Below are 57671 nucleotides of genomic sequence, written 5' to 3' on the forward strand. Positions count from 1 at the left end.
CAAAAATAAGTTCCTCTGGATGTTCCAGGCCCATCTGCCAAATGATGGAGCCGGTTATCCCAGCCCACAGCAGCACGTTCAAGAGGGTGACATCCAGCATAGTTCTCTCTCGGCGCAGAAAGAGACGGTTGATGCCATATAAAGCGGGAGCATAAATTAGGAGAATAAAGGGATAGTATCCATGCATAGTGCTGTTGTTCAGCGCAACCAGTTCTGTGAGGGTAAACAGACAGCAGGCCAGAGCGAATTGAGTGGCAGAGGCAGAAAAGGTGTGACGGTTATCCATGTCCCTTTTCCTCCTTTAGGTGGCGCAGGCACACCACTTCAAATTCGCCGTAAGGTTCCCCATTTTGATAGGTCAATACCGATGTAACACTGTCTCCTAAACGGTTTAGCAGAGAACTTCGACTTAGAGCTGCCCGGTCATAGGCCAGATAATAAAACCGTCCCACCCGCTGTGCCTGCTCCAGGATAGGACCTTCGTCAAATACCGTGGGCTGCAGCTGAATTTTGCCGTCGTCGTCCCGCTTTGGTTCCAGTGGCTGATAAGAGGCCAGAGAACACAACAATTCCTCTGTATTTGTAGGAGAAAAATGGTTTTTCTCTGCCCCTCTGCTCCCTTTGCACATACTTAGCCCGCATGGCACCTGTACCTGCTCCAATTGGACCATCTCAGATGCCAATATACTCAGCGCGTCTTCCAGTTCCTCAAAATGAGGTTCCGGTCCGCTGAAGCTCTCTCCATCCAGCAGAAAATGAACCCCCTTGGGCAGGATGTCCTCATAGACATTGACCGTCATGGGCAGGCCACGAGCGATTAAACGCCAATTGATATGTTTGAGGGAATCAATGGTCATGTAGTCCCGGGTGGAGCGAATGACCGTGGGGTCCTCCATGACGCCTCGGTTTCCAGTATCCGCGTTCCACAGGCTGCGCAAAAATAGATCAGGAGATACCGGAATCAGCTTGGGATAGATATAGAACGTACGAACAGATTCCTGAGGCAGCCTACGCTCAATTTGTGTCAGACCAAACCCGTCCCCGGTTCGAAATCGCCAACCCTTCATGGAATAGACTCCCCGCCGGTTGGCGGTCCAGTCTAGAGTTAGGTTTCTGGTCTCATACCACAGTAAAAAGGACAGGCGATGTTCTCCAATCAATTGGGTGGAGGCCCTCTCCTCCTCCAGCACACTGCACTCCCAATCTTCGGGTTTCCTGGGATGCTCCGGCGTAAGGCACAGGTCATGGGCCAGGGGGAATACCAGCTCCAGCCATACAACGGGGAGAAATTTATGATTTTGTACCACCAATTCTACCGGTGTGTGTTCCCCGGGAAATAATCCCTTGCTGCCGCCTGAGGTGCGCAGCTGAATACCGCGTGCCGTGGAAAAAGCCCAAAGCCGGGCTCCTCCGGACATCACAGCCAAAAACATCAATATTCCGGCTAAGCTCTGCTGGCCAAAGAAGGCGGCCAGAACACACAAGAGAACACTGGCCAGCAACACAGGCCATGAGACCAGATAGCTGGAGCGCTGAGTGGCCAAGTTATTTTTCATGGGCTACGGACTCCACAGTGGGGGATGCCTGGGCCTGCTGCAAAATTTCCTCTAAAATGGCAGCGGTACTGGCTCCGGAAAATTTTGCTCCGCTGGCTAGCACCAACCGATGCTCCAAAACCGGATGGGCCAGTGCCTTTACATCGTCGGGGGTGACAAAGTCCCGCCCCTCCATGGCAGCCCATACCTTACAGGCCCGGTAGAGTCCGCGGGTAGCTCTGGGACTTGCTCCCATTTTGAGCTGGGCGTGGCTGCGGGTTAAATCAACCAGAGATACCATGTAGTCAGCTACGGCATCCGAGACATGGACCTGTTGGACTTCTTGCTGTGCCTGAATCAGTTCCTGTGCATTGGTGACAGCATGGACTTGGTCAAAGGGGATCGCATCCCCCAGTTGACGGAGCATCTGTCGTTCCTCCAGGGGTTGGGGATATCCCATGCTGAGCCGAATCAAAAAGCGGTCCATTTGGGCGGCCGGCAGGCGGAAGGTGCTCTCCGATTCCACGGGGTTTTGAGTTGCCAGCACCAAAAACGGCCTTGGGAGCGGAAATTGCTCTCCATCAATGGAGATCTGCCGCTCTTCCATTGCTTCAAGCAGAGCAGACTGGGTCCGTGGAATGGCACGGTTAATCTCATCTGCCAGCAGCAGGGTTTGTCATAACCGGCCCCTGACGAAGTTCAAAGTCGCCGGTCTTTTGGTTATAGATTTGCATCCCTATAATGTCGCTGGGCAATAGATCCGGGACAAACTGAATGCGGCCAAAGTCACAGCCCAGGGCAATGGAGATGGTCTTTACGAGGGTGGTTTTCCCCACACCAGGCAGATCATCGAGCAAAACATGACCATCGGCGAGGACTGCCATGATGAGAAGGCGGATTTTATCGCTTTTTCCAACGATAATCTTTTCTGTTTCCGTTTGAATGTCTGCGCTTAACTTTTGAAGATCCATGAGCAGCCCCTTTCCCTCTGATTGCTGTAAATCGAGCTGGAATAATAGGTGCGATAAATTAAATTATAATTTTTCTATTTATGAAAAGCAAGATGGGGTAGCCGGCAAGATTCCAAACATTTTCGAAACAATTTGGCGGCGCACCTGGATGAGGTGCACCGCCAATGCAAAAAAGCTGACAAGCTAATTAGCTTTACAAGTATTACAGACGAGCCACTCCGGACAGACGAGCCGCCTGTGCCACGGCTTGGGCCACTGCGCCTCCCACACGGGGGTCGAAGGCCCGGGGAATAATGTAATCCTCCGAAAGCTCATCCTCGGAGATAAGGCTGGCCAAAGCCTGTGCGGCAGCCATTTTCATTTCCTCATTGATGTCACTGGCCCGAACGTCAAAAGTTCCGCGGAATACACCGGGGAAGGCTAACACGTTGTTGATCTGGTTGGGGAAATCGCTACGGCCGGTAGCAACCACACGGGCACCGCCCGCCTTGGCTTCATCGGGGAAGATCTCCGGTGTGGGGTTGGCACAGGCAAAGACGATGGCATCCCGGTTCATGGTTTGTACCATCTCACGGGTCACTGTTCCGGGAGCAGATACTCCGATGAACACATCGGCGCCCACCAGCTGATCGGCCAGAGAGCCAGCCTTCTTCTCTTTGTTTGTGACCTTGGCCATTTCTTCCTTGATCCAGTTCAGACCTTCACGGCCCTCGTAGATGGCGCCCTTCCGGTCGCACATGGTAATATTCTGGAATCCGGCGGACAAAAGCAGCTTAACAATAGAGATGGCAGCAGCGCCGGCCCCGGAGGTTACTACTTTGACGTCCTCCTTTTTCTTACCAACTACCTTCAATGCGTTGGTTAATCCGGCCAAGGTGATAATGGCAGTACCATGCTGGTCGTCATGGAAAATGGGAATGTCGCACTTCTCCTTGAGCTTTCGCTCAATTTCAAAGCATCTGGGGGCAGCGATATCTTCCAGGTTAATTCCACCGAAGGAGCCAGAGATGTTATAGACGGTCTGGACGAACTCATCCACGTCTTTTGTCTTCACACACAAAGGAAAGGCGTCGACACCACCAAAGGTTTTAAACAGCACACACTTGCCTTCCATTACAGGCATTCCGGCCTCAGGTCCAATGTCACCCAGACCCAAAACTGCGGAGCCGTCGGTAATGACCGCGCACAAATTGTGGCGCCGGGTCAGATCATAGCTTTTGTTGATATCCTCTTGGATTGCCAGACAGGGCTGGGCCACTCCGGGTGTATAGGCCAGGGATAAACTCTCCTTATCGTTGGCCGGAACGGTGGCAACAACTTCAATTTTTCCCTTCCATTCCCCGTGAAGGCGAAGAGATTCTTTTGCGTAGTCCATAAATGATTTCCTCACTTTCCCATAAAGGTAGGTAACGTTTCACGGTCTCCTCATTATATAACAAGAGTACAAGAAAACGCAACGGCATATCGAGCTTTTTCACGTCCATAACTTTGGAAGACCATCAGTGCAGAAAGATAAACAAAATAGCGAACACCAATCCCAGTCCGGTCAATATTAGGCCAAAGGCAAAGGAATGCAGTACTCCCCGCTCTGCCTGGGGGTGGTCGGCATATACCCCAAAGTGAGGATCATCGACCACCTGTTCCAAGCTGGGCCGGGGTACATATTCCTCCCCCGTTAATAGCCAGATGAGCCGTCCCCTTCGATCTAGCAGCCACCGGTAGCCCTTCATGCAAACGGCTGGCAAGCCACGGAACAGCAGGCGAAATCCAATTCTGTCTACGAAAGCTGCGGTCACCAGAAGTACCTCTGCGGCAAAGAGAAGCAGGGGCCGGTATAAACCGTATTCCAAGTTGCACCATGCAGGGATTGGGTCCCAATACTGCCTCTCCCCTCCCTGCTTCATCAGCAGGCCCCGGACAACGGTGAGATAGAGGATCATTCCAATGAGAAGAGAGATGGCAGCCCCTTTTAAATTAATCATAGAAAAGTATGCGACGGGATGAGCTGGTGCCTCTCCATGGAAAAAGTCCCGGGCAAAGGATGCAATGCCGTCCATGATATCATTGGGCTGAATACCCAGGACGGGCATCGTAATAGCATAGATCAACAGTGTGACAGCGGAAGCAGATGCAATGTAATTGTGTTTCCGCCACTTGTCAGCGGTGGGAGGCGCTTCCACAAAGATACAAATAAATAGCTTCAGCATATAAGCCAGGGTTAGGCCACCCGAAAAGAGGAACAGCCATTCCAGCCCGGTGACCAGCCAGGACCACTGCCCAGCTACCGCAATGTACTCCACAATGCTCTCGTGGAGCAGCGTTTTGCTCACATAGCCGTTAAGGAGAGGCAGACCAGCCAGACTCAGCATGGGGATACCCATAATGACGGCAAGGAAAGGTTTTCCACGCCCGAACCCTTGAATTTTATTTAAATCGAAGGAATGGGTGGATAGATGGATCACGCCGGCGGCCGGAAAGAGCACCATTTTGATGAGTGAATGGTTGACGATATGCAAAATTGTTCCCGCCACAGCTAGCGCATTGTGGTGTCCCAGTAGACACTGCATGGATAAGCCAACCAAAATAAAACCAATCTGAGAAATCGATGAACAGGCCAAGGTGCGCTTTAAGTCGATGGAGCAAACAGCCAGCACGGCTCCTAACACCATGGTGATTGCGCCTAAAACGGCTAAAACAGTTCCGCATGTGCTGTCATGAAGAAAAAGGGTTGTGGAAAGAACTGCAACGCCGTAAATCCCTGTTTTGGTAATCACACCTGACAGAACAGCGGAGGCAGGGGCTGGTGCGGCCGGATGTGCGGTGGGCAGCCAAATATGAAGAGGAAAGGCTCCTGCTTTGGCGGCAAATCCTACGAGAGTCAATAGCCCGCCGGTCCAGAGAAGGGAGCGGTTGGGAGCCTGTGCGGCTGCCTGTGCCAGTTGGGAAAGCTGCAGCGTTCCCAACTGATAATATAGGAGAAATAGACCCGATAAGGTAACCAATCCGCCAATAACTGCCACCGCCAAGTAGGTATCCCCTGCCTTTAATGCAGCTGGCTCTTCCGTCTGGACAACGGCCACATAAGAGGTAAAGGACATAAGCTCAAAGAAAATAAAGGTAGTGTAGAGATCAGCGGACAGAAATACACCCATGGTGGCTCCCAATGTCACCAACCAAAACAGGTAGTATCGGTTGCGGTGCTTGACATGGGCAAAGTACTCCTGAGATAAAATGGTAGCTGCCAGCCATCCGGAGGCGGTCAGGAAGGCCATCACAGAGTGAAAGCTGCCGGATGCAAACCCGATTCCAAGGCCGCAAAATCCTTCCCATCGGACAAAAGTTGCCTCTTCTGCCAGAATGGTGATGACCAAAAGCAGCTCCAGAATCACCACAGCCTGAACAAAAACGTCCCGACCACGTTTCCAGGCCCGACCAATCCAATAGCTGAATGGGGCACAAACCATGGGCAGAAAAACAAGAAGTTCTAGATTTTTTGACATGGCTCTCCCCTCTTTCTAACGGTGGTGTCTGGATTACAGCCCCAATATAAGGCTGCTGATGGAACCGGCTACGGAATTGGCGCTAAGTCCAAGCAGAACAGAAACAACCGATAACACGCCCAGCGGGAGTGTCATTCGGATACCTGGGTCCCGTCTGGCCCTTTTCGGAATTTTTACGGAAATTGCCCGATTCTGTCTGGGGAAGTAAGCGAGCATAATAATTTGGGTCAGGTATAGAGCGGTTAATATGGCAGATGCCGCTAATGCAGCTGTCCCTAAGTAACCAAGCGTACTTTTCAGGTCCACGCAGGCGGTGGCCAGCATCCACTTGCTGGAAAATCCGGCAAGCGGAGGAATGCCCATTAACCCGAAAGCTGCTGTGGAAAAACAGGCAAATACCGTAGGCATCAGCGCGCCGCAACCCTCAATATCCGGTACGAAATCCCGGTGCATCTTATAGTGGATCGCACCCACACCAAAAAAGAGCGTAATCTTAAGCACTGCGTGGAACACCATATGGGTAATACCTGCAATCAAACCTGCTTGTGTTAGTGTGGTAATACCAAGCAGAACGTAGGACAGGTTGCTGATCGTTGACCAAGCCAGGCGACGTTTGAGGTGCTGGGTTTGGAGTGCCTTTGCAGATCCAAACACAATGGTAAAAACGGCAGCCGCCATGACCATGTCTTGCGCCCAAGTCCCTCGAATCAGGTCTGGTCCAAATCCATACCAGGTCAGGCGCACAACCGCAAACACACCGGCCTTGACCACAGCCACGGCATGAAGCAGGGCTGTGACAGGGGTAGGGGCAACGGAAGCGCGCAGCAGCCATTTATGTCCCGGAAAAACAGCGGCTTTGACACCAAAACCGAAAAATCCCAGAACATAAGCCACTAACAAAATATCTGTGTTCATATCTCCCACAGAGACGGTTCCGCCAAACTGAAACATTTCGCCGCCATACTGAAGGAGAAACACCATGGCGATGAATCCCAAAGCTGCCCCGCTCATGGAGTAGATTAAATAAACCTTCCCTGCGTACCGGGCCTTGCCGTCCATTCCATGCATGACAAGGGGAAGCGTGACCAGGGTGAGCAGCTCGTAGAAAAAATACATGGTCAACACATTGGCAGAAAATGCGATTCCCAGGGTGACGCCAAAGGCGATCAAGTAAAAGGTGAAAAATCGATTCTCCCCTCCCTCTCGGCTCATATACTCTACCGCATACAGACAAGCCAGCGGCCAGAGCAAGGAAACCATACCGGCAAAGATTCCGGATAATCCATCCACCTGGAAGGCTACAGACAGATGGTCATTTAGCCGGATAAGCACCATGGGAGGGTGATGCAAGGCAGTCGATATGGAGCAGAGGGACAGCACCGCAGTTGTGCAAGCCACGCCAATGACATAGTCTTGTCTGGTTCGGCGATCCCTGGGGCGCCAAAGAGCCAGTAGGCACCCGCCTATCATGGGGCAAAAGATCGCGGCAAGCATGAGCATAGGATGCACCCCCTCTCATAAAATAAGTTCTTTATCTAGGGAAACAACGGATCAACGACTGCTTGGATGGCAGGTTCAATGATGCCAGGGAACATGCCCAATATGACTACTGCCGCCGTGAGCATGGTTAAGGTAATCCACATCAACCATGTGTCCTGCTGCTTGACAATATTGCTGCGGTCAAAATCGGCGCCCGGGAAAAAGGCGTTGGTTACAATGGGAAGCAGGTAACCGGCTGTAAGTAAGGCAGATACCATTAGAATCGCGATTCCCACATAGGTGAACGCGCCCTCATTTGCCTGTAAAGCTCCCTGGGCCAGTATCCATTTAGATAGGAAACCACCGGTGGGCGGGATTCCTACGAGAGACAGAGAGGCGAGGGTAAAACACCACATGGAAATGCCATAAGCGGTTCCTACTCCCCTCATTTGGGATACCTGAGTCAAGTGAGTTTTATAGATAATGGCACCTGTGGCCATAAAAAGAGCATTTTTGGCAATGGCATGAAAAATTGCCTGAAAGACAGCGCCCTCCAACGCACCCGGCGTAAAGAGCATCAGTCCAAAAATCACGTAAGAAACTTGGCTGACGGTTGAGTAGGCCAGACGCTTTTTCAACGTATCTTCCCGTAACGCCAAGGTGGAGCCCATCAAAATTGTGATGAGAGACAGTGTCAGTACAGCTTTCTGAGCCCAAGAGCCATCTAAAAACTCCCAACCATATAGGTAATAGGCCACCCGAATAAGAGCCAATACACCCATCTTTGTAATTAATCCGGAAAGCACCGCTGACGCAGGCGCAGGGGCCACTGGGTGAGCAATGGGAAGCCAGGCGTGGAGCGGAAACATGCCCGCTTTACAGCCAAAACCAATTGCCATAATGAGAAAAACAGCTAGCAGCAGTTCCTGGTTCTGTTGGGCCAAGGAGAGATCCAAGACTCCGCCCGGTGTGAATAGGTCTGTCACACAGTAATCTTGAAGGATAAATAATCCGAATAGCCCCAGCCCTGCCCCGGCTACGGAGAAGGCCAGATAGCGCCACGCCGCCTCAAAAGCCTTTCTGGTCCCAATATGTAGAACAAGTGGGAAGGAACACAAGGTCATCAGTTCATAGAACATGTATAAGGTTGCCAGGTTTCCCGCATAGCAGACCCCCATCAGGCCACCTAAGGTCATCAAATAGAATCCAAAAAAGCGCTCCCGGTGACCCTCGTGGTTCATATACTCATAAGCGAAAAAAGCCACAGCAAACCAGATGATACAAATTAGAGTGGAAAATAGCCTCCCCAAAGGATCACCTTGAAGGACAATCCTTACTCCAGCCAGCTCCAAAGCCACATAGGGAGTCGCATCATAAAATACGACGGGGAGGACAATCAGCATCTGCAGGATTAATATGGTGGATACCACGAGACGGCGTACGTGCAGCGTATGGATCTGCGTTGCCATCAGACCGCCTAAAATAGGAAACAAAATAGGAAGCACTAACCAGTTTCCGTACACCGACTCTCCCCCCTTCTACCTACATTACAGATGGTTACAAAAGTTCCAAACCCTGGTAAATCACTTCAAACAATGGGCCGACTCCCATGCCCAAAATAACATTGCACACCAAAAAGCAGACAATTGCGATCTGATAGTCCTGCACTGTATGGTGGAGCAGTTGCTCTCGCTCCGCACGCTTACCCCAGATGGCCAAAATGGCAGGAATATAGTACGTCGCATTGAGTACCGAGCTGGCAGCGATTCCAAAAAGAGCGGGCATGGTCTGCCACTCTGCCGCTAAGGCGGCTACTGCCAGACCATATTTTGAAGAAAAGCCTGCCAAAAGGGGCAGTCCACACAGAGAAAGGCCACCTACAGTAAAGGCAAGTCCTGCCATAGGATCTCTCCAGGCAGCTCCCCGCAGGTCACTCCAGTAGTGTCCTCCCCGCCCTGCCCGAATCAGAGCTCCTGCCCCTACAAAAATCATGGGCTTGGTAAAGGCGTGGGCTAAAATTTGAAAGCAGGCTGCCGCTGTTCCTGCCCGGCTGCCCAAACCAAGGGCTAGAAAAATATAGGAAATTTGTGCGGAGGAGGAGTATGCCACCATGCGTTTGACATCTTCTTGCCGAAGCGCGGCTACGGAGGCAAACAGCATACCGGTCAATCCCAGGAGAAACAGCAGATCATCCATATAGATACTGATTAGCATACTGTCTCCAAACACGCGCACAATCAATTTGATCAATAAAACGATATAGCCTTTCAGAACCAGCCCAGATAAAATAGCGCTGGCAGAGGTGGTAGCGCTGGCATGGGCGTCGGGGAGCCATGCATGAAACGGAAATTGTGCACTTTTAATTGATAGGCCCAGCGTCATCAAGAGAGCAGCTGCGGTAAGAGGGACCATATAAGTTCCCCCGGATACCAATTGGGCGATGATTTCTCCCAGGTCCTCCATCAGAAGATGTCCGGTCACGCAGTACAAAATCGAGATACCCAGCAGAACCAGGCCAGAACCCAAACAACTGAATACCAGGTAACGAATCGCAGCTACTACCGATTTCCCGCTCTCTTTGGCCACGACAGCCACACAGGCTGTAATGGCCGCAATTTCTATAAATACATAGGCGGTGAACAGATCGTTGGTGTACACCATAGCCAGCAAGGCGGCATATAAAAGCTGCATCAGCAGACAAAACATCCCCTGACGTTCCGGACGGATATCCCGCTGAATATCCCTTGTCCCACCTGTAAAGGATAAAAGCATTACAAGACTAAAGCTGGCTGCAAAGAGTGCTTCCAGAGGCCCTGCCTTCAGTTCATTTCCCCAAGGCGCGGGGAAATGTCCCATTTGATAAGTAAAACTGGTTCCGGTCTGCCAAAGCTCAGTAAGGAGCCATCCTGACAGCAGAGTAACGGCCAGTTGAACCCCTTGGGCAAGGCGCAGCGCACCGTTTTTTTGTGAAAGGAAAGGAGAGGCTATGGCACTGAGCAAAATAAGAAACAGACTGAAAAAGGGAATATTCTGTATAAAGTTCATTCGCTTTACCCTCCTTCCTGTTCCAACATTTTACTGACCGTGATCCTCTTTTTCCTCTTTGGCCCGCATCAAGATAATATCTAAATTTAAACTGTGATATTTCCGATACAGACGACAGGTCAATGCCAAAAATAAAGCTGTTGTACTCACAGCAACTACGATTCCCGTCAATACCAACCCACCTGGAACCGGGTTAATATAGGCTGGAGTTTCACTCCCAAGGGTCACAATCGGGGCTCTTCCCCCTTCAATATATCCCATGGCTGCCAGAAAAAGAAATACAGAGGTATCCATTAGATTCAGACCAATGATTTTTTTGATCAAATTGGGATGGAGAAATAGTGTAGCCAACCCGATGGTAAACAATAGTACAGCGCCAATATAAAACCGTTGCTGAATGAAAAGCTCTGCCATCTCTATTCCTCCTTTCCGGCAAATAACGTATAAAACGTGTACATGGTACAGCCCACAATAATTCCGACGCATATGTTCAGCGGCAGTAAAAAACCTCCACTGAATATGGCTCCGGGTGTCCCTTTTGGAATGTCCCATCCAATGTGGTTAGCACCTGTAAAGAACGAGTAACCTTTCATTACTCCGTAGGCCAGAAGGCAGATTACCGTCAGTTTGGTAATTCGTTTTGAAGGAAGGAGAATTTCCATTCGGCTGCGGCCTAAAATCAAGGCACTCAAAATTAGACCGCATCCAAGGACCGTGCCCCCAGAGAATCCGCCGCCCGGACTGAGATGTCCGTTTAAAATGACATAGATGCCAAACATCATGACAGCCGGTAAAATCAACATTCCCATCCGATGTAGGATCAGATCTCCTGACCCCTCTGTAGCAGCAGGGCGGCCAGGATGGCGCAGTAAAAGAATGACGCTCATAGCTGCGGCAAACAATACAGTTGACTCTCCAAAGGTGTCAAAGGCTCGATAGTCTAAAATCATGCCGGTTACTGCGTTGATGGCACCGGTTTCCTCCACGCCCTGTTCCAGATAGCGCTCAGACACCTCGTTTACCGCGGGGGCGTCTGGATCTCCAAATTGTGGCATGACTAACACAACGCCCAAAAGCGTTACCATCATAACGATAGCTACAAAAATAGATGCAATCCGGTACAGTCTGATCAGACTGCGCAGACGACCTGGACGGTAGCGCCGACCTGGAATCCGAGACTGAGATATGACCACCGATTGTCCTTGGCCGGAGCTATGAGGAAGTGGCTGTGTGATCCCCTTTGCTTTGCGCTCACGATAGCGCATCAGGCGATAGGCTCCAAAATCTAAAAACTCGTGGGAATCTATATATTCTAGATATTCAATAAATTCTGCTCGCTCCGGGTCCTCGGCCACCTCCCGGTCTTGATTTGGATCTTCGCCCTCTGCCCAACGCATAAAGCGGTCAAATAGATGCTGAGGCTTTCCGTCATGTTTCATCATCACGGTCCACCCCTCTCAATTGGTTGAGCTTACGCAGGGCTAAGAAAAACAAAATGCTGGTGACACCGGCACCCACAGCGGCTTCGGTGATGGCCAGGTCTGGAGACTGAAGTAAAATCCACAAAATGGCCATGACCGAAGAGTAGGACATAAAAATAATGACCGTAGCGACTAAATTCTTGGCAAACACGGCGGCAAGAGCACAAAATATCAAAAAGAGCAACAGCAGAATCTCCAATAGGATCATAACTCCTGTTCCCCCTTTCCACTCAGTCGGTCCGGCTCCATATCTCGTCCAGTAATCAGTTCCATTCGGGCAATCAAGTGGGAAGAGACGGGATTTGTTGCCCATAGAATGATCCAGAGAAGGATTAGCTTAGCTGTGGCCCAGTGAAAGCCATACAGCACAGCTAAGCCAGCTCCCACAAATAGCAGCCCCAGCGTGTCAGTCAGAGCGCCAGCATGGAGACGCTCTAATGAATCCCGCAGACGGAACAGCCCTAAAATAGAGATGCCGATGACGAGGATTCCCAACGTGATCAGCACAATGGCAAGGCCAATGCGTACTGTCATAGCTGTTCCCCTTTCCGTTTGCGGTGATGGGCAATGGTAATTCGGCTGATTACTGCAATCGACAGTAGATTGAGAAGACCATAAAGAATCGCTACATCCAGTAGATAGGACTGCTCCAGCCGATAGGCTAACACACAAATCAATAAAATGACCAGGGTGCAAATTACATTTAATGCCACAATCCGGTCGGTATACCGTGGACCTCGAATTGCGCGAATTAAGCACAGAAGAATCCCCAGCCCCAGGAGACACATAACACCAGTCAGAAAAGCACTTAGTTGGGGTGTTAATTCAACCATGGTCACTTTCCTCCAATCTCTGCAGCTTTTTGACAAATCCACAGTTTTCCAGATTCTCTGCCAGTTCCCCTCTCAACGCATAGACACAAATTGCATTTTTTCCAAGAGACACTGTCACTGTGCCGGGGGTCAGGGTAATGGAATTGGCCAGAGTTAACTGTGCCATAGGACCTTTTACAGGAAGGGCAAACCAAACTAACTTGGGGCGTCCATTTCCTGGGCATAAAATCAATCGAATAACAGAAAAGCTGGAAAGAAATACCTGACCTAGTAAGTATATAAGGTAACCCAAAATGCTAGGAATCCGTTTTACAAGTTGAATCTGATACCTTGGAAATCCAGGAATGATTCGGGGCGTAAAGAAGGTAAGCGCAGCGGAAACCGCTGCGCCTACCAGAACAATCTCGACTGTTACCTTACCGCTCAGAAGAATCCAGAGTAAGAACAGGAATAAAAACAACAGAACTTCTCTCCTCTTCATGGTTCTGATTGCCCACCATGGAGCTTAGTGAGGGAAATAGCGTGTGAACAACCTGCTTACAGGTGTGGCTAGAGATATTATAACAGACGAATGAAAAAAAAGGAAGATATTTTCCTGCTTAATCCAAAATACATAATGGTATGAGCCTAGTGTCAGATTCAGTTTTGTTGGTATAACAACGGGGTTGCTGATCTTCGATCAGTAACCCTGTTTCCTCAAATAGACTTCCCCGTGTGGAGCCGGTACTCTTCTGCTTTGTATAGCAAGTCCTCGGCACTTTGGCGAAGCGCCTGTGTCACCAGGTCACCGCCCATTAGGCGGGCCAGTTCATCCACACGGCCTTCCCGTTCCAGCCGTTCCACCCGCGTATAGGTTCGTCCCTGCTTTTCCCCTTTTTCCACGGAAAAATGGGCGTCTGCCATGGCGGCGATTTGAGGCAGATGAGTGACACAGAGTACCTGCTTATGGCAGGCCACGTTTGCCATTTTTTCTGCCACCTTTTGAGCCGCCCGACCAGAAACTCCAGTGTCGACCTCGTCAAAGACCAGGCTTCCGATGCCGTCGTCCTCAGCCAGAACATTTTTCAGCGCCAGCATAATACGAGCCAATTCACCACCGGAAGCAACCTTTTGTATTGGTTTTAGGGCCTCTCCCACGTTAGCCGACATGAGAAATTGTATTTGGTCCATTCCAGTGGTGTCCATGCCTCCCTCCCCTTGGCTAGGAGAAAATTCGGTTTCAAATCGAACCTTTGGCATATCCAATTGCTTCAATTCCTCTTGTACCCGTGCCTGCAAAGCGTCAGCCGCCTGTTTTCGGGCTCCTGACAGAGCTTTTCCACAGGTCAGAGCTTTGGCTTTGGCCTTTTCCAACTCTGTTGTCAAACGAGCAATGGTGTCATCCGCATATTGAATTTGGTCCAACTCTTGGCGACAATGCTCTAGGTAGGCCAGCATCTCCTCTACGGTGGACCCATATTTCTTTTTCAGGCGATAAATGACATCCAAACGACTTTCTAACTGATCTAGTTCTTCTGGAGAAAAATCCAGTTCACGAGTTAAATCATATAACTGTTCCGCAGCCTCATCAGCCGCTGCACGAAGGGCAGTTAGCTGGGAAGCCAATTCCTCCACCTGAGGGCTGAAGCGGGAAATTTCTCGCAGATCTCCCTCCGCATCTGCAATCAAATCGCAGGCACCCTGCCTATCTTCATTTCCCGATAGAGCAAAGCTGGCCGATTGCAAGCCGTCCATCAGCTTTCCGGCGCCTCGGAGTAGCTTTTTCCGGGTGTCGAGTTCCTCGTCCTCCCCCGGCTTCAACTCAGCCCGCTCCAATTCTCGAATCTGGTAGTTCAGTGTATCCACCCGGCGGGAGCGTTCCGCTTCGTCCATTTCAAGAGAGGCAATCTTCCGTTTGATCCCGCTGAACTCCTGGTAGGCCTGTTGGTAGTTTGTCATCAAAGCGGCTGTTTTTCCAAAGCTGTCTAAATAGCTTAAATGGCAGGCCGGGTCCAATAACTGCTGTCCGTCATGCTGTCCGTGTATATCCAGCAAACAGCGGCCCAGCTCCCGCAACTGTGCTACAGTGAGAGGACGGCCATCCAAGCGACAGACATTTCTCCCATCGCCCTGGATTTCTCGCTGGAGCAGAAGCTCTTCTCCTTGAGGAAAGCCATTTTGCTCCATCCATGGTATGGGAGCAAGATCCGTAAACACGGCGGTAACCAACGCTGATTTTGCTCCGGTTCGAATCAGCTCCCGGCTGGTCCGTTGTCCCAAGACCGCGCTGATGGAATCGATCACGATGGATTTTCCTGCACCCGTCTCACCGGTTAAAACGTTGAAGCCAGGGGCGAAGGAAATGTCCGCCGATTCAATAATGGCAATATTCTCAATATGGAGCAATGAGAGCATGTGCTTGTCCTCTCCTTCCCAGGAATGGAAACGATGAGTATTACTTTAAAAGTTTATGGACTTCTCCGCTGAACTGTTGGGCAGAGGCATTATCACGCATAATAAGAATCCCAGTGTCATCTCCCGCCAAACTGCCAACCATACCTGGAATATCCATGCTATCCAGAGCAGAGCACGCCGCTGAGGCCAGCCCTGGCATGGTTCTGACTACCACGATGTTTTGAGCTACATCCACCGATACAACGCCCTCTTTAAAGATATTTCGCAAACGGATATCTGTACCAGCAGAGGTTCGGCGGTCTGACTGGGTATAACGGTACGTACCCTGTCCGGTCAGTTCCTTAACCAAACGAAGTTCCTTGATATCCCGGGAAATGGTAGCCTGGGTAGCCGAAAAGCCACGCTCCTTCAGCTCTGCCAGCAGTTGCTCCTGGGTTTCCACCTCTACAGCTTGAATAATGCTTAGAATTTCAGACTGTCTGGCATTTTTCATGGGGTAAAACCTCCTAACTTCTGGTTAATTACCTGATAAAAGCTCCGATTTCCCAGGAGCACCAGCTTGGTTGCGTGGGAGGAACGTGTAATCTCCACTCGGTCCCCTCCGGACAGACGAGAGGTTTTTCCCCCATCTACCGACAAATATAAGTGCTTGCGGTTGCCCTTGGGCAGGCGGACGGTAACTAGGCGTTCGGAGGATAGAACCATGGGACGTGCTGCCAAACGGTGGGCGCACACGGGGGTTACCAGGATGCAGCGGGAAGAGGGTTCTACAATAGGGCCACCAGCCGACATGGAATAAGCGGTAGAGCCGGTAGGAGTTGCCACAATTACTCCGTCCCCTGTGACGGCAGTCACCGGGACTTGGTCAGCCAGCACCTCCATTTCCGCTACCCGGGCCACGGACCCCTTGGAAATAACTGCATCATTGAGCGCTAAGTCCTCACTGACTAGGCGCTCGCCCCGAAATACCCGGACATCCAGCATCATGCGTTCTTCCACCGAATATTGTCCCTGAGCTACAGGGGCCAGCAAAGACAGTTCTCCACGTTCCAGCTCTGCCATGAAGCCCACACTCCCCATGTTCACCCCTAAAATAGGTACTCCATGAAGGGTGGCATCCCGGGCGGCATGGAGAATTGTGCCGTCTCCGCCAAAACAGATCAGTAAATCTGATTTCGGTAACTCCTCGTCCAGAGATGACAAAGTCAGGCGCCGTGGAAAATCCACTCGCTCCCCTTTTTTAGGGGTGAACGGAAGGCAAAATACAGTTTCAGCACCAGCTTGCTCCAAAATGCGTTGCGCCTCCTGGGCGGCCTTCATCCCTCGATCGCGATAAGGGTTGGAACTGAGAATGATCTTCATGTGTCCTCCCCTTTCCAAACACTATGGGATTCCTCAACCAACTGAGCCAAGTTTCCTTGGAAGGACTCGCCCTTTTCCACGGAGAGATAACCCAGGTATTCGATGTTTCCCTCCGGACCTTTGATGGGTGAAAATGTAATATCCTTTACCGTAAATCCTGCTTGGGTCGCATGGTCCAAGAAATGCTCCAAGACCTCCAAATGGACCATAGGGTCTCGAACGACTCCTTTTTTCCCAACTTTTTCTTTTCCGGCTTCAAATTGGGGCTTTACCAAACAGACTCCCTGCCCCTTCTCTTTCATCAACGGACGCAGGGCAGGCAAAATCAGATTGAGGGAAATAAATGAGACATCGACGGAAAAAAAGTCCAGCGGTACTGGAATTTGCTCTGCTGTTAAGTAGCGGGCGTTGGTACGCTCCATACACACTACCTTGGGATGGGTTCGAAGACGCCAGTCCAACTGGTTGTATCCCACATCCACCGCATACACCTTTTTCGCCCCATTTTGTAGCATACAATCGGTGAATCCTCCCGTAGAGGCACCAATATCTGCACAAATGGTATCTTGTAGGTGTATGGGCCAGCAGGCCATTGCTTTTTCCAATTTCAGACCTCCGCGGCTGACGTAACGCAGAGTCTTGCCTCGAACCTCAATGTGAGCATCCTCGCCAACTGGTGCACCTGCCTTGTCAACCTTCTGTCCATTCACAAAGACCTGGCCGGCCATGATGATGGCCTGGGCTTTTTGTCGGCTCTCCGCGAGTCCTTGTTCTGTCATCGCCACATCCAGGCGTTTTTTAGCCATGTCTCAGCACCTCCAAGGCTCTGTGTACGATCCCGTCTCCATCCAGGCCTAACTCTTTTTTTAAGCAGCTGAGCGCACCATGGGTCACAAACCGATTCCCACAGTTAATTAAAGTAATATTCGCAACTACGCTGGACTGAGCAAGAGCCGCGCTGAGCCTTTGGCCAACACTTCCCTCTGCCATGCAATCCTCTGCAACCAAAAGGTGCCCAGTCTTTTTTACAGAGGATATAATTTCCTCTGTATGAAGGGGTGTAATGGTATTTAGCTTTATAACTTCAGCGTCTATCCCCTGCTCTTCCAAGACCTGTGCCGCAGCCAATAAATCGTTGATCAGTACGCCATAGCCTACCAATGTAATGGAGTTACCCCAGCGCAAAACCGCGTTAGCTCCTTGGCTATTGTCTGAGCGGTACTCTCCTTCCCCCCCTCTGGGGTAGCGCACAGCCACCGGACCTGGGATGGTCAAGACAGCCCGTTCCAGCATAGATTCCAGTTCGGCGAAGCTGGCCGGAGCCAACACTGTAATGCCAGGAATACTGTCTAGATATGCTACATCAAATACTCCGTGGTGGGTTTCTCCATCCTCGCCAACCAGTCCGGCTCGGTCTACCCCAAAAACTACATGGAGCTGATCAATGGCCACATCGTGGACTAACATGTCGTAAGAGCGCTGTAGAAAAGTGGAGTATACGGCAAACACCGGAATTGCACCTTGTTTTGCCATACCGGCCGCCATAGAGACGGCGCAGCCCTCTGCAATGCCGACATCATAACACCGCGCTGGATATGCCTGCCGGAATTGATCTAAACCGGTGCCGCTCATCATTGCCGCAGTAATGGCGCACACCCGAGAGTCCTTTCGTCCCAGACGGGTCAGTGTTTCTCCAAACACAGCCGAAAAGTTTTGGCTGGAAGGATGGAGGGGGCGACCGGTTAGAGGATCAAAGGGAGAAACTCCATGGAATGCATCAGCGTTTTCCTCTGCCGGTAGATAGCCTTTTCCCTTTACAGTCTTCACATGTAGAAGTACCGGCTCATTGAGATCCTTGGCGTAACGCAGGATTCGTGTGAGCAGAGACAGGTCGTGTCCGTCAATGGGACCTAGATAGTTGAATCCCATGTTTTCAAACATGCTGCAGGGCAGCAGGCTCTGTTTCAACGCCTGCTTGATGCGATGCGTTACGCCATATATCTTTCGCCCCAGCCAGGACGCATTCATCACCTTTCGGTAATGCCGCTTAAAGGAGAGATATGGCGGTGCCAGGCGCTGTTTGGCCAAGTGATCGGCCACCGCACCTACATTGGGGGTAATAGACATGCCATTGTCGTTGAGGATGACCAGCAGCTGCTGACCGCACTCGCCGGCATTGGAGAGGCCTTCGTAGGCAAGCCCGCCAGTCAGAGCTCCGTCGCCAATGAGAGCCAGGACCTTGTAATCCTCCTGCAACAGGGTACGGGCCCGGGCCATTCCCAGAGCTACTGACACAGAGTTGGAAGCGTGACCTGCGATAAATGCGTCGTGAACGCTCTCTCCCGGCTTTGGGAAGCCGGCAATCCCTCCATATTGCCGCAAGGTGGACATTTCCTCTTTGCGGCCAGTCAGGATTTTATGGGGGTAACACTGATGGCCCACGTCAAAGACAAGACGGTCTCTCCGGGTATCAAAAACCCGATGAATAGCCACCGTTAATTCGACAGCCCCTAAATTGGAGGCCAGATGTCCTCCTGTTTTGGATACGTCGGCAACAAGCTCCTGCCGCAGCTGAGCGCATAGCTCTACCCCCTCCCGGTCACTGAGATCGGCCAGCAGGGGACGGTATTCCTTTTCTGCTTCCTGATTGCTCAAGATCATTTCCTCCCACTGTGGGGATTTAGTGTTTCCGTCTGGCCATCTGACCTGCCAGCCAAATATGAAACTCGGGATGGGCAAATCCATCCAAGGCGCTTACCGCCTGATGAGTCAAGGTTTCTATCAGAACCTCACAGCCCTCCAAGCCAATGGCTGTGACAAACGTGCTTTTCTCATTGGCGCGGTCTGAGCCAATGGTCTTTCCCAACTCCTGTTCTGAGCTGGTCACATCCAGCACATCATCCCGAACCTGGAAGGCCTGTCCCAATGCCTGGGCGTAGGTGCGAACCTGCTCCCGCTGGTTTGAGGAGCTGCCCGCGGCGATACATCCCAATTCAGCCGCTGCACAAATTAAAGCGCCCGTCTTTAGGCTTTGGAGCAGCTCTAGTTCCGACCGCGTCAGGGCCCTCCCCTCACCGGCCATATCCAGAACCTGACCGCCCACCATTCCAGATGGACCAGCGGCAGCAGACAGGCACGACACCGCCTCTACAATCGCTTCTGGAGGCACAGAGGCTTGTGCCAGCAGCCCAAAGGCTGCGGTGAGCAGGCCGTCTCCCGCCAAAATGGCGGTTGCCTCGCCATAGACCTTGTGATTGGTGGGCCGACCCCGGCGCAGATCGTCATCATCCATGGCGGGCAGATCGTCATGAATAAGGGAATAGGTGTGAACCATTTCCACCGCACAGGCAAAGGGAAGCGCCTTTTGCGGGTCCCCTCCACACATCCGACAGGTTTCCAGCGTCAGCACTGGACGTAACCGCTTTCCTCCGGCCAGCAGGGAATACTCCATCGCCTCCTGGAGGTCGGCATATCGCGGGGCCTTTTGAAAGAGGGAAGATAAATAGTCCTCAATCTCAATCCGGTCCTGGGCAAAACGTGCGGAATAGTCCACTTCCATATCAATCCTTCTCCTCTTGAAATGGCCGCTCTTCCGGCTGGCCATTTTCTCCTGCCGTGAGCAGCGTCACCTTTTGCTCCGCCTCATCCAACTGCTTGGTACATTCACGTAGTAGCTTAGCACCCTCTTCAAACAGCGCCATGGCTTGCTCCAAAGGGGCATCTCCCCGTTCCAGCAGGGAGACGATCTCCTCCAAACGTGCCATAGAATCTTCAAAATTCAGCTTCTTTTTTGTCGCCATAGGTGTTCCTCACTTCTGCCACAGTTTTTTATTCAAACCGACACGCAGCCTCACCATCGGATAGGCGGAGCGTAAATGGTTCGCCCGGCTGTGTCGTCTGAACGGAGGTGATAATCCCTCCGTCCGGACGCTGGGCGATGGAATAGCCGCGGCCTAAAACCTTCAGCGGGCTCATGGCATCCAGGGCAGCGGCTAAGCGGCCCAACCGCTCTTTTTGTGCAGACACGCTTCGGTCAAGGCCGTGGGCCAATCGAGTTTCCTGGTAGTCCAGCAGCATCCGCTTGTCCCTGAAATAGGAGGAAGGATCGGTTAAAGAACGGCTTTTAGACAGCCGCTGGACCACCTGGCGGTAACGGAGCAAATGATGAGAAATCCCTTGCCCTAGCCGCTTTTCCTCATTAGAGAGCAGCGAATATAGCTTTCTTTGGTCCGGGACAGCCAATTCCGCGGCGTTAGAGGGAGTTGCCGCCCGTAAATCTGCCACAAAATCCGCAATGGTTACATCCGGCTCATGTCCCACGGCAGAGATAATGGGAATTTCCGATTGGGAGATGGCTCTTGCTACGATCTCCTCATTAAAGGCCCACAGGTCTTCCATGGAGCCGCCTCCACGGCCGGTGATGAGCAGATCCGCTACGTGCTTCCAATTGGCCCACTGGATAGCAGCGGCGATTTCTTCTGCCGCTCCTTCCCCCTGAACACGGACAGGAAGCACCTTAATTTGAGCCATCGGCCACCGGGCCCCTAAAATCCGGATCATGTCCCGAACAGCCGCCCCCGCAGGGGAGGTAATCAAGCCAATTGTATTGGGAAAGGGCGGAATGGGGCGCTTACGACTCTGGTCAAACAGCCCTTCCCGCAGCAGCTTTTTCTTGAGCTGCTCGAAGGCCACATGGAGATCTCCCGCCCCCTCTGGAGTCAATCTAGCGCAGTAAAGCTGATATTGGCCGTCCCGGGGGAATACGGTTACCCGACCGGCTGCGATCACCTGCATGCCGTTTTGAGGACGGAACCGCAGCGAGGCTGCATCCCCACGGAACATCACACACCGCAGGGCCCCCTCCCCGTCCTTCAGGGTAAAGTAATGGTGTCCAGATGGGTAGAGCTTATAATTGGTAATCTCTCCCCGCACCAAAAGGCCGGAGAGCAGCCGGTCCCGGTCCATAAAGGTTTTGATATACTGTCCCACCTGTGTGGGGGTAAGGATGGAGGCATCTTCTCTCACAATACGGTTCCTTCCTGCCAGGCGCGCCAAGTCAAGATGGCGGTCCCCATCGCATTGTCTGTAGAATATTGCGGCTTGGCAAACAATGCACCGCACTCCTGTTCCATGACCTGCCGCAGCCGACGATTGGACGCCACACCCCCGGAGCACAGCACGGGAAGACCGGGCCATTGCTCCTGGGCCTTTCGGGTGGCACGAAGCACGACAGATGCGATAGTATCCAACACAAAGCCGGCCACTTCCCGGCTGGGACAGCCGGAAGTGACCAGCTGGCGCACTTTATTTTCCATGCCGGACAGAGAGAAGGTCAGTTTATTCAGCTTAACCGGATATCCTTGATTTTCTGACATCTCCCCGGCCAATTCATCCAGCGCCTTACCTGCCGGAAAGGAAAGCCCCAGCAAAACCCCTGCCCGGTCAATGAGCTGTCCGGCAGAAATATCGCTGGTTCCTCCTATGATCTCTGCCTGCACCCGCACACCATCCGGCTCCACCTTCAGCAGTTCTGTGGTCCCACCGGACAGGTGCCAGGCTAAAAAGGGCTTGTCCAACAGCTCCAGTTTACCAGCGGACCAGGCAGCAGCGGCCAAATGGCCCTGTTGGTGCGAGTGCTCAAAAAATGGAACGTACAGTGTTTGGGCCAAGCAGCGTCCCTGGGATGCTCCTGCTAAAAAGCATGGCATGTAGGAGCCCTCCACCGCCCTGGGGCGGGTGCTAGCTCCTACGGCCTGGACCTGGGAGAGGTCGGCCGCATCCGCCAATGCGGAAAATAACTCCGGCAAACGCTTTACATGCTGGAACAACGCATCACTCTGCCTCAGACCCAGCTCACCTGGCCGCACTTGTAGCAGTCGGCTTACATTTTGTCCGGAACAGCCGTCGAACACTGCCACAGAAGTGGTGTAATTGCTGGTATCCAGCCCTAGGACAGACATGGTCAGTCCTTCCCTTCTCCGTCGGCCAATTCTGTTCTGGCTGACTTCTCCGGCTTAGGCGGAGTATCGGAAAATTCCGCACGCACGAAGGAGCCTAAGATCCCGTTGATGAAAGAAACCACTTCCTGGGGCTCGTAGTTCTTCGCGATCTCCACCGCCTCATTGATGGCTGCGGCGTTGGGAATTTCCGGCATGTACAAAACCTCATACATGGCGGTACGCATAATTGCAGCGGCCATCCGGGGAATGCGGGAGAAAGACCAGCCCACTGCGTAGCGGCTGATGTAATCGTCTAACTCTGGGCCATGGGCAAATACACCTTTAACGACTTCTTTGATGTACTGCAGCTGCTTTTCATTGGGAAATTGGGCATACAGGGGCATCTCCTGGGTCAATTCCTGAAACCGCTCAGGGGTGAGTTGACTTTCCAGGAGTGATTGGGCATCTCGTTCTCCAAAGCTGAGGGAAAAAATCAGCTGTACCGCAATTTCACGGGCATTGCTTCTTGTCATTCTCTATATCCTCCCGTCAGGCAAAAGCCCGGCTATCATAAAGGTAGTTCTATTATATACATGAATATGCAAAATTGAAACCCCTTTTTTCCCTAAAAATGAAAAGTCATGAAACCTGTGCAAATAAATCCATGGATAAATAAAACATCAGCCGCCAAATGGCGGCTGATGTTACAGGTCTCAGCGGTAAAATTTGTGGTTTCCAATTACGGCAACGCATTCTTTGTTGCGTGCGGCCCAGCTATTGGCATTGGAATCAAAGTACAGGGCACCCTTGGTCTCCTCCACTTCACCACCATCCAGCACCAGCTTGGCAGCGATGATACTGGATTCATTGGGGGTGCGGTTGGCAAGTGCACCGGATTTGTAGGTAGAGAACTGATTCTTCTGGGCCAAAACACCCTCTACGGTGTTGGGGTATATGGGGCTGGCAACTCGGTTCATGACCACATTGCCCACGGCCATCTGGCCCTCCAGGGGCTGGTTGCCGCTCTCAGCATAAATAATACGGGACAGCCAGAAAAGATTTTCCTGGTTATAGTAGGAATCTCCAGACTGGATGGCACCGCTGCCCGTCGTGACGGTAACAACACCGCTAGACACGTCCCAATTGATAGACGCTCCAAAGGCTTTCGCTACGGCCCAAAGCGGAACGATGACCCGACCGCCGGACATCTGAACCTTTTCAGGCAGGTACAGGTAGCGGCCGTTGGCCTGTAGGTAAAGATTGCCCACCTTAGCGCTCAGGCTCAGCTTACCGGTGTTGACGGTTACCGTGCCGGAACCGCTGTCCCAAGAAACTTGAGCAGTCTGGTCAAGTTCCTTGGCTATGGTGGCCAAAGCCACATAGGTGACACCGTCTTGCAGGGTCAGGTTCACCTCAGCGGGGGCATATTCCCCATCAATAAGCAGTCCACTCTCCGTAGTCTGAGCCAATTCAACCGGATCGGCTCCAACTGCGGCTGGGACTGCCTGACTGCTGATCTCTTCGATAGATTGAGAGTCCGTCTCAAGCGCGGAACCGGTCTGGTCACTCACGCTCTCCTCCTCTGCCAAGAGGGTGGCCGGCTGGTCTTCCGGAGCAATTCCGGCCCCCATCAGGAGGAGTAAGGCAAAGGCGCACAGCAGCACTGAAAACAGCTTGCGTGTCATTGTCTACACTCCTATGATACAGATTTTGTCATAATTATGACAACCAAAAGCAACTGTTTGTTACTTTTGTTACCATATTGTAACCAATAGACTCTCCTGATTCAAGGGCAATAGTGCCCAGACTTGCCCGGTTAATCTTGTGTATTTTGTCTGAATTGTTTAGCATTTTGCCCAATTTCTCCCCTTTTCAGCCTATTTTTACAAGGGGAAACAAAAAGCGTCTCCCTGTGCACAGGGAGACGCTCGTTTCGTTGCTTGGGGTTGTTTGCCTCCTTACCTGACTCGCAGACGCTTTGCCAACTCTCCGTCTGGAGTAACCCAGGCGGTTTCATAAGTTGTATAGATTACCATGCCCGGCCGGGCTCCAGCCGGCTTTTTTACATACTTTACCGGGGTATAGTCCACAGCGACTTTTCCCGAATCCCTCCCCTGGGAGAACCACGCCGCAAGGCAAGCCGCTTCATTTAAGCTCTTCAAATCTGGCTGGGCTCCCTCGGTCCAGAGGATCACATGAGAACCGTGAATTTTTTGGGTGTGAAACCAAATATCGCTTTTATACGCCTGCTTACAGGTGAGCCAATCATTTTGTAGATTGTTTTTTCCCACGGATATTCGCAGTCCCGCTGTGGAGCGAAACTCCATGGGCTTGGAGGAAAGTCGCTTGCCCCGGTCCTTGGTCTTGGACTGCCGGCGCAGATAGCCGGTCTCCGTCAGCTCCTGCCGGATTTCCTGGAGATCCCGCTCCCCTTCCGCCAAGGTGATGTTCTCCAGTACACTATTTAGGTAATCCAGATCCTGCCGGCTCTTTTCCAGCTGAATGGTGAGCATTTCTTCTGCTGTTTTTGCCTTGGTGTACTCTTTATAATATTTCGCTGCATTTTGTTGTGGGGTACGCAGCGGATCCAGGGGGATGTCTACCTCACCACCTTCGGGATCGTAGAAGTTTATCGCCCGCAGACGGGACATTCCTTTCTCCATGACATGGAGATTTGAGGTAATAATGTCCCCAAATTGGCGCAGCTGCTCTCGATCCTTAGTGGCAGCAAGCTCCCGCTCCTGATTCCCGATCTTGCGAGCGGTACGGTCCCGAGCGTTGGTCACTGAGCGAATCAAATCCTGTCCCTTCTGCTTGACCCGTTCCAGACTCTCCCGCTGCTCATAAAAACAGTCCAATAGCTTGGAGAAGGAGGGAAATTCCCGCTGCTCCATAGCAGTGTCATATTGTGTGATGGGCAAGAACGTAAAATCTTTGGGTGTACCATCCAAAAGAAGCATGGTGGGAACAAAATTTCCACTTGTTACCTGCTCCATCAGCAGACCTACCTGTTGGGCCAGCCGCCAGCCTCCCTCTGCTCCTAACTCGCCAATTGTCACATCCACCGCTCCAAATGAGCGCTGTACCAGTTCCCGGCAGATCAAAGGGGACAGTCCTGCAAAGGTATCCAGCAGCCAGCGGTCCGCACGGGCTTCCCCGGGGGCGGCTTGCCAGAGCTGGTTCCATACCTCCTGATCCACCTCAGTGGGGTCAGCTTTGTCCAAAGCAGGGGGTAAATGGTAAAACAATCCCGGTAACACTTGGCGTTGAGAGGACATATCGGCGTCTACCCGGCGCAGGCAATCAATAATCCGCCCCGCACCATCCAACAAGATCAAATTGGCGCGGCGCCCCATGACCTCCAATACCAATTTTCGTTCTACCCGATCTCCCAGCTCGTCCAGCGCCTCCAACCGAAACTCCACCAGCCGTTCCAGGTGGGGCTGGGTCACGTCCAGTACCCGGGCCCCTGTCAGGTGTTTCCGAAGAAGCATACAAAACATGGGGGGCTTGTCGGGGTTTTCCAGCGTCAGTTCCGTCAATTGGGGGCGGGGATGGTTGGGACTGGCGGAGAGCAGCAGGCGGACGTTGCCCCCGGAGCTCCGAAGCGCCATAACCACCTCATCCCGCCCCGGCTGATATATCTTATCGATTTTCGCCCCTTCCAGGGCTCCTTTTAATTCCCCCACCAGTCCCGATAGACACAGTGCGTCCAAGGGCATGGGCAATCACCTCCGAAATTTCCTTCTGTCGGAAAATCCTTGTCAGGTCGTCGTTCCTTCCTCCATGACCAGAGCAAACAGCTCATTGAGACGCTCCGTCCGGCCCTGAAGATACAACCACCCAAACAGGGCCTCCATACCGGTAGCGATCTGATATTCTCCCCGGCTGGCCGCTTTTGGAACCGAATGAGGGGCCGTATTTCGGCCGCGGCGAAATACCTCCTCCTCCTCCGGGCTCAAATGGGGCCGAAGGCGCTCCATGGCCGCGGCCTGGGCGGGTGCTGACACATAGCGCACCGTGGCACGGTGCAGGTCCTTTGCCTTGGCCGTTCCATGCAGGCACAGCCAGGAGCGCACCATCACTTCAAATACACTGTCACCCAGATGGGCCAGCCCCAGACTGGACAGGTTCAACAGCCTATCCCGGTCGATGGATAAATGAAAATAATCTGTCATATCCTGGCCTCCCACAAAAAATCAGGACCTTGATCATACCATATTTTTTCCAATGGTACAAGGGTACTCATTCAGTTCCCAATGCCTGGTCATAGTAGTAAGTAACCAACAGGTCCACACAGGCCCCATAGGACTGTATTCCCAGCTCCTGGCCCTGCCCTTTCAGGAAGGTATCATAAGCTTGCTCCGCCGCTTCCTCAACCGGAGACTCCAGCGCGTTCCAGTAGGCATTATTGGTGTTCCAATCAAGGGAAAGGGACGGGGTGAACCAGGTCTGGGCAATTTCGCTCCACGCCTCCGGCGCCACGGGATATAAAGCGTTACACAACTGGATCAGACCCATGAGATAGCCGGAATATTGAAACACCACATCGTCACAGGACAGGCAGGCGGCAATTCCTACAAAATTTGCCTCCAGCTCAGAGGCCACCATACGCTGATGGGACATCTCATGGGCGATGGTGGCAGGGATCAGGCAAGCGGGGGCGTCAACATTAACATTGGCTTCTCCTGTAAAGGGAAAATACATGCCAGTAAATCCCAGAATGCTCTGAAGGCGGGAACAAACCAGAGGCTTTGCTTTTACTGATTTCATCTCCAGACAGGGAAAGGTTTCCTCCAATTGGTCGTAGACCGTTAAACCGGTTTCAAACCAGGAAGCCTGATCCCGCAGAAATTGACCGTCACCGTCTCGCGGGACCTGGTCTGCCAAAGCAGCCGCCTGCTGGGCAAACCAATCCGTCACCAGGGCGAGCTCCTCCACCGAGTGGGGCTGGTCCTCCAACCCGCTTCGCTGCGCAAAACTGGAGGAATAATAAGCCGCGTTCCACAGCCAACAAAAAGCACACCACAGCCACAGCCATACCGCTGCCAGTGTCAACAGCTGCCGAAGCAGCATAACCCCGTTTCGTTCCCGCCATAGATAGACAAACGCCCGTATGAGCCAAAGGAGATTTCCCAGGAAAAATAGGGCGATCATCACTTCCATAACGGAAAAGGGTGCAACCGACCAGAAACGTCCCAGTCCCTGCTCCAAGGGCCCCATCACCTGAAAGACCCAGGTGTCCATCACCGCTTGGTTCCCCTTTAACCCATAAAACAGACCGCACAGTGCCAATGGAACCACCATAGCAATGGCCAGGCCCCAAACCGGCCGCTGTGTCCTCAGGTATTTCATGTCAACCTCCTGTCGTCTCCATGGCGTCTTTCCGTTCTACCACCATTATCACCGGCCCGGTGGTCCATTCCCTCCCAGGTTTAACCACCGATGGAAAGCACAGATCGTATAAATCCGTACACCGGCTTTCCAAAGAAAAAAGAGCTTGTCCCGCCTGCTCCAGCTTCTGGGCGTGGGCCGGTTTCGTCACAATGGGCAGCTGAGCCCGCTCCTTCATGGCGCGCAGCAACTCACGCCCCCGGCTGTTAAAGGCCAACGCACGCAGATAGGGCGGTTGAGCTGGGATATCCTGAGCCCTAATCCCAAGATAGGCCCACAGCGCCAGCCTGCGTATGCGGGCATGGGTATAGCGTTTTGTCTTCACCTGCTGGTAAAAATCCTCCATGGAGACGCATTGCCGTCCGGCCCGTTCCAAGCGCTGAGTCAGCCCCTCCTCTCCGCCCGAATCCGGCAGGCCGGCCCAGTCGGTCTGGCTCATGGTTCGCACACGGGCCAGCATAGCCCGTTCAATCTGCACCAGGGATGGAAGCTCTCCACCCTGCTCCAATATTCCTCGTTCCCCAGGAACAAAATAGGGTTCCGCTTGGGACCACAGCCCCTGAGACAAGCATTCCCTGAGCTGTGTAGCGGAGACAAAGGACCGTGCTTTTGAACCTGTGGAATTTGGTTGTGTCATCTCCTGTGGGGCGAGGAGGACATTGTGTCCCGCTCCCTCCCGGCGTACGGTCATCGGTGTGATGGGACTGTCCAGCCGCCGAAGGGCACGTATATATTCAATTCCCAGGTTGTTGTTCGGGGTAGCAAGTAGTTTTCCTTCCCACCCAATTTGCTCTCGTACTGCGCTCTCCCGGGCAGACGCCATAGACATTCCCTGTCCAATCAAGGTATGCAGCCGCTCCTGACAGTCCGGTCGGTCCAGACAGGCGGCCACCTGTTCCAGCGGCCCCACCTCCCCGTACTCGCTTCCAAAGGAGAGTACGTCCACCACCCCGGTTCCATGGAGCAGAGACACCGCCCCCCAGGCAAAGGACTCTGCCGATGCCGTAGCCCAGACAGTGGGCAGCTCCAGCACCAGGTCCACTCCGCCCATCAGAGCGATTTGGGCGCGCCGCCATTTATCCGCAACAGCGCAGTGAGTCTGCTGTACCCAGTTCCCACTCATAACGGCTACTACGGCGCAGTCGCCCGGAAACGCAGCCTTTGTCTGGGCGATTTGATAGGCGTGACCCGTGTGAAAGGGGTTATATTCTGCAACAATCCCGGCCACGTGCAAGGCAATCACCTCTCCGGAAAGATTTTTTATGTTTTTCTCAAAAAGCGGTTGTCCAAACCGGGAAAAAGCGCTAAAATAACAGAAACGGGATGTGTCTTATTGTACCGTGTTCCCACAGTTAAGACAACCGTCAGATTGTAAATTTTGATTTGCGAAGGAGATTGATTCCCATGAACATTCTGGTCATCAATGCCGGCAGCTCTTCTTTGAAGTATCAGCTGCTCAACCCCGAAACCCAGGAGGTCCTGGCCAAGGGTCTGTGTGAGCGTATTGGGATTGACGGCAAGTTTACTTATAAGCCTGCCGGCAAGGAGGCCATCAAGGAGGCCGACGTGGCCATGCCCACCCACTCCGAGGCCATTCAGGCTGTGCTGAATGCCCTGGTGGATGAGAAGAACGGCGTAATCGGCTCTATGAAGGAGATTGACGCTGTGGGACACCGTGTGGTCCACGGCGGCGAGAAGTTTGCCAAGTCCGTCCTCATTACCGACGAGGTGATGGCTGCCATCGAGGAGTGCAATCCCCTGGCTCCCCTGCATAACCCCGCTAACATCATTGGCATTAAGGCCTGCCAGGCTCTCATGCCCGGCACCCCCATGGTGGCTGTGTTTGACACCGCCTTCCATCAGACCATGCCCCCTGTGGCCTACACCTATGCCCTGCCCTACTCCTACTACACCCAGGACAAGGTTCGCCGCTACGGCTTCCACGGAACTAGCCACAAGTATGTCTCTCAGCGGGCTGCTGCCATGCTGGGTAAGCCCATGGAGCAGTTGAAGCTGATCTCCTGCCACCTGGGCAACGGCTCCTCTGTGACTGCCATCGACGGCGGCAAGAGCGTGGACACCTCCATGGGCTTTACCCCCCTGGCTGGCCTGCCCATGGGTACCCGTTCTGGTGACATCGATGCCGGCATTATGGAGTACCTGATGAAAAAGTACAACATGGACATCAAGGAAATGCTCAATGTTCTGAACAAGAAGTCCGGCGTACTGGGTATCTCCGGTGTTTCCTCTGACTTCCGTGATCTGGAGGCCGCTGGTGCGCAGGGCAATCAGCAGGCTGCTCTGGCGGTTGAGGTCTTTGAATACGGTGTAAAGAAGCTCATCGGTTCCTATGCTGCCGCCATGGGCGGCGTGGACGCCGTGATCTTTACCGCTGGCGTAGGCGAAAACGGCGGCGGCAATCGCGCCAATATCACCGCTGGTCTGGAGTTTATGGGCATCAAGATTGACCCCGAAAAGAACAAGATCCGCGGTCAGGAGATCGACATTTCTGCTGAGGGTGCCACAGTCCGCACTCTGGTCATCCCCACCAACGAAGAGCTGATGATCGCCATGGATACTGCTTCCATTGTAAAGGGCTGATTTCACTTCTCTACTCGAAAAAACAGGACGGGCAGTGCCCGTCCTGTTTTTTCTACAGTGAGATATTTTTGCCGTTTGCAGGGTATTGTAGGAGAAGACCTTTTCAGAAAAGGAGGCTGAGATATGCCTACGGAACAAGAATTTTCTGCTCTGGCTCAACAGTATATGGATTTTGTGTATCGTGTTGCTCTCAGCTGCGTCCGACATCCTATGGATGCCGATGATGTGACGCAGAATACCATGCTCCGCCTATGCCGGGCCCATATTTCCTTTGAAAGTGAGGCCCATATCCGGCACTGGCTGATTCGGGTAACGGTAAATGAATCCAAACGACTGCTCACTGCCCCTTGGCGTTCCCGCACCGTGTCTCTGGAGGAGTTGGCGACCATCCTCCCTGCTCGGCCTCCGGAAGAACGTGAGGTCCTCTCCGCTGTCTTGTCTCTGCCCAAAAAGTACCGCCTCCCCCTCTATCTCTACTACTATGAGGGGTACTCGGTCGGGGAAATCGCATCCCTTCTCAAACAAAAGCCTTCTACCGTGCAAACCCATCTGGCCCGGGGACGAGAGCAGCTGAAAACCATGTTAAAGGAGGAGTAAGAATATGGACGACTGGATTAGACACTATCAATCCGCTTACTCACACCTTCATCCCTCACCCCAAGTGCAAAAGGTGGTGGCAGGAATGCGGCCAACCTCCCAGTCCGGACACTACGTACGGCGGGTTTCCAGGGTACTGGTAGCCGCGCTGCTTCTCCTGGCTCTGTTAGGGTGCGGTGTAGCCGCTGTCATATACATAGAAGATATTCAGGGCTTGTTTGCCCGGCGTTGGCAGCAGCTCACCGGGCAATCAATGGCTCCGGAGCAATCGGCTTTGGTGGAACGGCTCAGCCAAGAGATCAATCAGAGCCAGACGGTAAATGGGGTAACGGTAACCTTGGATTCCGCCACGGTAGGCGACGATGTGTTTTATCTTTTGGTACGGGTGGAGGACCGTGACCGGATTGGCAGAAAGGGATGTAGCTTTGAGAATTTTGATGTCCAAATATCCCCTGACCCTGCATCTCAGCTTCAGGGAATAGGTGGTTGTGGTTGGAGCACCCAGGGAACCGATGAGGAGGGGCGGTCTTTGTTTTTGGTGGAACACCAATATACCGCTGAGGATGGCTCTTCTTTCGATCCGGCCCCGCTGCAGATTACCCTTACCCTGACCAATCTCTGCCGAGGGAGTGGGGATGACTACCAGCTTCTGGCGGATGGTGTGTGGAGCTTCCAGGCTGTTCTGGACCGCACACAAATTCCTCCCCCTATCCATCTCTCCGATATCCAGGCATATGTGACAGATTACTTCTCTGAAGAGGTGTTTGAGGGGACCTTCACCAACATTCAGGTCTCCAGCACCGGAATTACCTATGACCAGACCTTTGCAGACGGCCAGTTCCCCGACTTTTTCCCTGTGCTGGTCCAGTTGGACGGAACAGAAATTCCAGGGGCAAATGGTTTTGGCTCGAAATTGACTGAGGATACCTTCCGGTGTACCCACCAGTGGAGCGTGCCGGTGGACCTCACTTTGGCTGCAGCGGTTCGCTTTGGCGATACAGAAATTCCGATACCGTAAAGAAAGCCGTCCCATCGTTGATGGGGCGGTTTTCCTTTGGCCTGACAGCGTTGACAATCCCCCCTCCAGAATTTATAATGAAACCAATTTAATTTAGCCAGATAAATTTAGAGAAGGGAGCCCGACGATGGATATTCACGTCAACGATGTGCTGAAGATGAAAAAAGCTCATCCCTGTGGCAGCCAGGAGTGGTTAGTTCTCCGGGTTGGCATGGATTTCAAATTGCGCTGCCAGGGCTGCGGCCACGAGGTCATGCTCCCACGCAGCAAGGCAGAAAAAAGCATCCGCAAGGTATTTCGGGATGGTCAGGCTGTGGAGGTATAGGCCTGGTTCTCCCTGACCGATACTACGGAAAGAAGGGTTTTCTATGAACAAGCGCTACTGGAGTGAGCGGATTCAATCGTTAGTTCCCTATACCCCAGGGGAACAGCCCAAGGATCGGGTTTTTATCAAGCTGAACACCAATGAAAACCCCTATCCCCCCTCCCCCAAGGTGCTCCAGGCCATCCGGGAGGCCACAGACGACCGTCTTCGTCTCTATCCAGATCCGGAGGCGGTACAGCTGAAGGAGGCCATTGCCCACTACCACGGTCTCTCCCCTGACCAGGTCTTCTGCGGCAACGGCTCAGACGAAGTGTTGGGGCTGTGCTTCTATGCCTTTTTTACCCCCGGGAAAAAGGTCGTATTCCCCGACATCACTTATAGCTTTTATCCGGTTTATGCCCAGCTGTTCCAACTGGACTATGAAGAAATTCCTCTGAATGACGATTTCTCCCTCCCCATAGAGTCCTTCCTGGGCAACAACGGCGGAGCGGTCATCTGCAACCCCAATGCCCCTACCGGCAAGGCCCTTTCACTTTCTGACATTCGCCGGATTTTGGAGGCAAACCCGGATGTGGTGGTCATGGTGGACGAGGCCTATGCCGAGTTTGGTGCGCAATCTACCGTCCCGCTGCTGCGGGAGTATCCTAATTTGGTTACCATCCATACCCTCTCCAAATCCCGTTCCCTGGCCGGTATGCGCCTAGGCTATGCCCTGGGCAGTCCCGACCTGATTGCTGGGGTAAATTGTGTGAAGAACTCCTTCAACTCCTACCCCATTGACCGCCTAGCTCTGGCTGCCGGAACGGCCGCCATGGAGGATGTGGACTATTTTGAACAGACTCGCAGACAGGTGATGGAGACCCGGGAACAAACGGTTGCCACCCTACGGTCTCTGGGGTTCCAAGTTTTGGATTCTGCGGCAAACTTCATTTTTATCTCCCACCCCAAGTGCCCTGGCGGAGAGCTCCAACAGGCGTTGCGGGACCGCGGGGTTCTGGTACGCTGGTTTAATAAGCCGCGGATTCGGAATTATCTGCGGGTATCCATTGGAACATCGGAAGAAATGCAGGCCATGTGTAATGCTTGCCAGGAAATTTTGAAAGGATAATGGATTATGCGATATGACAGCGACCTTTTGTACCGTCCGCCTGGTGAGTGGAAAAGCTATCTGCTCCAGTGCACCATTGGCTGTTCCAACAATCAATGTACCTTCTGCGGCATGTACAAGGAGAAAAAATTTCGGATTCGTCCGGTGGAGGAAATTTTAGAGGACATTGATATGGCCCGGGACTACTATGGCCCCGGCCTGCAGCGGGTATTTTTGATGGATGGCGACGCCATTATTATGAAGACCCAGGAGCTGCTGCAAATCCTACAAAAGCTCTATCAGACCTTCCCTGCCCTGGAAAAGGTCACGTTATATGCCGGTCCCCGCAGCACGCTGTCAAAATCCCCTCAGGAATTGCGGCAGCTCCATGAGGCAGGGCTCTCCCGCGCCTATCTGGGCGTGGAAAGCGGCAGCGATACCGTTTTGAAGTTTATTCATAAGGGCGTGGATGCCCAACAGATGCTTCTGGCTGGCCAACGTTTGGTGGAGGCCGGGATCGACCTCTGGGTCACAGTAATCCTGGGCCTGACGGGTGCCCGGGGCGAGGGCGGGGATTGGGAGGAACACATCCGTTCCACCGCCCAGATGATCAATGCCATGAAGCCCCGCCACCTATCCGCCATGACCTTTGCTCCTGCCAAGGGTACACCGTTGGGCGAAGAGGTTTTGGCCGGAAGGTTCCAGGTCTGTTCGCCGGATCACATTTTGGAGGAGTGCCGGCTGCTGATCGAAAATCTGGATGTGGATCCTCTCCACTTTACCAGTAACCACGCCTCCAATTACTTGCCCTTGAAGGGCGGTCTGCCGGAGGATCGGGAGAAGTTCCTATCCCTGATTGACCAGGCCCTGGCCGGAAAAATTCAATTGCGGAAAACCTTAAATCGCGGCATTTAATTTCCTCCAGCAACCAGTGAAAAAGCGGTAGCCTGTGCATAAAAATAGACAAAGAATTTGTCATTTTTAGGTTGCACTTTTCACAAAAAAACAGTACAATAAGTGCGGCCCCAGTTCAGGGATTTTTCACCTTGAACATGGGGAGCACAACTTAAGGAGGTCAAGCATGAAACTCGCAATCATTGGTATTGGTCAGCTTGGGTCCCAACTCTTTCGCGCCGCACAAGGTCCGGAGCGTCTGGTCATCGATCAGATGCCCAAATCTTTGGAAAAGGTCGCCGATGTGGCTGAACTCGGCACTAGCACTCAACTGTCTGCGGCCGCAGCCTGCCAGGTGGTAGCGGCTGCTCTTCCTGCTCCCTTTTGCCCCGATGCGTTTCAGCAGCTCTGTCCCCACCTACAGCCCGGTACGATTGTAATCAATTTTGCGACTGGATGGCTGATTCCTGATGAGCTGAGAAAAGAATTCCCCCAGCTTAAGCTGGTAGAGGCAAAGCTGGTCGGTTCTGCTGTTGGTATTTCTGAGGGTTTAAAGAGTCTGTTTGTTCTGGGAATCCAAGACGAGGAGCTCTGCAAGACCATTCAGTCCTGCTTCCCTCCCTTCCGTTTCATCATGGGGGATACCTCTATCGTCAAGCATATCAACACCTGCGCCACCGCTACCGCCCTGCGCGCTGCGGTTCAGCTGCAGCGTGAGCTGGCTGAGTTCCCCCAGGAGATGATCAACGCAGCTACTGCCGGCCTTATGCCTGGTGTGTTGATCTCCTACGAGCGGAATACCTTAGGTGAATTTGCCCGCAATATTCTGGAACAGGTTCAGAAGGAGTCCTAAGCGTTACGATATTTTACATCACGAGCAGGTACGTGTTTCGTATCTGCTTGTTTTTTATTCCCTCACCAGTCGAGGAAATGCGGCTTCTTCTCTCCTTCCACGTCTTTTTTCCCCTATTCCTGCCAAAATCTCCGGCTCAGTCCATAAAAAGGGACGACTCCTTTCCCTTTTCCTCGCACATGGACAACTATATAATGTGGTCAACATTCGAATTAAAGGATTGGAGACACAAGATAATGGAGATTGAAATTGCAGCCCGCACCTGTAAGGACGAGGCGGGAAGGAACCACCGTTTCCACTATTTTTTGACGGTAGAAGCCGTGGAGAGCGGCAGGCTGTTCTGCGAGGACTACGGGGTCCGGATTCAAGAGGAGGAAGGTGACAACACTGCTGTTCCGTCAATTACAACCAGCGCTACCCGCATTGACGAACTGATGACTTTACTGGTGGATCACAAGGTTGGTCCTGCGGGGCTGATGGACGTGATTTCCGACTGGTTATAAAAAAAACCGCGCTGGGTTTTCCCAGCGCGGTAAGGTATTACTTCTTTCGATTATCAATCTTCTGCATAACGGCAACCAGCAGGGCGATGATGCCAAGCACCACGAAGATTCCCAGCATGCCCTGACCCATCATTCCAAGGGCCTGTGCAATATTTTCCATATTCATCGTTCTGCTCCTCCTTTAACCGCCAATCATATGAGTGGCACAGTATTGCAGTATCACACCGCCCGCCACAACGGAAGCGATCTGACCGGAAACGTTGGCGGCTACCGCATGCATCAACAGGTGGTTCTGGGAATCAGCCTCCTGCCCCAGCTTCTCAATCACACGAGAGGACATGGGGAAGGCAGAGATTCCAGCCGCACCAACCATAGGATTGATTTTGTTGTGGGGAGTAAAAAGATTCAAGATCTTGACGAACAGCACACCCACTACAGAGTCCAGAACAAAGGCTACCAAGCCCAGGCCCATGATCAGCAGAGTTTCGGGCTTAACAAACTGATCTGCCTTCATGGAGAAGGAGATGGTAATGCCCAGCAACAGGGTGATGAGATTGGCCAACTCGTTCTGCGCGGTCTGAGACAGCGTGGTCAGCACTCCGCACTCCCGGATCAGGTTGCCAAACATCAGGAAACCAACCAGAGCCACGGAAGAGGGGGCTACCAGTCCAGCAATGACCGACACGATAATGGGGAACAAAATCCGCAGCCTACGGGAGACGCCCTGAGCTCTATAGGGCATACGCATAGCGCGGTCCTTCTTGGTAGTAACCAGTTTAATAGCAAAGGGCTGGATAATGGGAACCAACGCCATGTAAGAATAAGCAGCCACCGCAATGGCGCCTACGTAGTTGGACTGGAGAGTTTTGGAAACCAGAATGGAAGTGGGGCCATCAGCGGCACCGATAATGCCGATGGAAGCCGCATCCTTCATGTCAAAGCCCAACGCCGCAGCCAGCAGAATGGTGAGGAAAATACCGCCCTGGGCAGCTGCGCCACACAAAAACAGCTTGGGATTGGCCAGCAGAGGACCGAAATCAATCATGGCGCCGATGCCGATAAACAACAGAATGGGCATGGCCTCACTGGCCTCAATTCCGGTTTCAAACAGCCACTGGATAATGCCAGGTACCTCACCCAGGCCATCGCTGAATTGGTTAATCACACCAGATACAGGCAGATTCACCAAAATCGCACCAAAGCCCATAGGCATGAGCAGCGCGGGCTCAAAGCCCTTTTCAATAGCCAGCCAGATCAGCAGGCCACCAACCACATACATGACCATCTGCTGCCAGGTAATGGACAGCAGACCTTCCCATAAAAATTCCATGTCTCTATCATCCCTTCCTTGTCTAACCCTTGGATCTACTTTGCTGTAAGCATTCCCATTTTTTATATAAAAAAGACCTGCGCTCCGATTTGGAACGCAGGTCTGGTCAATTAAGACAAAGCCAGGTCACACCTAGATGACCATGCTGTTGGCTTCGCCGCATGCGGATGCATGCCGACTACTCCCCTTTGCTGTATAGGGATGGTATCACAGGAAGGGCCTCCTTGTCAAGAAAAAAGGCGGGATATTTTCCCTGAAATTTAGAACTACCACGGAAGAAATGTTTTGCAGAAAAGTTGTCCTGAAACTATCAAAGCTGGGCAAGGGTTTCTTCAATGGCCCCTTCCTCCGCCTGCATGGCCTGCAAAGTAAGCTGCAGCAGCCGGTCCAAGTCCCATCCCAGCAGCTCGGCTCCGGAAGCGATCACATCACGGGAGCAGCCAGCAGCAAATTTTTTATCCTTAAACTTCTTTTTTAGAGACTTCAGTTCCATATCCGATACACTTTTGGACGGACGCATCAGAGCGGCTGCCCCAATCAGACCAGTCAGCTCGTCAACCGCATATAGAACCTTTTCCATCTCATGCTCCGGCTTTACATCCACCTGGTGGCCCCAGCCGTGGCTGGCGGTGGCGTGGATCATCGCCTCCTCTACCCCGGCCTCGCGCATCAGTTCCTGCGACTTGATACAGTGCTCCTCAGGCCACTGCTCAAAGTCCAGATCGTGGAGCAGTCCCACCATCGACCAGAAGGGTTCCTCCTCTCCATAGCCCAATTCCCGGGCAAACCACCCCATCACATGCTCCACTGTGACAGCGTGGCGCAGATGAAAGGGCTCCTTATTGTACTTTGTCAGCAGGGCCCAGGCCTGCTCTCGGTTCATGGACATGGTTTGTTCCTCCCTAGTAAGAATAAGATAGGGATGACCGGCTCCCATTACGTGGAACCGTCATCCCTTATTTTATAAAACCAGTGGGGCAATCTGTCAATAGGCTACCACGATGCCTCCGTCATTGGCGTAAACGGTGGTAATTCCCCTTGCCTCCAGGATAATCACATTGGAAAAGGCACATTTCGACTCCACTAGAGCTTTTACTTGAAAGGCTCGCTCCAGGCAGTTACAGTGACTGATGGCCAGTGTGCGGCCCTTGTGGTCAGGGTCCTCTGCCATCCGATCCACCATCTTGCCAAGGGCCTGTTTCATAGACAGCGCCTGCCCCAGCTTGCAGATCTCCCCCTCCGGAGTGGCGCCCATAAACAGCTTTATTTTCAGTGCTCCGGTGACCACAGCCTGCAACTTGGTCAGGCGACCGTTTTTCCGCAAGTTTTCCAGAGTCTCCAACACAAAGAGTGTTTTCATACGGTAGATGAACTGTTCAACCTCTCGCACAACATGCTTGAATGGCATGCCAGAACCGGCCAGTTCCCGGATTTTTAAAGCCACCATCACCTCTCCAGCCGCTGCCGAACAGGAGTTAAACACGTGGACGTTGACCTCTGGATGTTCCTCCTCCAGCAATAGCCTGGCCTGCTCGGCACTGTTGTGTGATCCGCTGAGCAATGCGGAAAGGGTAACCACATAGATATCCTGATCTCCACTGCGGTAGGCATCCAGATAACTCTGGGGAGAGGGACAGGAGGTGGAAGGCGCGGCCTCACTCTGCTTCATGGACCAAAGTAAATCCGCCTGGTCAAAGGTTTCGTCGTCTACAAAGGTGCTGCCGTTGGAATAGATGGTCAGGGGGACCACTGAAAAGCAGGGGTCCTTTCTCATCTGTGCAGTCAAATCGCAGCAGCTGTCTACAACGATTTTAAAACTCATGAAGCTCATCTCCAAATATGGTTTTAAAAACCAGATTATTTTATTTAGCTTAGCACATTCCTATGAACCTGTAAAGGGGGAGCAGTAGTTTCTGTGTACTTTTTTACCTAACCGTGTCTAATAATGAATGGCCCAGCTCCTCCTCCAGTTCCGCTACCAGCTTCCGGTCTTCCTTAGAGGACAAATCCAGCTGTTCAAACAGATCGGGACGGCGCTCCCAAGTACGGAGGATGGATTGCTTTCTCCGCCATTGGTCCACCTTGGCGTGGTTCCCGGACAACAGGATGGACGGAACCGCACGGTCATGCCAAATTTCGGGCCGTGAATATTGGGGGGCCTCTAAGGTGCCACTCCAATGGCTCTCGTTTTCATAGCAGGATGGGTCGGACAGTACCCCTGGAACCAATCGGCACACCGCATCTGCTACGGCCATGGCTGGAATTTCTCCTCCCGTCATGACAAAGTCCCCCAGGGAGATCTCTTCGTCCACGCATTCCTCAATAAAGCGCTCATCAATTCCCTCATAATGTCCGCAGACTAAGATCAGGCGGTTATAGCTGTCCTTTAAACGCCTGGCATCCGCCTGGCAGAAGGTCTTTCCGGCAGGAGACAGATAAATGGTATGGATTCGCTCCCCTGCTTCATCGCAGATGTGTTTCCAGCAGTGATAGAGGGGGTCAGCCTGCATTACCGCTCCCCGCCCTCCTCCGTAAGGGTAGTCATCCACCTGCTTCTGTTTATTCTTTGTATAGTCCCGAATTTGGTGGCACTCAATGCGGATATATCCCCGTTCTTGACCACGGCCTAAAACCGATTCACACAGCATATCTCCCACCACATCAGGAAATAATGTCATTATATCAATCCGGTACATGGGCTTTCGCTCCTTGCTTTTTATGTTCCCCTTTGGCCCTTTCGGGCCGTCATCATTATAAAGAATTTTCCTCTTTTTTTCAATCTGCTTTTATACAATGGGGAAATTTCTTTCAAAAGGTGAGAAAAAGCCGAATTAATGCTATCTTTTTTTCCGGAAATGTGGTATGATTCCAGCGGTTAATCACATCTTCCGAAAGTGAGGTTTTTGATATGTATTGTGTCCGCAATGTGACGGAGGATTTGGTGTGGATTGGCGCGAACGACCGTCAGGCCCCCATTTTTGAGGCCACCCATCCCGTCCCCAAAGGGATGTCCTTTAACTCCTACCTGCTGTTGGACGAGAAAACTGTCCTGTTTGACACGGTAGATCGGGGCGTTCAGACCCAGTTCTTTGAAAATCTGGAGCACGCTTTGGGCGGACGGAAGCTGGACTATGTCTTTGTCCACCACATGGAGCCCGACCACGCCGCTACTTTAGGCGACTTGATGATCCGTCATCCAGAGGCCACCATTGTGTGCAACGGGAAATCCATCAACATGATCCGTCAGTTCCACTGCACTGATCCCAAGGGTGCCATCCTGGTCAATGAGGGGGACACCCTCTCCACCGGCCGGCACCAGTTTACCTTTGTCAATGCCCCCATGGTCCACTGGCCGGAGGTGATGGTCAGCTACGACTCCACCGACAAGATTCTCTTCTCTGCCGATGCCTTTGGAACCTTCGGCGCGCTGAATGGCATCCTGTTTGCGGATGAGGTGAATTTTGAGCGGGACTGGCTGGACGAAGCCCGGCGCTATTATACAAACATTGTGGGCAAGTACGGCTCTCAGGTAACCGCCCTGCTCAATAAGGCTGCCAAGCTGGATATCCGTTATATCTGTCCTCTCCACGGTCCCGTGTGGCGGGATAACTTCTCCTTCATTTTGGATAAGTACACAAAGTGGGCCTCCTATCAGCCGGAAACCCAGGGAGTCCTCATCGCCTTTGCCTCCGTCTATGGAGGCACGGAGACTGCGGCCAACATTCTGGCCTGCCGGTTGGCGGAACGTGGAATCCCTGTGGAAATGTATGATGTGTCTGTCACCCACTATTCCTACGTCCTGTCTGCCGCATTCCAGTACAGCCACCTGGTCTTCGCTTCCACCACCTATAATAACGGAATCTTTGTTACCATGGAGAACCTGCTCCATGACCTGGCCCACCACAACCTCCAGAATCGGAAGGTCGCCCTGATCCAAAACGGTTCCTGGGCTCCTGCCAGCGGCAAGCTGATGACCCAGATTCTGGAATGTATGAAGGGAATGGAGATTTTGGAGGCGCCCTTTACCCTCAAATCCGCCCTTGCTCCGGGACAGGAGCAGCAGCTGGATGACCTGGCGGGTATTTTGGCCGCGTCGGTGCGCGGGGAGGAGCCCGTTGTAGAGGAGCCTCAGGCCCAGGAAAAGCCCCATGGTTTTGTATGCAAAATCTGCGGCTTTATCTACGAGGGCGACACCCTGCCCGCTGACTTTGTCTGCCCCATCTGCCGGCGGCCGGCCAGCGACTTTGAGCCGTTGAGCTGATTTGATCAAAATAAATAAGGAGTCTGTGGTATGAGTTATGTCTGTGACCTGTGCGGGTTTCGTTATGACGAGGTCGAAAAGGGCCCCATGCCTGAGGATTATACCTGTCCCCTGTGCGGAGCGGACAAAAGTCACTTTGAACCTGACCCCTCCTGAACGCAAAAAAGGACGGACCATAAAATGGTCCGTCCTCTTTCTATCTAAAAATTACCGGGAAATCAATACCTTTCCCTTTTCCAACGCGGCAGGAGAGATGTTTCGTGTATGCCGGATCTCCTCCCAGACGGTGGTCTTCTTCACAAAGCTGCCCAGCGTAATGGGCACCCAGGAGAGCAGGAACAGCCAGTACAGGGCCAAGCTCTTAAGAAGCCGCCGGTCCCATTTTCCCTCTACAGTTAGCACCAGGCCTGCCGCCAACGTGGAGACCAGTGCAGTCATAATTAGGTTGAGTAGCACAGCACCCAGGAACACAGCGGGGACTTCGATGAGTTTATGGCATCCCGAGCATGCCGCCAGCGAGGAGACAATCAGTCCCAGAACTGCCGCCACCTGGTAGGCGGGAATAAGAAGAGTTGCTCCCAAATCAATCAGTGCAGGCAGAGAACCTCCCGTCCCAATGGACCGCCAGGTCCGCCCCAGATACTGTCCGGCTACCTGAATGGTCCCGCTGGTCCAGCGGCGGCGCTGTTTCACTGATAACGCATAATCTAGGGGCTGTTCATCATAGGTGATGGCCTTGGGCACCCAGCTCACCTTCTCCCCTGCCATGATGCACTGGGCGGTAATCTCCAAATCCTCACTGATCGTGTCGGTACGCCATCCGCCCAGATGCTCCAGAGTTCGGGCAGAGATCATAAAGCCCGTTCCGTTGACCAGAGCGGACAGCCCTAATCCAGCCTTCCCCCCGTTATGGAACCGGTCCATCATCCAGTAATAGATGGAGTAACAGCCAGACATGACTGAGTCATAGGGGTTTTTGCTGTCCCGGTACCCCTGGGCCACCCGGGCCCCGGCCAGATAGGCGTTGTTCATCTCCGCCAAAAAGCGGCGGTCCACCACGTTGTCCGCATCAAAGACACAGTAAGCGTCATACTGTCTGCCACGCAGGCGGTGATAGGCGAACCGGAGCACTTCTCCCTTGCTCTTCACCGGTACCGTACATTCCAACACCTTCGCCCCAAAATTCACAGCGGCCTGAGCCGTGTTATCGGTACAGTTATTGGGAATTACCCAAATGTCATACAGATCTTGGGGGTAATCCTGGGTCAGCAGACTGTTGATCAGTGGCCCAATCACCAGTTCTTCATTTCTAGCTGCAATCAACACCGCAAAACGAGTGCGTGCTGGATGCCAGCCATAGTCCAAGGGACGGCGCCAGGACATTAGTCCAGTGATGAAATAGTAGCCGCCCCAAATGGAAACCGACAAACACAACAGGCCGGATATGACCACTAAAACAGAAATCAACAACTCCATGCTCTGTCCCTCCTTTTTTGCTCTGGGGCTATCATAGCAAATATTTGTTAAGGACAGAGTAAGGGAACCATTAAGATTTGATAAAGAGATTCTTAATTTCCCATTTTTTCTACATCAAACCAAGGAAAATCTTGTCATAGGACATGTCTTGCCCCTCATAGGGTGGTAGAAAAGCAAGGGAGGGCGACCATATGAAAATCCGGCTGGAAGAACTGCGGTATAAGGAAGTCATCAGCGTCACCGATGGCTGTCGGTTTGGGTTTGTGGAGGACGCCGAGCTGGAGCTGGATGACGGGCGGGTCACCGCTTTGATTATCCCGGGCCGGCGCCGTCTGTTTGGCCTGCTGGGGCGAGAGGCGGACCGCCGCATCTCCTGGGATATGGTCAAGCGCTTTGGGGAGGACATCATTTTGGTTGAGGATGCCCCCCATATTCCGGCGATTGAGTAGGCTCCTCTGGTTACAGTTCCACCGTTGTTCCTGTTTCAAAAAACCACAATACCGTCCGGATAACCGGTCGCTTTAAAATGGCGGACAGTGCCTGCACATAGGCCTGTAGCTGGGGACGATATTGCTCCCCACGCTCCTCTTCCTGCCCCGGAGCAATCCGGTCCGACTTAAAGTCCACCACGGTCACGCCCTCATCACTTTGAAACCACGCGTCCACGACGCCCTGGAGCAAAATTTCCTCGCCCTCCCCGGCATCGGGATAATAATCCGATGCCGGTACCAAAAGTGAAAATTTAAATTCCCGGTTGCACACTTTGGCCTGGACCATCTCCTGTCCCAACGGGCTGGAGAAAAAAGCGGACAGCCGTTCCGGCTCGATGCTTTTCCCTTGCAGAGGCGTTAAAAATCCCTGTTCCACCAGTTCGTCTACCTGCTGCGCAATGGCCTGGGGGGTGTGCTCTCCCTCCAGAGACAGGTATTGCATGGCAAGATGGAGGGCGGTTCCTCTCTGGGCCGGTGTCAATCCCTGCTCCTGTGCAATAAAATTGGGACGCTCCAGAGGCAGATGCCGCTGTGCTGTTTCCCGTGGTGTAACGCCCCCCTCTTCCGCTACCTCCTGGTCCAGAGTTCTCCCTTTAATTTGCGTGGCAGTCAATTTGGAGGGAATATTGGCACAGGCGGCCCAGGGATATTGCCATAGCCACCGCTCCAACAGTGTCTGCTCCTCTGCTTCCTCCTGGGGAGCTACTTCCGACTCCTGCTGTGTCGTCTGCTCCCACTGGGTCAGCGCCTCGCCTGGGATCCAGCGGATGGTCCAAGCAGGCCCCAGCGGAGAGGCGTCCACAGCCGGCAGATGGGCCAGCTCTCTCAGCTGCTCCGCCTCAGGACGGGTCAGTGCATGGAGCAGAACCCACTGTCCCACACTCTGTTGGCTTTCCAGCACCATGGGCGAAACTGGTGCGGACAAGTCCTCCTTCATTCGCTCCAAAGCCCGTACTCCCTCCGTCAGCGTCAGAGTGAGAATGAGCTTTTCCCTGGCCCGGGTCATGGCCACATATAGTAGGCGCAGTTCCTCCGCCATCATCTCCCGTTCCAACTGCCGTGCCACCGCCCGGCGCGCCAAGGTGGGATACTCAATCATCCGCTCCCGGTCCAGGCCCTTGGGGCCGACCCCCAGCACCGGATGAAACAACACCGGACGCATCAGATCCTCCCGGTTAAGGCGGCGGCTTAAGCCGCAGACCAACACCACCGGGCGTTCCAAACCTTTGGAGCGGTGGATGGACAGAATGGACACGCCCTCTCCTTCCCGGCCGGGTCCGACTACAGGGATTCTACCGCCAGTATCGTTCAGACGGTCCAGACGCAACAAGAATTGAAATAGGGTGCGACAACCCGATTCCTCCAACTGCCCAGCCAGGGCATAGAGGGCAAGCAGGTTATCCTGCCGCTCTCTGCCCCGGTCCATAGCGCCAAAGATGCCAAGGAGATTCGTCTTTTCATAGATATGCCAAATAAGCTGCCGGCAGGTCCGGTCCCCGGCTCCAAAGCGAAGCTCCGCCAGCTGGGTCAAAAAATCCTGGCAGGCTGGATCTCCCGCCGCGGCGTTCTCTTCCACCGCATGGTAGAAATCTCCATCTGCTCCCGCGCGCAGCAGTGCCAGTTGGTCAGCTGTGAAGCCGTACACCGGGGAACGTAAAGCGGAAATCAAAGCCACATCCTGGCGGGGGTTATCTACGATACGCAGGATAGAGAGGGCCACGTTGACCTCGGTGGTGGAAAACAGCTCCTCGCCCCCCTCCGCCTCCCAGGGGATTTGCTCCTCCTCCAGGGCACGCAAATAGTGGTGCAGAACCGTGCCAGGGCTGCGCAGGAGAATCATTATGTCCGACGGACGGACAGGACGCTGAGTATCGCCTTCGGTCACCATAAGGGGCTGGGACAGCAGCTGTTTGATCCTCCGGGCGGCAAACCGTGCCTCCAACAGATCCTTGCTCTCCTTCTCCCCCTCCTGTTCCCCTAAAAAGGAGAGATCCAGGGTATTAAATTCCAGCTCATAGCCGTTCCCCTCCGGGAATTTGGCCCCAGGCACCAATGCCTGGTCTTCCGTGTAGTCGATCTCGCCAAATTCCTCGGACATGATGTTCCGGAACAGGTCGTTGCAGCCCAGCAGCACCTGGGGCCGGGAACGGAAGTTCTGAGACAGCACCCGTTTGCGGGGCTGCCCCTTCTGGGCCTGCTCTCCGTTGGGAAAACGGCGGTACTTCTCCAAGAAAATGGTGGGGTCGGCCAAACGGAAGCGATAAATGGACTGCTTCACATCCCCCACCTGAAACAGCCGTTTCCCCTGATCGGAAATGGCGAAGAAAATGGCGTTTTGCACCTGGTTGGTGTCCTGATATTCGTCCACCATCACTTCTTCAAAGCGGGCGGACCAGCTGTGTGCCAGGGGGGTGGGACTGCCGTCCTCCTGCCGCAGCAGACGCACAGCAAAATGCTCCAAATCGGAAAAGTCCATCACACCCCGCCGTTTTTTCTCCGCGGCATAGGCCTTTTGTACATCAATGACCAGATCCATTAAAGCCTGGACAGCAGGCCGGGCCTGGGCCAACTCCTCCAACAGAGAAGCGCTGTCCCCCTCCATCAGCTGGGCCAACTTCTCCAGCCGTTTTTTACACCGGGAACGGATCGCCTTAACCCGTTCCGCCGCCAGTTGCCCTCGCTCCTCCTCCATAGGGCTGAGCTCCCGGCTGCGCTTCTTTTTTCGTCCCGCAGCTGGGAAAGAGATGGGCAGACAGGAGGCAGCCTCATCCCATTGGGACGAGGCCAAAAAGCGCTGAACATCCTCCAAAGAGGCGGACAGGGAGGGCCCATAATTGACCTGCAGCAGTTCGTCCTCCTGGGTCAGCTCCAGAGCGCGTGCCAGTTCTCCCACGCACCACTTTGCCTGCCTGTGGGCATCCTGCAGCAAAAGGGAGCCCCAGGGAGTCTGAGCCATGTCGGATACACCGTCCAAGGCCCACACTTCCCCTTGTTCCCTTAACCAGCGCTCCGGATCGGGGTGGCTCTGCACCCGCCCGGAAATATCCAGAACAATTTGCACCAAACGGCTGTCATCCCGCCCGACGGACAGAGTGTCCACCAGGCAGGCAAAGGGGCTGTCCTCCTCCAGCCCCTGATAGCGCACATCCAGCACCTCTTCCAAAGTCCGGGCCAGCAGCACCTGGGCCTCCCCCTCGTCACACAGGCGGGTATCGGGGTCCAAATCCAGCTGATGTCCGCTCTCCCGCAGCAGGGCGGCACAGAAGGAGTGGATGGTGGAGATCTGTGCCTTATAGACTAGCGTAGACTGCCGACGCAGATGTCGGTCGCCCGGGCGCTGGGCCAACCGGGCTGCCAATTCCTGGGCAATCCGGGAGCGTAGCTCCGCAGCCGCCGCTTTTGTGTAGGTGATGACCAGAAAACGGTCAATATCCAACCGCTCCCGGTCCACATGGTCCAACAAACGCTCCACCAACACCCGGGTCTTGCCGGAGCCAGCAGCGGCGGAAACCAATAATTCTCCGCCCCGGTCATCTACGATATTTTTCTGCTCCTGCGTCAGCGGAAACGCCATACATCCTCCTCCTTTCCACTCTTTTTGCTTCTTGGATCAGGGCCGCAATAGGCTTAAAAACTTTTCAATACGGATTCCTTTATTTTTTTCCATCTCATCCTGCTCCAGGAAAATCAGGCGTTCCAAAACCTCCATTGCCTGCCGCACAGCAGGGCAAAGGCCATTACCGGCCAGCAGTTCTCCCACCAAAACGGCGGAAAACAGATCTCCAGTTCCGGGAAAATGGACCTTAATAAAGCGGTACGGAAGGGTGAAATACTCCTCCTTCTGGTGGTCATAGCCCCAAACCACATGGGCTCCGGTCTCCTGCTCCACACCGCTGGTCACCACGATGGACCGTGGCCCAAAGGCCCGCAGACCGTCCACAACTTGCCGGGCTTCCTTCTGACTCAGCGCCTCCTGGCCCTGATACAAACCGGTTAAAAATTCCGCCTCAGTCTGGTTGGGAACAATTACATCCGCCACTCCAATGAGTTGGCGCATATTTTCTACCGTCTCCTGGCTCACACCATTATAGAGCTTTCCCTCGTCCCCCATAATGGGGTCGGTCATCACCAGCAGCCCCTCTTTCCGCTGGCTGGCAATAAAGTCCCGGATAATCCCAACCTGGGCTGCGGAGGCCAAAAATCCAGTGGTGATGCAGTCAAACTGGAATCCCAATTCCTTCCATACATCAATAGCCTTTACCATATAATCTGTCGTGTCTAAAATGGTAAACTTGCCATAGTCCAGGGTATTGGATACCAGAGCGGTAGGAAGATTATATACACTGTGTCCGAAATTGGACAGCACAGGTAGCATCGCAGCCAGCGCTACCTTCCCATATCCAGGCATATCATTGATTATTAAAATGTTTTTGCTTTGCTCCATAGATGTTCTCTTCCTTCTTCCCAGTTCTTTAGCCCTTCGCCAAAAATTCCAGTACCAAGGCATTAAAAGCCTCCCACTGATCCCGGGCCAGGAAATGGGTCCCAGGCAAGATGGACAGGCGGCTGGTGGGGATAGAGGCAGAAATCGCCCGGGTATGGGCCTCCTTGATCATATCCCGGTCTCCGGCGACCACCAAGGTGGGCAGGCGCAGCTTTCGCAGCTCCAGCAAAGAGATATGGGGCTGATGAACCATAAGTTCCATCCGCTCCAACTTTGGCTGGGCGGTGGGGTCAAAGTGGGAACGGACTTTTAAGGAGGCCCACCCCAGCTCAATGGGAAGCTGGGTGGTGCGCTTCACCCCGGAGGGGTCCAGATTTGCTCCGTTTAAAATTAGTTTGTCAATATACTGAGGATATTGAAGGGCAAATAGCAGTGCAATGTTTCCACCGTCTGAAAACCCCAGCAGGTGGCACTTTTCAATCCCCAGCTCATCCAAGAAGTCCTTTAAATCCTGGGCAAACTGCTCCAGGGTAAAGGGAGCCTCTCCCCGGGGGGATTCACCATGCCCTCGGGTATCTACCGCAATGACTCGGTAATGGGCGGAAAAAGGGGCCATCTGATGTTCAAAATAGGTGTGGTCTCCTCCGTTCCCATGAAGTAGAACTAGGGGAAACCCACTCCCCTGCTCCATATAATTTAATTTAATATCCATCTGTCTCCTCCTCCCGGCCTCTACGTCCTGTGGCACCCGGGATTTTTCTATTTCTCTGCTCTGAGTTTCGAAATCGCTTCTGCTTGCGCCGCCTCCTCAGACAGGCGCTCCCAGAAGTCCTCAGCCCCAATGCTGTTCAGCCATCGGCGGCAGTCTCCTCCCCGGCCCTCCTCAAAGTGGCAGGCCGCGGCGTAATCACAGTAGCGGCAGGCATTCTTTTCCGGACCGCGCCAGAAGGGGTCGGCGGCAATATTGCCCTGGGCCAATTCTTGACAAATATCACCCAGCACCCGTTGAATATGCTTTCCCAGCTTTCCTAGCTGCTCGGCGGTGGCCAGAGCGTCGCCAGTAATGGCTCCTGTACTCTTGGATACCCGGAGAGGTAAAAACCGATACCCATCCTCACCGGTCTGCTCCATGGCCTGGAGCACCTCAGGCTGGTCCAAAACCAGTCCACTGCGGATCAGTTCCTTGTCCAGCGCCTTTCGCCAGGCCTCCTCGCTCATGCCGCGGCTGCCCCGAATCACCGCATCTCTGGCCGGTAAGTACAAAACTCCGGCTCCTTCGATTGGAAGGCCATACAACTCCTCTCCCTTTTCTTCCAGGGTAAAGAGATACAACAGCATCTGAAGTCCAAGCCCATTGAGAACTTCCGTCAGATCAAAGGACTTTCGGCCTGTCTTATAGTCCACCACCCGCAGATATAACCTACCATTATGAACCCAGCCATCTACCCGGTCCACAAACCCAGACAGGCGGATGGTGACTCCGTCCTGGGTAAATTCCACTGGTGGGAGATCACCGGAGCGGCCAAAACCCAATTCAAAGGAGATGGCCTTAAACTGGGAATGAAACAGCTCTTCGGCCACATTCTCCACCACCGCTTGGACCGACCGCAGCAGGCGTCCAAAGAGATAGCGGAACCGCTCACTTTGACTCTCTAAACCACCCAGCTCCTGGGTTACATATTGGTCCACTGCCTGTTTGGTCAGTTGACGCAGGCGCCGCTTCTCGTCCTGCCCCATGGCAGGCTCCAGTCCTGGCAACCTGGTCTGCTGAAACAGCTCGTCCTGGAGCACATGTTCCAACACATAGTGGACAAAGGTTCCGTACTCAGGCGCTGTAAAGCCTGCTGGCTTGCGGGGTTCTGCCTGGAGACCATAGCGCATGAAATAAGAAAAGTGGCAGGATTTATAGCGGTCCATCCGAGAGGCGGACATAGCCACCTGCTTTCCGTACAACCGATGGGCCGCATCTGGAGAGAGCCTCCCCCGTTCCCAAGTAATTGCCTGCTCCAACCGCCGCACCGGCTGACGGAAGGAAGGAATCTGTCCTAGAACTCGGCGTATCTGAGGACTTTGTCCCGCCCCTTCTAGGGCAGGAACCGGTGACTGGAGGCAGAAGGGCTCAGGGAAGTCCGCTTCATGGCTGACCTTCAGGTCGGAAAAAAGCACCTGTAGTCGCTCCGCTAAAAAGCTGGGCCGGCGTTCCTCCCCTCCAGCACCACGCACCGGCCAGGAAACCAAAAGATGTTGGCTCGGCCTAGTACAGGTAAGGTAGACTGTAGTCATCTCACGGTACAGCATCTCCTGGGCAGAGCTATTCAGCTCCAAGCCGTAACTTGCCAAACACACCCGGTCCTCATCGGACAGCAGTCCCGGGGCGGTACTCACCATGGGGATGGAACTGTCGTCCGCCCCTAACAAAATCAGCACCTTCACCCGCTGTCCTGTCTGCCGAACGCTCTCCCCCGCTGTCACCCGGTCCAGGGAGACGGGAATGGTTCCAACATCATATTGAGATAGGACCAGACGGAACAGACCGGAAAACTCCTCCAAATCCAGGGGAGCATCCCCCAACAGAGCGGCGCACTGCTCCAGTCCTCCACATAAGATCTTCCACAGCTGGCGGTACTCGTCCGCTAGGGTTGGCTCTCCCCGTTCTTTTAGTGCCTCTAAGCGCTCCTCCAGCCGCTGAGGCAATCCAATTTCCACCATAAATGTGTAAAGTGCAATTACTTGTCCACATCCGGTATGGTTGGTATTTTTTCGCAATTCTTCCAGTGGCGCCACAACTCGCCGCCTAATTTGATCCAGCTTTTGGAGAAGGGAGCGATCTGTCTCTTCCATGGGATATCCATAGCCCTTTGGATGCCAGCTCCATTCCTTGCTCTGGGTCCAGCGGCTCCCTTTGATGTCCCATTTCAGCACATAGTTTTCCAGTAAATCCTGCTCCTCCTGAGACAAATCGGTCAGCCCAGTTTTTAAATAGCGGAATACATCTTCGTAGGTGTAGCCTCCGGCCACCACATCTAAGGCAGCCGTCACCAGTGCCAGCACTGGCTTTTCCAAAATATCGGTCATCACCGAAGAAAACACCGGGATTCCGTACCGTGGGAAGACGGATTCGATTAAATTCCGATAGGTGCTATAATTGCGTGCCGCCACGCCAATATCCCGGAAGCGAATCCCCTCTTCCCGGACCAGCTGCAATACACGGGCGGCTGCCCACTCCACTTCAGAGCGGGGACCAGCCCCGCAAAACAGTTCCACGGCTCCGTGGCAAAGGTTTTCTGTCTCCAGGGATGGAGCAAATAGGCATTTCTCCAACCGCATCAGGGCGGGTACCTTTCCCAGCCCACCATTGGAACAGAACTCAATCCTGTAAGAAATTCCCAGTGTTTGCGCCAGACGAAGGAGCTGAGCTGCTGTTCTTCGCGCCGGTGAGAAAATACCCACCCCTCCATCCGTTTCCTCTAAATGATCACAGGTGAGGACAACAGTGACTTGATGGGCCTGCCCAAGCAGCAGCCTTACGATCTCTCGCTGCTGGGGAGTGAAATCGGTAAAGCCATCCAGCCAAATATCTTTTCCAGCCGCCCAGGGAAATTCCTTCAGCTTATCCGCCGCTCGTGTCAGCCGGTCTCTGGGGTCAAAGGCGATTTGGGCGGTCAACGCGTCATAGGCTCCGCAAATCAGGCCCAAATCACGCAGCTTGTCGCCCTCCTGCTCCCCCAACTCCTCACCCGCCCGGATCAATGCCTCCGGAGGCACACAGCAGCTTTTCAGCTCATCTACTGTGGCCAAAAGAGATTGGAGAAAGGTCGGCCGGCGAGAGGGCTGACGGTAAATGGTCAATTGACTGGCCACAGACTGGACCGCATGATACATTAGCAGGATTCTTCCTCCGCCGTCCAGTTCTTCCTCTCCCAGCCCTACCGCCCCCTGGAACACCCGATTGGCCAATCGGCTAAAGGAGAGCACCTCGGCATACAGGGAGACACCGGCTCCGCCAGCACGACATAATGCCCGCTCCGCCTGGTGAGACTGCTGTTCTGGGACCATCAGGACCTGGGGGCGGTCTGTCCCCTGTTCACACAGCTGCCGGAGCAGCAAGCTGGTTTTTCCTGATCCTGCCCGCCCCAATATCAGTTTCAGCACGGTTCTCCCTCCTTTTCATTTCGTTTCAGGCTATTGTACCATACTCTCTTCTACAAAAAAAGATATTTCTTTCCCCTGACTCTACTGACATTTAAAACTCCGGCCGCCAGACTACCACAGTCCAGCGGCCGGAGCACAGATCGTTCTTTCATTAGTTCCAAAAATCAGTTTGATCTTTTAATCCAATGGAGGCAGCCTTAAACACCGGGTTCTTGCCGGCTTTTTTCTGAAGCACATAATCATCCAGAGCTTTTAGGGCAGTGCTGCCCAGAATCACAATGACCGGCAGATTGATCAGTGCCATAATGCCCATCAGCACATCAGCAATGGCCCACACCAACCCGAACTCCAGCTGAGCCCCTAGGAAAATCGCCACAACCGCACAGATCCGGAACACATTCATAGGCTTCTTTTCCAGGGTACGTCCGGCCACATAATTCAAGCAACCCTCGCAGTAGAACAGATTGCCCAGCAGCGTGGTAAAGGCAAAGAGAAGCATCGCTACAGTGATGAAATACGGTCCAACAACTCCAAACACCGAAGACATGGATGCCTGCACATAGGAGATGCCGTCCTCCATGGAGATGTCAGGGGCCACTCCGGAACACAGGCACATCATAGCAGTGGCGGTACACACCAGAATGGTGTCGATAAATACCGAGAGCATCTGCACCAGTCCCTGCTTCACCGGGTGGGATACATTGGCCGCCGCAGCCGCATTGGGCGCTGAGCCCACGCCAGCCTCGTTGGAGAACAGGCCACGTTTGACTCCCTGCATCACAGCTGACACGGCGAAGGCACTGAAAATCGCCTTGAAGTCAAAGGCACTCTGGAAAATCTTCACCAGCACACTGGGCAGCAGTTCCAGATTCATGACCATGACTACCAGCGCCATCAGAATGTAAAGAACGCCCATTACCGGCACCAACACGCCAGTGACCTTGACCAGCCGTTTCCCGCCGCCCAAAATACAGACCGCTACCAGGATAGCCAAAATCGCGCCGCCAATCACGGTGGCCAGATTCATTTCCCGGCCCATAATAGTCACCATTGCCTTTTGGTAAAAAGCGTAGCCCTTCATCGTGGTGATGAGGTTAAAGGAGGCCAGCATATTGAAGCCTCCGGCGTAGGTTGCAATGAGGGCCACCGCAAACACCACGCCCAGTCCTCGGCTTTTCAAGGCCGCCTGAATGTAGTAGGATGGACCGCCGTAGCTGCCGCCATTGGGGTCACGCTTTTTATAGATCTGAGCCAAGGTACTCTCAACAAACGCAGTGGCTCCTCCCACGATGGCGATCAGCCACATCCAAAACACCGCACCATAGCCGCCAATACAGATCGCACTGGCCACTCCCACGATATTGCCCGTACCCACTCGGCTGGCGGTGGAAACCATCAACGCCTCAAACGCAGAAACCGCATTTCGGTCGTTGCTCTTTTCTCCTACGACCCGGACCGACTCACCTAGCAGTCGCAGCTGAATCAGTTTTGTGCGCAAGGTGAAGTACAAGCCAACTGCCAGCAAAAGAATAATCAGCAGATAGCTGTACATGAAGGTACTGATGGTATTGATCAGCCCCGAAAACGCCTCGTACATAAGCTCTTCCTCTCTTTTTTTAATTGGTCCCCGCTCTCCACTTCGGAGTTCTCTTTAGTATATCATAAGCCTCCTTTTTTTCCAACCTTTTTCCTATTTTCTCTACATAAGGCGCAGGATTTCTTTTTTCAAGCGGGCAATGATCCGCTTTTCTAGTCGGGAAATGTAAGATTGAGAGATTCCCAACTGATCGGCGACCTCCTTCTGAGTCTGCTCCCGTTTGCCTTCCAGCCCAAAACGCATGGTAATAATGGTCCGTTCTCTCGGCTCCAGGTGGTCCATAGCCTGCTGGAGCAGCTGCCGGTCCACATCCGCTTCAATAGGACGCATGACCAAGTCCCCATCTGTCCCCAAAATATCGGACAACAGTAGCTCGTTGCCGTCCCAGTCCGTATTTAGCGGTTCATCAAAGGACAGTTCTGTCTTCTGATTGGCAGTTTTACGTAGATACATTAGGATTTCATTTTCAATGCAGCGGCTGGCGTAGGTGGCTAATTTAATGCTTTTTGCTGGCTGATAGGTGCCCACCGCTTTAATAAGGCCAATGGTACCGATGGAAATGAGATCTTCAATATTTACTCCAGTGTTTTCAAATCGACGTGCGATGTAAGCCACCAGACGCAGGTTATGTTCGATCAATTGGTTCCGGGCCTGCTCATCTCCCTGTTCCAGACGGGCGATCAGCTCCCCCTCCTCCTCCCGGCTTAGGGGGGCAGGCAACGTATCGCTCCCTCCGATGTACATGACTTTTTCCGGCAAACACAGTCCAAAACGGGACAGCCATTCCGCCAGTTTTTTCCTCCAGCGGACCACCCAAATGCTCATGCTACTCCGTCCTTTCCATCCAATGCACCAACCAAGGCCCGGTAACCGCCCCCATCTGACACCGGTGTAGGGGACATAGCCACCACATAGGGACCTAGCTCCACTCCATTTAACCGCACCTGATCCACACGCACCCCCAACAGCAGTCCACACTCTACACCAATGCAACGGTAAGGAAGCAGACGAAACCGTCCCTTCCAGTCCCCCCTCCCTAAGCGGGCCAAGCCACTGGCAGGGTCGCTCAGGTCCTCTCCCACGGGTCGGTTCTCTCTTGGAAACAGCTCCTTCAAGCTGTCTCCATCCGCAACAATTACCGGCCGTCCGGAAGCTGGATCGGTGAGGGTGTTTCCAGTATCCACCAGGGCCATCAGTTTAACCTGCCGCCCCCTTAACGCCAATTCTAAGGACAGAAGTTCGCCGGACTGGACTGTATGCCGTCCTACGCGGCGAAATACCAGGGACAACACTCCATAACAAACTGCTGCCGATAGAAACACTATTTTTATATCCATAGGGGAATACAAGACTCCCCGATTGCCCAGTGTCAGCCCCTGTCCGCCCATCAAACTGATGGCCACCACACCGCCGCCGAAGGCACAGGCCAGAGCTAAAAAAATGATCCCCTGCCGCAACAGCCTTCGGCTGCCGCCGTAGGCCACCAACAGCATCCCAGCCGCCGAAGCCACCCGGCACAGTGGATGGCTTAAAAACATCAGGCCAGGGAGAAACAGGGCCACCGCATACAGTCCGCCTAATACAGCCCCAATCCCGAACCGAATCCGATGTAGAGGCTCCCCTGCCAGACGGGCCGCGCACAGCAACAGCAGATAGTCCACCACAGCGTTGAGCAAAAACAGAGTGTCTACATAGATCACTGTCACCGTGCTTCCCTCCCCCTGTGTCTTCGGTGTTCTCAGCAGACCTTATTATAGGGGCTTGACCTGGAAAAATCAGTCAGAATCCGGCAGGGATTTTTTGTCGCATCCCCTCCCCCATCCTAGGCACCCTATATTGACAAAACAGTAACATCGAATTATAATATCGTTAGACGATATTATAATTCGATGTTATAAAAAGGAGGGACACCACCATGGGGGGCAAAAGCCGTGGGCCGCTGACGGAGCCCATGTTTTACGTCTTGATGTCCTTTCTGAAACGGGACATGTGCGGCACTGAAATTACGGAATTTGTGGAGCGGCGTACAGGTGGTCGGGTACGCCTGGGCCCCGGCACGCTCTATACTTTGCTGGGAAAATTCCAAGATGAAAAACTGATTGAAGAGACGGAAGTGGACGGACGAAAACGCACCTACCACCTCACATCCAAAGGCCGGAGCGTCTATCAAGAGGAATTGGATCGGCTGCGGCAATGCGTCCAGGACGCCGACGAGGAGGAGTTGCCATGAGCACAACTGTCATTCGTTTTACCCCGGTCAGCGGCTATGACCTGCTCGGCCTGGAGGGCTGGCTTGCCAAGATGGCCGCCCGGGGCCTGCTCTTTTCTCTGACTGCTGGGCCCTTCACCTTCTTTGAGCGAACAGAGCCCCGGGCGGTGACCGTTCACCTGGAGTGCGCCCGGGAGAAAACCGACCAGGAGGACGAGGAGCTCTCTGCCCTCTATGAGGAGTCGGGCTGGGAATACTGGGGCATCTTTCGAAAGAACTTCCATGTTTTTGCCTCCCCAGTGGATGAAAACCTCACTGCCCACACCGATCGGTCGGTACTGGGTTATGCCATCCGGCGGTTCTTCCGCCAAAAGCTGTTGGGTGGATTAGGGTTGGCTCTGATCAATTTCATGCTTCTCTCCTTCTATTATCCTGGTAGCTATACACTAAGTGTGCTACGCTACTACCCCGCGGAGCGGCTGAGCTCCGTGCTCCCTTTTTTCCTGTCCCTGGGGGGGCTGGTGCTTACTGATCTGGCCTACCTCCACGGACTTGGGGTACTCCTGCGTCTCAGCCGCCGCGTAAAAAGAGACCTGCCTCTCTCCCCTGCCCCAGGCAGCCGACTGAGTGGGCTGGCGGTGGCAGCTGCTACTCTTCTCTTGGGGATCGTGCTGGTCAACTTCTGCACTCAGCTCTGGGACTACACCAGGCCCTGGCTTTCTCTGGAAGATTCCGGCTTTATTACTTTGACGGAGATCGAGGGGGAGGACTTTCGACTAACCCAGGACGACCAACTCAATATGTCACGAATCAGTCACAGCGATACCTTGCTTTCCCCTGAATCCTGGTATTTTCAGCAGTACGGCGCGTTCCCTCACTATGAGGACGGTACAGTGAGTCTGAGTACCGTTCCGCACCTGGAGCTGTATGTCACCCGTTATCACTTCGCTTTCCTGGCTAAACAGCGGGTGCTGGAGTGGAGCTACTACGGTGGCTCAGACCAGTATGAGATCCTGGAACCTGCCTACGGCCTGGACCAGGTTCTGCTGCTCCAGGGAGAGAAGGGCGCTTACCTTATCCTCCGCATGGACAAAACCGTCCTGCGGGCTGACTACCGGGGAAATCAAGATCTAACAAATTATCTAGAGCAATTTGCCAAAATGATAGAGTCGCTGTAAAGGAGGTTCCCTTTATGAGTACGATCTATAAGCTCACCCCTGTAGAGCCATTTGACTTGGCTGCCGTCGAGAGTTGGCTGGAGGATTTGGCCCAGCAGGGGCTTTATCTCAAGCGCTTCCGCCCCCTTTTCTCCTCCTTTACTCGGGGAGCCCCCCGGCGGGTGCGGTATCGGGTAGAGTATGTTCCCGATCTGTGGCCGGATGATGAGGTGCCTGGCCGGCTGTTTGATCTTTACGAGGAGATGGGCTGGGACTATGTAGGACCTATGGGGAGTGAACGTTCCCTGCTCATCTTCCGAGCCCGCACCGCCAACGCCCCGGAACCCCACACTGACCCGCCTGTACAAGGAGAGCTGCTGAATAAGCTGGCCCGCCGCCTGCGCCGGAATTTTATTCTGGTCTGCGTCCTTCTGGCCATCGCTCTGGGAATCCCGGCCTTCTCCGTTCTGGACAGCGGCACACTGTGGTTAGAGCTGGTCCAGGAGAGCGCTCTTTTCCTCGTGTTTATTTACGGGATATTTTTTCTGTTTTCTCTGCCTTCCGAATGGAAAGACTGGCGGCGCATGGCAGCACTGACTCGCTCGCTGCGCCAAGGGGTTCCCCTCACACACAAGATCCCATACAAAAACCGCGGCAGACGGAATTTATGCTCCTTTCTCTTCTTTGTGACCTTGGCTGTTCTGCTGGTCTTCGTCCAGTACATTCTCCCGTTCACCGGAGGA

57 protein-coding genes (2 of these 57 running past the window's edge) are annotated in these 57671 nt (G+C 53.4%); 14 read left to right on the forward strand and 43 right to left on the reverse strand.

What is annotated here, in order from left to right:
- The 30 genes from B5E43_RS04435 to B5E43_RS04575 form a co-directional block, all read right to left on the reverse strand.
- Nucleotides 1-100: the beginning of a DUF4129 domain-containing protein gene (locus B5E43_RS04435; protein ID WP_158098961.1), read on the reverse strand. The gene continues 1058 nt to the left of window position 1, outside the view; 100 of the gene's 1158 nt are visible here — the first part of the coding sequence; it begins with the start codon at nt 98-100; its stop codon lies off the left edge, out of view.
- Between the two features lie 178 nt (nt 101-278).
- Nucleotides 279-1556: a DUF58 domain-containing protein gene (locus B5E43_RS04440; RefSeq protein ID WP_087394015.1), complete on the reverse strand. Its 1278-nt coding sequence runs from the start codon at nt 1554-1556 to the stop codon at nt 279-281.
- Nucleotides 1546-2205: a MoxR family ATPase gene (locus tag B5E43_RS15630; protein ID WP_343214267.1), complete on the reverse strand. Its 660-nt coding sequence runs from the start codon at nt 2203-2205 to the stop codon at nt 1546-1548. Before B5E43_RS15630 ends, B5E43_RS04440 begins: the two co-directional genes overlap by 11 nt.
- Entirely contained in the window at nt 2189-2506 is a 318-nt protein-coding gene (locus B5E43_RS15315; protein ID WP_206406924.1) for an AAA family ATPase, read from the reverse strand. Before B5E43_RS15315 ends, B5E43_RS15630 begins: the two co-directional genes overlap by 17 nt.
- Nucleotides 2507-2708: 202 nt before the next feature.
- Nucleotides 2709-3881, reverse strand: a complete 1173-nt coding sequence (locus B5E43_RS04450; RefSeq protein ID WP_087394018.1) for a malic enzyme-like NAD(P)-binding protein — start codon at nt 3879-3881, stop codon at nt 2709-2711.
- A gap of 124 nt (nt 3882-4005) precedes the next feature.
- A complete protein-coding gene (locus tag B5E43_RS04455; protein WP_087394019.1) occupies nt 4006-6006 on the reverse strand; it encodes a proton-conducting transporter membrane subunit in 2001 nt (666 codons plus the stop codon).
- Between the two features lie 33 nt (nt 6007-6039).
- Nucleotides 6040-7506 carry a proton-conducting transporter membrane subunit gene (locus B5E43_RS04460; RefSeq protein ID WP_087394021.1) on the reverse strand — a complete coding sequence of 489 codons (1467 nt, stop codon included), beginning with the start codon at nt 7504-7506 and terminating at the stop codon, nt 6040-6042.
- A 35-nt stretch (nt 7507-7541) separates the two neighbouring features.
- Nucleotides 7542-9008 (reverse strand): proton-conducting transporter membrane subunit, encoded by a 1467-nt coding sequence (locus tag B5E43_RS04465; RefSeq protein WP_087394023.1) that lies wholly within the window; start codon nt 9006-9008, stop codon nt 7542-7544.
- 34 nt (nt 9009-9042) lie between these two features.
- The gene (locus tag B5E43_RS04470; protein ID WP_158098962.1) at nt 9043-10176 is read right to left on the reverse strand and encodes a proton-conducting transporter membrane subunit; all 1134 of its coding nucleotides are present in this window, start codon (nt 10174-10176) and stop codon (nt 9043-9045) included.
- A gap of 384 nt (nt 10177-10560) precedes the next feature.
- On the reverse strand, nt 10561-10944 hold the full coding sequence (locus tag B5E43_RS04475) for a cation:proton antiporter subunit C (protein WP_087394027.1): 384 nt from the start codon (nt 10942-10944) through the stop codon (nt 10561-10563).
- Nucleotides 10945-10946: 2 nt separating this feature from the next.
- Complete coding sequence (gene mbhE, locus B5E43_RS04480; protein WP_242964709.1) at nt 10947-11972, reverse strand: hydrogen gas-evolving membrane-bound hydrogenase subunit E; 1026 nt, start codon at nt 11970-11972, stop codon at nt 10947-10949.
- The gene (locus B5E43_RS04485) at nt 11959-12219 is read right to left on the reverse strand and encodes a hydrogenase subunit MbhD domain-containing protein (RefSeq protein ID WP_087394030.1); all 261 of its coding nucleotides are present in this window, start codon (nt 12217-12219) and stop codon (nt 11959-11961) included. Before B5E43_RS04485 ends, mbhE begins: the two co-directional genes overlap by 14 nt.
- On the reverse strand, nt 12216-12545 hold the full coding sequence (locus B5E43_RS04490; protein ID WP_087394032.1) for a monovalent cation/H(+) antiporter subunit G: 330 nt from the start codon (nt 12543-12545) through the stop codon (nt 12216-12218). Before B5E43_RS04490 ends, B5E43_RS04485 begins: the two co-directional genes overlap by 4 nt.
- Nucleotides 12542-12844 carry a monovalent cation/H+ antiporter complex subunit F gene (locus B5E43_RS04495; protein ID WP_087394035.1) on the reverse strand — a complete coding sequence of 101 codons (303 nt, stop codon included), beginning with the start codon at nt 12842-12844 and terminating at the stop codon, nt 12542-12544. Before B5E43_RS04495 ends, B5E43_RS04490 begins: the two co-directional genes overlap by 4 nt.
- Complete coding sequence (locus B5E43_RS04500) at nt 12837-13304, reverse strand: Na+/H+ antiporter subunit E (protein ID WP_158098963.1); 468 nt, start codon at nt 13302-13304, stop codon at nt 12837-12839. Before B5E43_RS04500 ends, B5E43_RS04495 begins: the two co-directional genes overlap by 8 nt.
- A gap of 236 nt (nt 13305-13540) precedes the next feature.
- A complete protein-coding gene (gene recN, locus B5E43_RS04505; RefSeq protein ID WP_087394039.1) occupies nt 13541-15238 on the reverse strand; it encodes a DNA repair protein RecN in 1698 nt (565 codons plus the stop codon).
- Nucleotides 15239-15278: 40 nt separating this feature from the next.
- Nucleotides 15279-15731, reverse strand: a complete 453-nt coding sequence (locus tag B5E43_RS04510) for an arginine repressor (RefSeq protein ID WP_087394041.1) — start codon at nt 15729-15731, stop codon at nt 15279-15281.
- Complete coding sequence (locus B5E43_RS04515; RefSeq protein WP_087394043.1) at nt 15728-16600, reverse strand: NAD(+)/NADH kinase; 873 nt, start codon at nt 16598-16600, stop codon at nt 15728-15730. Before B5E43_RS04515 ends, B5E43_RS04510 begins: the two co-directional genes overlap by 4 nt.
- On the reverse strand, nt 16597-17406 hold the full coding sequence (locus B5E43_RS04520) for a TlyA family RNA methyltransferase (protein ID WP_087394045.1): 810 nt from the start codon (nt 17404-17406) through the stop codon (nt 16597-16599). The genes B5E43_RS04515 and B5E43_RS04520 overlap by 4 nt, the downstream gene beginning before the upstream one ends.
- The gene (gene dxs / locus B5E43_RS04525; protein WP_242964710.1) at nt 17399-19255 is read right to left on the reverse strand and encodes a 1-deoxy-D-xylulose-5-phosphate synthase; all 1857 of its coding nucleotides are present in this window, start codon (nt 19253-19255) and stop codon (nt 17399-17401) included. Before dxs ends, B5E43_RS04520 begins: the two co-directional genes overlap by 8 nt.
- Before the next feature lie 25 nt (nt 19256-19280).
- Nucleotides 19281-20159 carry a polyprenyl synthetase family protein gene (locus B5E43_RS04530; RefSeq protein ID WP_087394049.1) on the reverse strand — a complete coding sequence of 293 codons (879 nt, stop codon included), beginning with the start codon at nt 20157-20159 and terminating at the stop codon, nt 19281-19283.
- Nucleotide 20160: 1 nt separating this feature from the next.
- The gene (gene xseB, locus B5E43_RS04535) at nt 20161-20400 is read right to left on the reverse strand and encodes an exodeoxyribonuclease VII small subunit (protein ID WP_087394050.1); all 240 of its coding nucleotides are present in this window, start codon (nt 20398-20400) and stop codon (nt 20161-20163) included.
- A gap of 28 nt (nt 20401-20428) precedes the next feature.
- Entirely contained in the window at nt 20429-21625 is a 1197-nt protein-coding gene (xseA, locus tag B5E43_RS04540; RefSeq protein WP_087394052.1) for an exodeoxyribonuclease VII large subunit, read from the reverse strand.
- Entirely contained in the window at nt 21622-22560 is a 939-nt protein-coding gene (locus B5E43_RS04545; protein ID WP_087394054.1) for a DNA-binding protein, read from the reverse strand. The genes xseA and B5E43_RS04545 overlap by 4 nt, the downstream gene beginning before the upstream one ends.
- A 2-nt stretch (nt 22561-22562) precedes the next feature.
- Complete coding sequence (nusB, locus tag B5E43_RS04550) at nt 22563-23072, reverse strand: transcription antitermination factor NusB (RefSeq protein ID WP_087394056.1); 510 nt, start codon at nt 23070-23072, stop codon at nt 22563-22565.
- A 180-nt stretch (nt 23073-23252) separates the two neighbouring features.
- Nucleotides 23253-24224 carry a cell wall hydrolase gene (locus tag B5E43_RS04555; protein ID WP_087394059.1) on the reverse strand — a complete coding sequence of 324 codons (972 nt, stop codon included), beginning with the start codon at nt 24222-24224 and terminating at the stop codon, nt 23253-23255.
- 273 nt (nt 24225-24497) lie between these two features.
- The gene (locus B5E43_RS04560; protein ID WP_087394061.1) at nt 24498-26261 is read right to left on the reverse strand and encodes an NFACT RNA binding domain-containing protein; all 1764 of its coding nucleotides are present in this window, start codon (nt 26259-26261) and stop codon (nt 24498-24500) included.
- A 42-nt stretch (nt 26262-26303) separates the two neighbouring features.
- Nucleotides 26304-26717 (reverse strand): ribonuclease III domain-containing protein, encoded by a 414-nt coding sequence (locus B5E43_RS04565; RefSeq protein WP_087394063.1) that lies wholly within the window; start codon nt 26715-26717, stop codon nt 26304-26306.
- Between the two features lie 67 nt (nt 26718-26784).
- Entirely contained in the window at nt 26785-27894 is a 1110-nt protein-coding gene (locus B5E43_RS04570) for a DUF3810 domain-containing protein (protein WP_087394065.1), read from the reverse strand.
- A 1-nt stretch (nt 27895) separates the two neighbouring features.
- Nucleotides 27896-29176 (reverse strand): nucleotidyltransferase family protein, encoded by a 1281-nt coding sequence (locus B5E43_RS04575; RefSeq protein ID WP_242964711.1) that lies wholly within the window; start codon nt 29174-29176, stop codon nt 27896-27898.
- Between the two features lie 161 nt (nt 29177-29337).
- Between B5E43_RS04575 and B5E43_RS04580 the strand changes: the two genes are divergently transcribed.
- From B5E43_RS04580 to B5E43_RS04615, 8 genes are all read left to right on the forward strand, one after another.
- A complete protein-coding gene (locus B5E43_RS04580) occupies nt 29338-30534 on the forward strand; it encodes an acetate kinase (protein WP_087394069.1) in 1197 nt (398 codons plus the stop codon).
- A gap of 123 nt (nt 30535-30657) precedes the next feature.
- Nucleotides 30658-31131 carry a sigma-70 family RNA polymerase sigma factor gene (locus tag B5E43_RS04585; protein WP_087394070.1) on the forward strand — a complete coding sequence of 158 codons (474 nt, stop codon included), beginning with the start codon at nt 30658-30660 and terminating at the stop codon, nt 31129-31131.
- An 85-nt stretch (nt 31132-31216) separates the two neighbouring features.
- Nucleotides 31217-32149, forward strand: coding sequence for a DUF4179 domain-containing protein (locus tag B5E43_RS04590; protein ID WP_087394072.1), 933 nt, complete (start codon nt 31217-31219; stop codon nt 32147-32149).
- 127 nt (nt 32150-32276) lie between these two features.
- Nucleotides 32277-32474, forward strand: a complete 198-nt coding sequence (locus B5E43_RS04595; RefSeq protein WP_087394074.1) for a DUF951 domain-containing protein — start codon at nt 32277-32279, stop codon at nt 32472-32474.
- Nucleotides 32475-32517: 43 nt separating this feature from the next.
- Nucleotides 32518-33582, forward strand: coding sequence for a histidinol-phosphate transaminase (hisC, locus tag B5E43_RS04600; protein WP_087394075.1), 1065 nt, complete (start codon nt 32518-32520; stop codon nt 33580-33582).
- Between the two features lie 6 nt (nt 33583-33588).
- Nucleotides 33589-34476 carry a radical SAM protein gene (locus B5E43_RS04605; protein ID WP_087394077.1) on the forward strand — a complete coding sequence of 296 codons (888 nt, stop codon included), beginning with the start codon at nt 33589-33591 and terminating at the stop codon, nt 34474-34476.
- A gap of 166 nt (nt 34477-34642) precedes the next feature.
- Nucleotides 34643-35308, forward strand: coding sequence for an NAD(P)-binding domain-containing protein (locus B5E43_RS04610; protein ID WP_087394079.1), 666 nt, complete (start codon nt 34643-34645; stop codon nt 35306-35308).
- A 236-nt stretch (nt 35309-35544) separates the two neighbouring features.
- On the forward strand, nt 35545-35811 hold the full coding sequence (locus tag B5E43_RS04615) for a DUF6514 family protein (RefSeq protein WP_087394081.1): 267 nt from the start codon (nt 35545-35547) through the stop codon (nt 35809-35811).
- A gap of 37 nt (nt 35812-35848) precedes the next feature.
- On the opposite strand, the gene B5E43_RS15320 is transcribed toward B5E43_RS04615, so the two are convergent.
- The 5 genes from B5E43_RS15320 to trmD all read right to left on the reverse strand — a co-directional run bounded on the left by B5E43_RS15320 (nt 35849) and on the right by trmD (nt 39837).
- On the reverse strand, nt 35849-35977 hold the full coding sequence (locus B5E43_RS15320) for an OadG-related small transporter subunit (protein WP_143382942.1): 129 nt from the start codon (nt 35975-35977) through the stop codon (nt 35849-35851).
- A gap of 15 nt (nt 35978-35992) precedes the next feature.
- Nucleotides 35993-37141, reverse strand: coding sequence for a sodium ion-translocating decarboxylase subunit beta (locus B5E43_RS04620; protein ID WP_087394084.1), 1149 nt, complete (start codon nt 37139-37141; stop codon nt 35993-35995).
- A 310-nt stretch (nt 37142-37451) separates the two neighbouring features.
- A complete protein-coding gene (locus B5E43_RS04625) occupies nt 37452-38030 on the reverse strand; it encodes a hydrolase (RefSeq protein ID WP_087394087.1) in 579 nt (192 codons plus the stop codon).
- A 96-nt stretch (nt 38031-38126) separates the two neighbouring features.
- Complete coding sequence (locus B5E43_RS04630) at nt 38127-38963, reverse strand: DegV family protein (protein WP_087394090.1); 837 nt, start codon at nt 38961-38963, stop codon at nt 38127-38129.
- A gap of 103 nt (nt 38964-39066) precedes the next feature.
- Nucleotides 39067-39837 carry a tRNA (guanosine(37)-N1)-methyltransferase TrmD gene (trmD, locus tag B5E43_RS04635; RefSeq protein ID WP_087394093.1) on the reverse strand — a complete coding sequence of 257 codons (771 nt, stop codon included), beginning with the start codon at nt 39835-39837 and terminating at the stop codon, nt 39067-39069.
- A gap of 212 nt (nt 39838-40049) precedes the next feature.
- On the opposite strand from trmD, the gene B5E43_RS04640 reads away from it, so the two are divergent.
- Together B5E43_RS04640 and B5E43_RS14840 are read left to right on the forward strand one after the other, a co-directional pair.
- Nucleotides 40050-41402 (forward strand): MBL fold metallo-hydrolase, encoded by a 1353-nt coding sequence (locus B5E43_RS04640; RefSeq protein ID WP_087394095.1) that lies wholly within the window; start codon nt 40050-40052, stop codon nt 41400-41402.
- A 30-nt stretch (nt 41403-41432) separates the two neighbouring features.
- Complete coding sequence (locus B5E43_RS14840) at nt 41433-41558, forward strand: rubredoxin (RefSeq protein ID WP_143382943.1); 126 nt, start codon at nt 41433-41435, stop codon at nt 41556-41558.
- 51 nt (nt 41559-41609) lie between these two features.
- Here the strand turns inward: B5E43_RS14840 and B5E43_RS04645 are convergent, their stop codons facing one another.
- On the reverse strand, nt 41610-42878 hold the full coding sequence (locus B5E43_RS04645) for a glycosyltransferase family 2 protein (protein WP_087394097.1): 1269 nt from the start codon (nt 42876-42878) through the stop codon (nt 41610-41612).
- Nucleotides 42879-43069: 191 nt separating this feature from the next.
- Between B5E43_RS04645 and B5E43_RS04650 the strand changes: the two genes are divergently transcribed.
- Nucleotides 43070-43327, forward strand: coding sequence for a YlmC/YmxH family sporulation protein (locus tag B5E43_RS04650; protein ID WP_087394099.1), 258 nt, complete (start codon nt 43070-43072; stop codon nt 43325-43327).
- 10 nt (nt 43328-43337) lie between these two features.
- On the opposite strand, the gene addA is transcribed toward B5E43_RS04650, so the two are convergent.
- From addA to B5E43_RS04685, 7 genes are all read right to left on the reverse strand, one after another.
- On the reverse strand, nt 43338-46943 hold the full coding sequence (gene addA / locus B5E43_RS04655) for a helicase-exonuclease AddAB subunit AddA (RefSeq protein WP_087394102.1): 3606 nt from the start codon (nt 46941-46943) through the stop codon (nt 43338-43340).
- 36 nt (nt 46944-46979) lie between these two features.
- The gene (locus tag B5E43_RS04660) at nt 46980-47813 is read right to left on the reverse strand and encodes a pyridoxamine kinase (protein ID WP_087394104.1); all 834 of its coding nucleotides are present in this window, start codon (nt 47811-47813) and stop codon (nt 46980-46982) included.
- 28 nt (nt 47814-47841) lie between these two features.
- On the reverse strand, nt 47842-48525 hold the full coding sequence (locus tag B5E43_RS04665; protein ID WP_087394106.1) for an alpha/beta hydrolase: 684 nt from the start codon (nt 48523-48525) through the stop codon (nt 47842-47844).
- Nucleotides 48526-48572: 47 nt separating this feature from the next.
- Nucleotides 48573-51965 (reverse strand): PD-(D/E)XK nuclease family protein, encoded by a 3393-nt coding sequence (locus tag B5E43_RS04670; RefSeq protein ID WP_087394109.1) that lies wholly within the window; start codon nt 51963-51965, stop codon nt 48573-48575.
- Nucleotides 51966-52116: 151 nt separating this feature from the next.
- Nucleotides 52117-53562, reverse strand: a complete 1446-nt coding sequence (locus tag B5E43_RS04675; RefSeq protein ID WP_087394111.1) for an alanine/glycine:cation symporter family protein — start codon at nt 53560-53562, stop codon at nt 52117-52119.
- A 102-nt stretch (nt 53563-53664) separates the two neighbouring features.
- On the reverse strand, nt 53665-54387 hold the full coding sequence (gene sigE / locus B5E43_RS04680; RefSeq protein WP_087394114.1) for an RNA polymerase sporulation sigma factor SigE: 723 nt from the start codon (nt 54385-54387) through the stop codon (nt 53665-53667).
- Nucleotides 54384-55268, reverse strand: a complete 885-nt coding sequence (locus B5E43_RS04685; protein ID WP_087394119.1) for a sigma-E processing peptidase SpoIIGA — start codon at nt 55266-55268, stop codon at nt 54384-54386. Before B5E43_RS04685 ends, sigE begins: the two co-directional genes overlap by 4 nt.
- Before the next feature lie 209 nt (nt 55269-55477).
- On the opposite strand from B5E43_RS04685, the gene B5E43_RS04690 reads away from it, so the two are divergent.
- The 3 genes in view from B5E43_RS04690 to B5E43_RS04700 are tightly spaced (at most 14 nt apart) and all read left to right on the forward strand, a layout consistent with a single transcriptional unit that may run on beyond the window.
- On the forward strand, nt 55478-55792 hold the full coding sequence (locus B5E43_RS04690; RefSeq protein WP_087394121.1) for a helix-turn-helix transcriptional regulator: 315 nt from the start codon (nt 55478-55480) through the stop codon (nt 55790-55792).
- Nucleotides 55789-56949, forward strand: coding sequence for a DUF2812 domain-containing protein (locus B5E43_RS04695; protein WP_158098964.1), 1161 nt, complete (start codon nt 55789-55791; stop codon nt 56947-56949). Before B5E43_RS04690 ends, B5E43_RS04695 begins: the two co-directional genes overlap by 4 nt.
- 14 nt (nt 56950-56963) lie before the next feature.
- Nucleotides 56964-57671: the 5' portion of a DUF2812 domain-containing protein gene (locus B5E43_RS04700; RefSeq protein WP_087394124.1), read on the forward strand. The gene runs 531 nt beyond the window's last position; only the first 708 of its 1239 coding nucleotides appear in the window; the start codon lies at nt 56964-56966; its stop codon lies off the right edge, out of view.

This window comes from Flavonifractor sp. An100, assembly GCF_002161175.1.
GTDB lineage: Bacteria > Bacillota > Clostridia > Oscillospirales > Oscillospiraceae > Lawsonibacter.

What these genes read in the sequence shown, in the direction of transcription:
- B5E43_RS04440 (WP_087394015.1), bottom strand. Translation starts at nt 1,556, where the DNA reads ATGAAAAATAACTTGGCCACTCAGCGCTCCAGCTATCTGGTCTCATGG.
- B5E43_RS15315 (WP_206406924.1), bottom strand. Translation starts at nt 2,506, where the DNA reads ATGGATCTTCAAAAGTTAAGCGCAGACATTCAAACGGAAACAGAAAAG.
- B5E43_RS04450 (WP_087394018.1), bottom strand. Translation starts at nt 3,881, where the DNA reads ATGGACTACGCAAAAGAATCTCTTCGCCTTCACGGGGAATGGAAGGGA.
- B5E43_RS04455 (WP_087394019.1), bottom strand. Translation starts at nt 6,006, where the DNA reads ATGTCAAAAAATCTAGAACTTCTTGTTTTTCTGCCCATGGTTTGTGCC.
- B5E43_RS04460 (WP_087394021.1), bottom strand. Translation starts at nt 7,506, where the DNA reads ATGCTCATGCTTGCCGCGATCTTTTGCCCCATGATAGGCGGGTGCCTA.
- B5E43_RS04470 (WP_158098962.1), bottom strand. Translation starts at nt 10,176, where the DNA reads ATGCAGCTTTTATATGCCGCCTTGCTGGCTATGGTGTACACCAACGAT.
- B5E43_RS04475 (WP_087394027.1), bottom strand. Translation starts at nt 10,944, where the DNA reads ATGGCAGAGCTTTTCATTCAGCAACGGTTTTATATTGGCGCTGTACTA.
- mbhE (WP_242964709.1), bottom strand. Translation starts at nt 11,972, where the DNA reads ATGATGAAACATGACGGAAAGCCTCAGCATCTATTTGACCGCTTTATG.
- B5E43_RS04485 (WP_087394030.1), bottom strand. Translation starts at nt 12,219, where the DNA reads ATGATCCTATTGGAGATTCTGCTGTTGCTCTTTTTGATATTTTGTGCT.
- B5E43_RS04490 (WP_087394032.1), bottom strand. Translation starts at nt 12,545, where the DNA reads ATGACAGTACGCATTGGCCTTGCCATTGTGCTGATCACGTTGGGAATC.
- B5E43_RS04495 (WP_087394035.1), bottom strand. Translation starts at nt 12,844, where the DNA reads ATGGTTGAATTAACACCCCAACTAAGTGCTTTTCTGACTGGTGTTATG.
- recN (WP_087394039.1), bottom strand. Translation starts at nt 15,238, where the DNA reads ATGCTCTCATTGCTCCATATTGAGAATATTGCCATTATTGAATCGGCG.
- B5E43_RS04510 (WP_087394041.1), bottom strand. Translation starts at nt 15,731, where the DNA reads ATGAAAAATGCCAGACAGTCTGAAATTCTAAGCATTATTCAAGCTGTA.
- B5E43_RS04515 (WP_087394043.1), bottom strand. Translation starts at nt 16,600, where the DNA reads ATGAAGATCATTCTCAGTTCCAACCCTTATCGCGATCGAGGGATGAAG.
- B5E43_RS04520 (WP_087394045.1), bottom strand. Translation starts at nt 17,406, where the DNA reads ATGGCTAAAAAACGCCTGGATGTGGCGATGACAGAACAAGGACTCGCG.
- B5E43_RS04530 (WP_087394049.1), bottom strand. Translation starts at nt 20,159, where the DNA reads ATGGAAGTGGACTATTCCGCACGTTTTGCCCAGGACCGGATTGAGATT.
- xseB (WP_087394050.1), bottom strand. Translation starts at nt 20,400, where the DNA reads ATGGCGACAAAAAAGAAGCTGAATTTTGAAGATTCTATGGCACGTTTG.
- B5E43_RS04545 (WP_087394054.1), bottom strand. Translation starts at nt 22,560, where the DNA reads ATGTCTGTCCTAGGGCTGGATACCAGCAATTACACCACTTCTGTGGCA.
- nusB (WP_087394056.1), bottom strand. Translation starts at nt 23,072, where the DNA reads ATGACAAGAAGCAATGCCCGTGAAATTGCGGTACAGCTGATTTTTTCC.
- B5E43_RS04555 (WP_087394059.1), bottom strand. Translation starts at nt 24,224, where the DNA reads ATGACACGCAAGCTGTTTTCAGTGCTGCTGTGCGCCTTTGCCTTACTC.
- B5E43_RS04560 (WP_087394061.1), bottom strand. Translation starts at nt 26,261, where the DNA reads ATGCCCTTGGACGCACTGTGTCTATCGGGACTGGTGGGGGAATTAAAA.
- B5E43_RS04565 (WP_087394063.1), bottom strand. Translation starts at nt 26,717, where the DNA reads ATGACAGATTATTTTCATTTATCCATCGACCGGGATAGGCTGTTGAAC.
- B5E43_RS04570 (WP_087394065.1), bottom strand. Translation starts at nt 27,894, where the DNA reads ATGAAATACCTGAGGACACAGCGGCCGGTTTGGGGCCTGGCCATTGCT.
- B5E43_RS04580 (WP_087394069.1), top strand. Translation starts at nt 29,338, where the DNA reads ATGAACATTCTGGTCATCAATGCCGGCAGCTCTTCTTTGAAGTATCAG.
- B5E43_RS04585 (WP_087394070.1), top strand. Translation starts at nt 30,658, where the DNA reads ATGCCTACGGAACAAGAATTTTCTGCTCTGGCTCAACAGTATATGGAT.
- B5E43_RS04590 (WP_087394072.1), top strand. Translation starts at nt 31,217, where the DNA reads ATGCGGCCAACCTCCCAGTCCGGACACTACGTACGGCGGGTTTCCAGG.
- B5E43_RS04595 (WP_087394074.1), top strand. Translation starts at nt 32,277, where the DNA reads ATGGATATTCACGTCAACGATGTGCTGAAGATGAAAAAAGCTCATCCC.
- hisC (WP_087394075.1), top strand. Translation starts at nt 32,518, where the DNA reads ATGAACAAGCGCTACTGGAGTGAGCGGATTCAATCGTTAGTTCCCTAT.
- B5E43_RS04605 (WP_087394077.1), top strand. Translation starts at nt 33,589, where the DNA reads ATGCGATATGACAGCGACCTTTTGTACCGTCCGCCTGGTGAGTGGAAA.
- B5E43_RS04610 (WP_087394079.1), top strand. Translation starts at nt 34,643, where the DNA reads ATGAAACTCGCAATCATTGGTATTGGTCAGCTTGGGTCCCAACTCTTT.
- B5E43_RS04615 (WP_087394081.1), top strand. Translation starts at nt 35,545, where the DNA reads ATGGAGATTGAAATTGCAGCCCGCACCTGTAAGGACGAGGCGGGAAGG.
- B5E43_RS15320 (WP_143382942.1), bottom strand. Translation starts at nt 35,977, where the DNA reads ATGAATATGGAAAATATTGCACAGGCCCTTGGAATGATGGGTCAGGGC.
- B5E43_RS04620 (WP_087394084.1), bottom strand. Translation starts at nt 37,141, where the DNA reads ATGGAATTTTTATGGGAAGGTCTGCTGTCCATTACCTGGCAGCAGATG.
- B5E43_RS04625 (WP_087394087.1), bottom strand. Translation starts at nt 38,030, where the DNA reads ATGTCCATGAACCGAGAGCAGGCCTGGGCCCTGCTGACAAAGTACAAT.
- B5E43_RS04630 (WP_087394090.1), bottom strand. Translation starts at nt 38,963, where the DNA reads ATGAGTTTTAAAATCGTTGTAGACAGCTGCTGCGATTTGACTGCACAG.
- trmD (WP_087394093.1), bottom strand. Translation starts at nt 39,837, where the DNA reads ATGTACCGGATTGATATAATGACATTATTTCCTGATGTGGTGGGAGAT.
- B5E43_RS04640 (WP_087394095.1), top strand. Translation starts at nt 40,050, where the DNA reads ATGTATTGTGTCCGCAATGTGACGGAGGATTTGGTGTGGATTGGCGCG.
- B5E43_RS14840 (WP_143382943.1), top strand. Translation starts at nt 41,433, where the DNA reads ATGAGTTATGTCTGTGACCTGTGCGGGTTTCGTTATGACGAGGTCGAA.
- B5E43_RS04645 (WP_087394097.1), bottom strand. Translation starts at nt 42,878, where the DNA reads ATGGAGTTGTTGATTTCTGTTTTAGTGGTCATATCCGGCCTGTTGTGT.
- B5E43_RS04650 (WP_087394099.1), top strand. Translation starts at nt 43,070, where the DNA reads ATGAAAATCCGGCTGGAAGAACTGCGGTATAAGGAAGTCATCAGCGTC.
- addA (WP_087394102.1), bottom strand. Translation starts at nt 46,943, where the DNA reads ATGGCGTTTCCGCTGACGCAGGAGCAGAAAAATATCGTAGATGACCGG.
- B5E43_RS04660 (WP_087394104.1), bottom strand. Translation starts at nt 47,813, where the DNA reads ATGGAGCAAAGCAAAAACATTTTAATAATCAATGATATGCCTGGATAT.
- B5E43_RS04665 (WP_087394106.1), bottom strand. Translation starts at nt 48,525, where the DNA reads ATGGATATTAAATTAAATTATATGGAGCAGGGGAGTGGGTTTCCCCTA.
- B5E43_RS04675 (WP_087394111.1), bottom strand. Translation starts at nt 53,562, where the DNA reads ATGTACGAGGCGTTTTCGGGGCTGATCAATACCATCAGTACCTTCATG.
- sigE (WP_087394114.1), bottom strand. Translation starts at nt 54,387, where the DNA reads ATGAGCATTTGGGTGGTCCGCTGGAGGAAAAAACTGGCGGAATGGCTG.
- B5E43_RS04690 (WP_087394121.1), top strand. Translation starts at nt 55,478, where the DNA reads ATGGGGGGCAAAAGCCGTGGGCCGCTGACGGAGCCCATGTTTTACGTC.
- B5E43_RS04695 (WP_158098964.1), top strand. Translation starts at nt 55,789, where the DNA reads ATGAGCACAACTGTCATTCGTTTTACCCCGGTCAGCGGCTATGACCTG.